At 71.3% G+C, this 55,924-nt stretch carries 49 protein-coding genes (1 of these 49 cut by a window edge); 17 read left to right on the top strand and 32 right to left on the bottom strand.

Translation table 11 applies throughout. From position 1 onward, the window contains the following. The 3 genes in view from H8N03_RS17885 to H8N03_RS17875 are tightly spaced (at most 21 nt apart) and all read left to right on the top strand, a layout consistent with a single transcriptional unit that may run on beyond the window. Positions 1-931: the 3' portion of a sensor histidine kinase gene (locus H8N03_RS17885; protein WP_187077575.1), read on the top strand. 926 nt of this gene lie to the left of the window's left edge; only the last 931 of its 1,857 coding nucleotides appear in the window; its start codon lies beyond the left edge, outside the window; it ends in the stop codon at positions 929-931. After that, complete coding sequence (locus H8N03_RS17880; protein ID WP_187077574.1) at positions 924-2,264, top strand: sigma-54-dependent transcriptional regulator; 1,341 nt, start codon at positions 924-926, stop codon at positions 2,262-2,264. Before H8N03_RS17885 ends, H8N03_RS17880 begins: the two co-directional genes overlap by 8 nt. Before the next feature lie 21 nt (positions 2,265-2,285). Further along, the gene (locus H8N03_RS17875) at positions 2,286-2,435 is read left to right on the top strand and encodes a small membrane protein YohP (RefSeq protein WP_187077781.1); all 150 of its coding nucleotides are present in this window, start codon (positions 2,286-2,288) and stop codon (positions 2,433-2,435) included. A 6-nt stretch (positions 2,436-2,441) separates the two neighbouring features. Here the strand turns inward: H8N03_RS17875 and H8N03_RS17870 are convergent, their stop codons facing one another. The 14 genes from H8N03_RS17870 to H8N03_RS17805 form a co-directional block, all read right to left on the bottom strand. Further along, the gene (locus tag H8N03_RS17870; RefSeq protein ID WP_187077573.1) at positions 2,442-3,509 is read right to left on the bottom strand and encodes an XdhC family protein; all 1,068 of its coding nucleotides are present in this window, start codon (positions 3,507-3,509) and stop codon (positions 2,442-2,444) included. A 22-nt stretch (positions 3,510-3,531) separates the two neighbouring features. Further along, on the bottom strand, positions 3,532-5,652 hold the full coding sequence (locus H8N03_RS17865; RefSeq protein WP_187077572.1) for a TonB-dependent receptor family protein: 2,121 nt from the start codon (positions 5,650-5,652) through the stop codon (positions 3,532-3,534). 230 nt (positions 5,653-5,882) lie between these two features. Then, positions 5,883-6,695: an ABC transporter permease gene (locus H8N03_RS17860; protein WP_187077571.1), complete on the bottom strand. Its 813-nt coding sequence runs from the start codon at positions 6,693-6,695 to the stop codon at positions 5,883-5,885. After that, complete coding sequence (locus H8N03_RS17855) at positions 6,692-7,879, bottom strand: type 1 periplasmic-binding domain-containing protein (RefSeq protein ID WP_187077570.1); 1,188 nt, start codon at positions 7,877-7,879, stop codon at positions 6,692-6,694. Before H8N03_RS17855 ends, H8N03_RS17860 begins: the two co-directional genes overlap by 4 nt. A 5-nt stretch (positions 7,880-7,884) precedes the next feature. Then, the gene (locus H8N03_RS17850) at positions 7,885-10,056 is read right to left on the bottom strand and encodes a TonB-dependent receptor (protein WP_187077569.1); all 2,172 of its coding nucleotides are present in this window, start codon (positions 10,054-10,056) and stop codon (positions 7,885-7,887) included. 100 nt (positions 10,057-10,156) lie between these two features. Continuing rightward, positions 10,157-11,119: a PQQ-dependent catabolism-associated beta-propeller protein gene (locus H8N03_RS17845; protein WP_187077568.1), complete on the bottom strand. Its 963-nt coding sequence runs from the start codon at positions 11,117-11,119 to the stop codon at positions 10,157-10,159. Continuing rightward, positions 11,103-11,855, bottom strand: coding sequence for an ABC transporter ATP-binding protein (locus tag H8N03_RS17840; protein WP_187077567.1), 753 nt, complete (start codon positions 11,853-11,855; stop codon positions 11,103-11,105). Before H8N03_RS17840 ends, H8N03_RS17845 begins: the two co-directional genes overlap by 17 nt. Beyond that, entirely contained in the window at positions 11,852-12,844 is a 993-nt protein-coding gene (locus H8N03_RS17835) for a Bug family tripartite tricarboxylate transporter substrate binding protein (protein WP_187077566.1), read from the bottom strand. The genes H8N03_RS17840 and H8N03_RS17835 overlap by 4 nt, the downstream gene beginning before the upstream one ends. Positions 12,845-12,851: 7 nt before the next feature. Then, entirely contained in the window at positions 12,852-13,436 is a 585-nt protein-coding gene (locus tag H8N03_RS17830; protein WP_187077565.1) for an SRPBCC family protein, read from the bottom strand. Positions 13,437-13,451: 15 nt separating this feature from the next. Continuing rightward, complete coding sequence (locus tag H8N03_RS17825; protein ID WP_187077564.1) at positions 13,452-14,630, bottom strand: vWA domain-containing protein; 1,179 nt, start codon at positions 14,628-14,630, stop codon at positions 13,452-13,454. Between the two features lie 15 nt (positions 14,631-14,645). Further along, positions 14,646-15,551, bottom strand: coding sequence for an AAA family ATPase (locus H8N03_RS17820; protein WP_187077563.1), 906 nt, complete (start codon positions 15,549-15,551; stop codon positions 14,646-14,648). Positions 15,552-15,686: 135 nt separating this feature from the next. Continuing rightward, entirely contained in the window at positions 15,687-16,481 is a 795-nt protein-coding gene (locus H8N03_RS17815) for an FAD binding domain-containing protein (protein WP_187077562.1), read from the bottom strand. 22 nt (positions 16,482-16,503) lie between these two features. Continuing rightward, positions 16,504-18,879: a xanthine dehydrogenase family protein molybdopterin-binding subunit gene (locus H8N03_RS17810; RefSeq protein ID WP_187077561.1), complete on the bottom strand. Its 2,376-nt coding sequence runs from the start codon at positions 18,877-18,879 to the stop codon at positions 16,504-16,506. A gap of 10 nt (positions 18,880-18,889) precedes the next feature. After that, a complete protein-coding gene (locus H8N03_RS17805) occupies positions 18,890-19,363 on the bottom strand; it encodes a (2Fe-2S)-binding protein (protein WP_187077560.1) in 474 nt (157 codons plus the stop codon). Positions 19,364-19,535: 172 nt separating this feature from the next. On the opposite strand from H8N03_RS17805, the gene H8N03_RS17800 reads away from it, so the two are divergent. From H8N03_RS17800 to H8N03_RS17765, 8 genes are all read left to right on the top strand, one after another. Then, a complete protein-coding gene (locus tag H8N03_RS17800) occupies positions 19,536-20,651 on the top strand; it encodes a helix-turn-helix domain-containing protein (RefSeq protein WP_187077559.1) in 1,116 nt (371 codons plus the stop codon). Between the two features lie 149 nt (positions 20,652-20,800). Continuing rightward, the gene (gene modA / locus H8N03_RS17795; protein ID WP_187077558.1) at positions 20,801-21,541 is read left to right on the top strand and encodes a molybdate ABC transporter substrate-binding protein; all 741 of its coding nucleotides are present in this window, start codon (positions 20,801-20,803) and stop codon (positions 21,539-21,541) included. A 4-nt stretch (positions 21,542-21,545) separates the two neighbouring features. Next, a complete protein-coding gene (modB, locus tag H8N03_RS17790; RefSeq protein ID WP_187077557.1) occupies positions 21,546-22,229 on the top strand; it encodes a molybdate ABC transporter permease subunit in 684 nt (227 codons plus the stop codon). Beyond that, positions 22,226-23,296, top strand: a complete 1,071-nt coding sequence (modC, locus tag H8N03_RS17785; RefSeq protein ID WP_187077556.1) for a molybdenum ABC transporter ATP-binding protein — start codon at positions 22,226-22,228, stop codon at positions 23,294-23,296. Before modB ends, modC begins: the two co-directional genes overlap by 4 nt. A gap of 115 nt (positions 23,297-23,411) precedes the next feature. Next, a complete protein-coding gene (locus H8N03_RS26650) occupies positions 23,412-25,007 on the top strand; it encodes a mechanosensitive ion channel family protein (RefSeq protein WP_187077555.1) in 1,596 nt (531 codons plus the stop codon). Between the two features lie 19 nt (positions 25,008-25,026). Beyond that, complete coding sequence (gene kefF, locus H8N03_RS17775; protein ID WP_187077554.1) at positions 25,027-25,671, top strand: glutathione-regulated potassium-efflux system oxidoreductase KefF; 645 nt, start codon at positions 25,027-25,029, stop codon at positions 25,669-25,671. Continuing rightward, the gene (gene kefC, locus H8N03_RS17770) at positions 25,671-27,512 is read left to right on the top strand and encodes a glutathione-regulated potassium-efflux system protein KefC (RefSeq protein WP_187077553.1); all 1,842 of its coding nucleotides are present in this window, start codon (positions 25,671-25,673) and stop codon (positions 27,510-27,512) included. Before kefF ends, kefC begins: the two co-directional genes overlap by 1 nt. Before the next feature lie 12 nt (positions 27,513-27,524). Next, positions 27,525-29,036, top strand: a complete 1,512-nt coding sequence (locus H8N03_RS17765; RefSeq protein WP_187077552.1) for an ABC transporter permease/substrate-binding protein — start codon at positions 27,525-27,527, stop codon at positions 29,034-29,036. A gap of 3 nt (positions 29,037-29,039) precedes the next feature. Here the strand turns inward: H8N03_RS17765 and H8N03_RS17760 are convergent, their stop codons facing one another. Further along, on the bottom strand, positions 29,040-30,563 hold the full coding sequence (locus H8N03_RS17760; RefSeq protein ID WP_187077551.1) for an MFS transporter: 1,524 nt from the start codon (positions 30,561-30,563) through the stop codon (positions 29,040-29,042). Positions 30,564-30,643: 80 nt separating this feature from the next. On the opposite strand from H8N03_RS17760, the gene H8N03_RS17755 reads away from it, so the two are divergent. Continuing rightward, positions 30,644-32,590 (top strand): ABC transporter ATP-binding protein, encoded by a 1,947-nt coding sequence (locus tag H8N03_RS17755; RefSeq protein ID WP_255428279.1) that lies wholly within the window; start codon positions 30,644-30,646, stop codon positions 32,588-32,590. Positions 32,591-32,744: 154 nt separating this feature from the next. Here H8N03_RS17755 and H8N03_RS17750 read toward each other — a convergent pair whose 3' ends face one another. Further along, the gene (locus tag H8N03_RS17750; protein ID WP_187077550.1) at positions 32,745-33,185 is read right to left on the bottom strand and encodes a DUF7673 family protein; all 441 of its coding nucleotides are present in this window, start codon (positions 33,183-33,185) and stop codon (positions 32,745-32,747) included. Positions 33,186-33,297: 112 nt separating this feature from the next. Continuing rightward, complete coding sequence (locus H8N03_RS17745) at positions 33,298-34,311, bottom strand: cation diffusion facilitator family transporter (protein ID WP_187077549.1); 1,014 nt, start codon at positions 34,309-34,311, stop codon at positions 33,298-33,300. A gap of 92 nt (positions 34,312-34,403) precedes the next feature. On the opposite strand from H8N03_RS17745, the gene H8N03_RS17740 reads away from it, so the two are divergent. Continuing rightward, positions 34,404-34,817 carry a response regulator gene (locus H8N03_RS17740; protein WP_187077548.1) on the top strand — a complete coding sequence of 138 codons (414 nt, stop codon included), beginning with the start codon at positions 34,404-34,406 and terminating at the stop codon, positions 34,815-34,817. 66 nt (positions 34,818-34,883) lie between these two features. Next, positions 34,884-36,749 (top strand): CHASE3 domain-containing protein, encoded by a 1,866-nt coding sequence (locus H8N03_RS17735; protein WP_187077547.1) that lies wholly within the window; start codon positions 34,884-34,886, stop codon positions 36,747-36,749. Positions 36,750-36,761: 12 nt separating this feature from the next. Here H8N03_RS17735 and H8N03_RS17730 read toward each other — a convergent pair whose 3' ends face one another. From H8N03_RS17730 to H8N03_RS17720, 3 genes are read right to left on the bottom strand one after another with little or no spacing between them, the layout of a single operon-like run. Continuing rightward, a complete protein-coding gene (locus H8N03_RS17730; protein WP_187077546.1) occupies positions 36,762-37,574 on the bottom strand; it encodes an ABC transporter substrate-binding protein in 813 nt (270 codons plus the stop codon). Then, on the bottom strand, positions 37,571-38,269 hold the full coding sequence (locus H8N03_RS17725) for an ATP-binding cassette domain-containing protein (protein ID WP_187077545.1): 699 nt from the start codon (positions 38,267-38,269) through the stop codon (positions 37,571-37,573). The genes H8N03_RS17730 and H8N03_RS17725 overlap by 4 nt, the downstream gene beginning before the upstream one ends. Beyond that, positions 38,266-38,997, bottom strand: coding sequence for an ABC transporter permease (locus tag H8N03_RS17720; protein ID WP_187077544.1), 732 nt, complete (start codon positions 38,995-38,997; stop codon positions 38,266-38,268). Before H8N03_RS17720 ends, H8N03_RS17725 begins: the two co-directional genes overlap by 4 nt. Positions 38,998-39,099: 102 nt before the next feature. Here H8N03_RS17720 and H8N03_RS17715 point away from each other — a divergent pair, with 102 nt between their 5' ends. Beyond that, a complete protein-coding gene (locus H8N03_RS17715; RefSeq protein WP_187077543.1) occupies positions 39,100-40,197 on the top strand; it encodes a substrate-binding domain-containing protein in 1,098 nt (365 codons plus the stop codon). 161 nt (positions 40,198-40,358) lie between these two features. On the opposite strand, the gene H8N03_RS17710 is transcribed toward H8N03_RS17715, so the two are convergent. Next, positions 40,359-41,609, bottom strand: coding sequence for an SUMF1/EgtB/PvdO family nonheme iron enzyme (locus H8N03_RS17710; RefSeq protein ID WP_255428278.1), 1,251 nt, complete (start codon positions 41,607-41,609; stop codon positions 40,359-40,361). Positions 41,610-41,769: 160 nt separating this feature from the next. On the opposite strand from H8N03_RS17710, the gene H8N03_RS17705 reads away from it, so the two are divergent. Both H8N03_RS17705 and H8N03_RS17700 read left to right on the top strand, forming a co-directional pair. Next, positions 41,770-42,366 carry a TRAP transporter small permease subunit gene (locus H8N03_RS17705; RefSeq protein WP_187077542.1) on the top strand — a complete coding sequence of 199 codons (597 nt, stop codon included), beginning with the start codon at positions 41,770-41,772 and terminating at the stop codon, positions 42,364-42,366. A gap of 22 nt (positions 42,367-42,388) precedes the next feature. Further along, positions 42,389-44,182 carry a TRAP transporter large permease gene (locus H8N03_RS17700; RefSeq protein WP_187077541.1) on the top strand — a complete coding sequence of 598 codons (1,794 nt, stop codon included), beginning with the start codon at positions 42,389-42,391 and terminating at the stop codon, positions 44,180-44,182. A 32-nt stretch (positions 44,183-44,214) separates the two neighbouring features. Here H8N03_RS17700 and H8N03_RS17695 read toward each other — a convergent pair whose 3' ends face one another. The 11 genes from H8N03_RS17695 to H8N03_RS17645 form a co-directional block, all read right to left on the bottom strand. Then, the gene (locus H8N03_RS17695; RefSeq protein ID WP_222623033.1) at positions 44,215-44,550 is read right to left on the bottom strand and encodes a Na+/H+ antiporter subunit G; all 336 of its coding nucleotides are present in this window, start codon (positions 44,548-44,550) and stop codon (positions 44,215-44,217) included. Between the two features lie 10 nt (positions 44,551-44,560). Continuing rightward, a complete protein-coding gene (locus H8N03_RS17690; RefSeq protein WP_187077540.1) occupies positions 44,561-44,830 on the bottom strand; it encodes a K+/H+ antiporter subunit F in 270 nt (89 codons plus the stop codon). Beyond that, entirely contained in the window at positions 44,827-45,345 is a 519-nt protein-coding gene (locus H8N03_RS17685) for a Na+/H+ antiporter subunit E (protein WP_187077539.1), read from the bottom strand. Before H8N03_RS17685 ends, H8N03_RS17690 begins: the two co-directional genes overlap by 4 nt. After that, positions 45,342-46,943, bottom strand: coding sequence for a monovalent cation/H+ antiporter subunit D (locus tag H8N03_RS17680; RefSeq protein ID WP_187077538.1), 1,602 nt, complete (start codon positions 46,941-46,943; stop codon positions 45,342-45,344). The genes H8N03_RS17685 and H8N03_RS17680 overlap by 4 nt, the downstream gene beginning before the upstream one ends. A gap of 58 nt (positions 46,944-47,001) precedes the next feature. Continuing rightward, on the bottom strand, positions 47,002-47,268 hold the full coding sequence (locus H8N03_RS17675; protein WP_435531674.1) for a Na+/H+ antiporter subunit C: 267 nt from the start codon (positions 47,266-47,268) through the stop codon (positions 47,002-47,004). A gap of 65 nt (positions 47,269-47,333) precedes the next feature. Continuing rightward, a complete protein-coding gene (locus H8N03_RS17670; protein WP_187077536.1) occupies positions 47,334-50,153 on the bottom strand; it encodes a monovalent cation/H+ antiporter subunit A in 2,820 nt (939 codons plus the stop codon). Between the two features lie 173 nt (positions 50,154-50,326). Next, entirely contained in the window at positions 50,327-51,736 is a 1,410-nt protein-coding gene (locus H8N03_RS17665) for an enolase C-terminal domain-like protein (RefSeq protein WP_187077760.1), read from the bottom strand. Continuing rightward, positions 51,729-52,580: a sugar phosphate isomerase/epimerase family protein gene (locus H8N03_RS17660; protein WP_187077535.1), complete on the bottom strand. Its 852-nt coding sequence runs from the start codon at positions 52,578-52,580 to the stop codon at positions 51,729-51,731. Before H8N03_RS17660 ends, H8N03_RS17665 begins: the two co-directional genes overlap by 8 nt. A 9-nt stretch (positions 52,581-52,589) precedes the next feature. Beyond that, positions 52,590-54,125: a tripartite tricarboxylate transporter permease gene (locus tag H8N03_RS17655; RefSeq protein ID WP_187077534.1), complete on the bottom strand. Its 1,536-nt coding sequence runs from the start codon at positions 54,123-54,125 to the stop codon at positions 52,590-52,592. A gap of 6 nt (positions 54,126-54,131) precedes the next feature. Further along, entirely contained in the window at positions 54,132-54,653 is a 522-nt protein-coding gene (locus tag H8N03_RS17650) for a tripartite tricarboxylate transporter TctB family protein (protein WP_187077533.1), read from the bottom strand. A 10-nt stretch (positions 54,654-54,663) separates the two neighbouring features. Beyond that, on the bottom strand, positions 54,664-55,668 hold the full coding sequence (locus tag H8N03_RS17645) for a tripartite tricarboxylate transporter substrate binding protein (protein ID WP_187077532.1): 1,005 nt from the start codon (positions 55,666-55,668) through the stop codon (positions 54,664-54,666). Positions 55,669-55,924: the final 256 nt, after the last annotated feature.

Raw genomic sequence — 55,924 nt, 5'->3', positions numbered from 1 at the left:
CGCCTTCGCGCTCGCCTTCCTGCTGCTGCTGGCGCTCTACGTGCAGCAGCGCCGGCGCAGCATGCTGGACAGCCTGGCCTCGCGTGAAGCGCTGCAGCGCGCCCACGACGAGCTGGAACAGAAGGTGCAGCAGCGCACCGAGGCGCTGCAAAGCGAGATCGCGGAGCGCAGGCGCGCCGAGGAACTGCTGCAGGCGACGCTGGAAGACCTGGTGCAAACCGGCAAGATGGCCGTGCTGGGACAGATGTCCGCCGGCATCACGCACGAACTGAACCAGCCGCTCGCGGCGCTGCGCACGCTGTCGGCGAACACCATCGTGTTCCTCGAACGCGGGCAGCAGGACGAGGCGGTCTCCAACCTGCGCACCATCTGCCACGTCACCGACCACATGGGCAAGATCACCGCGCAGCTGAAGAAGTTCGCGCGCAAGTCCGGCGCCCGCCTCGATGCCGTGCCGGTCGACGCCGTCGTCGACGACGCCCTGTCGCTGCTGCAGCAACGCATGCGCAACGAACGGGTGCAGCTCGAACGCGTCGTGCCCGACGGCCTGCGGGCCTGGTGCGAAGGCAACCGCCTGGAGCAGGTGCTCGTGAACCTCCTCGCCAACGCGCTCGACGCGCTGAAGGCCGGCGGCGAGCGCCGCGTGCGCATCGTCGCTTCCGCGTGCGGAGAAGCCGTCATGCTGGAAGTGCACGACAGCGGGCCGGGCCTGCCGCCGGAAGTGATGCCGCGCCTGTTCGAACCCTTCTTCACCACCAAGGACCAGGGCGAAGGCCTGGGCCTGGGACTCGCGATCTCCGCCGGCATCGTGCGCGATTTCGGCGGCACCCTGCGCGCCGGCCGCAGCCCCCTCGGCGGCGCCCTCTTCTCCATCCAGCTCAAGGCGGCCACGACGCTGCCCGCCACCGAACCGCTCACCCAAGATGTCTGATGCATGCACCATCCTCTTCGTGGAGGATGATCCCGCCGTGCGCCTGGGCGCTACCCAGGCGCTGCAGCTCGCCGGCCTGCAGGTGCGCGGCTTCGGCGCGGCCGAACAGGTGCTCGGGCAGGTCACGCCCGGCGCCTGCCACGTCCTGGTCACCGACGTGCGCCTGCCCGGCATGGACGGCATGCAACTGCTGGAGAAGGTGCACGCCATCGATCCCGCGCTGCCGGTCATCCTGGTCACCGGCCACGGCGACATCTCCATGGCGGTGCAGGCCATGCGCCGGGGCGCCTACGACTTCATCGAGAAGCCCTTCTCGCCCGAGCAGCTGACCGACGTGGTGCGGCGCGCGATCGAGAAGCGCATGCTCAGTCTCGAAGTGGAGACGCTGCGGCGCAAGCTGGAGGGCTACCAGTCGATCGACGCGCGCCTGATCGGCAGGTCGCCCGCCATCGCCCGCCTGCGCCGCCTGATCCTGGACGTGGCCGATACCGGCGCGGACGTCCTGATCCTGGGCGAGACCGGCACCGGCAAGGAGCTGGTGGCGCGCTGCCTGCACGACCACAGCCGGCGCCGCAATGGCCACTTCGTCGCCATCAACTGCGGCGGCATGCCCGAGTCGCTGTTCGAAAGCGAAGTCTTCGGCCACGAGATGGGTGCGTTCACCGGGGCCGCGAAGCGGCGGGTCGGCAAGATCGAGCTCGCCACCGGCGGCTCGCTGTTCCTCGACGAGATCGAGACCATGCCGATGAACCTGCAGGTCAAGCTGCTGCGCACGCTGCAGGAACGGCAGTTCGAGCGCCTGGGCTCCAACGACCTGCTGCCCATGGACTGCCGCGTCATTGCCGCCACCAAGGCGGACCTGCTGCAGCAGTCGCGCGAGCAGGCCTTCCGCAGCGACCTCTACTACCGCCTGAGCGTCGTCCCGCTGGAGGTCCCGCCGCTGCGCGAGCGGCGCGAGGACATCCCCCTGCTGTTCGCCCACTTCCTCACGCAGGCGGCGCTGCGCCACGAACGGCCGGTGCCCGACGTCGGGGCCGAGGAGCTGCAAGGCCTGATGGCGCATTCCTGGCCCGGCAACGTGCGCGAACTTCGCAACGTCGCCGAGCGCCGCGTGCTGGGGATTTCGGAACTGGCACGCCCGGACGCGGGGGCCGGCCGCTCGCTCGACGAGCAGGTCGCGCAGTTCGAGCGGCACCTGATCGAGGAAGCCCTCGCCGCGAGCGGCGGCCGCGCGACCGCGGCGAGCGAGCTGCTGCGGCTGCCGAAGAAGACGCTCTACGACCGCATGAAGCGCCTGGGCCTGTCCAACGACGACTTCAAGCGCCCGTTGTAGCGCCTCCTACGCCAGCCGCCGTTGCTCACCTACCGGGGGCGCGTCCCGCAGGCCACACACTGCCTGCAGGAAAACTGGAGGTACCCCGTGCGAATCATCGGCTGGATCATCGGCATCATCTTCCTCATCGGGCTGCTCGTCGTGCTCGGCCTGGGCAAGCTGATCTTCTGATCGCGATCAGCGCGCGCCCGCCACGCCGCACACCAGCGCGCCCGGGTCGTTGGCCTGCACCGCACGCAGGTTCTTCGCCTGCGCGACTTCCATGTCCCGCGGCAGCGTCACGCCGTTCTTCACGGCGAGCACTTCCGCCATGATGCTCACGGCGATCTCCGCGGGCGTCTTGCTGCCGATGTAGATGCCGATGGGCCCGCGCAGGCGCTGCAGGTCGGCGGCGGACACGGCGAAGTGTTCCACCATGCGCTCGTGCCGCGCCTCGTTGTTGCGGCGGCTGCCGATCGCGCCGACGTAGAAGGCATCCGTCTTCAGCGCCTCCATCAACGCGAGGTCGTCGAGCTTGGGGTCGTGCGTGAGCGCGATCACGCAGCTGCGCCGGTCGGCGCGGAAGGCCAGCACCACGTCATCGGGCATGTCGCCGACGACCTGCGCACCGGCCACGCTCCACGCGCCGCGGTATTCCTCGCGCGGGTCGCACACCGTCACCGCGAAGCCGCTGAAGAGCGCCATCGTCGCGAGGTACTCCGTGAGCTGGCCCGCGCCGATCAGCAGCATGCGGTACTCGGGCCCGAAGGTGTTCACCAGCACGCCGCCCGCGAGGCTCAGCTCCTCGGGCGCCGCGGCCTCCTCCAGCGATACGGCGCCGTCCGCCAGGCGCACGGTGCGGCGCATCAGGCGGCCGGCCTCGAGGCCGCGCACCAGGTGGTCCAGCGTGTCGGGATCGGGGTCGTACTCCAGCAGCAGTTCCAGCGTGCCGCCGCAAGGCAGGCCGAAGCGGTGGGCCTCGTCGGCCGTCACACCGTACTTCACGAAGGACGGCGGCCCGGACGGGATCTGGTGCCCTGGCTCCTTGCCGGAGTAGGCCTGCGTGTGGCGGTAGATCAGGTCGTCCTCGATGCAGCCGCCGGAGACGGAGCCGACGACGGCGCCGTCCTCGGCCAGGGCCATGATGGAGCCGATCGGACGCGGCGACGACCCCCACGTGCGCACCACCGTGGCCAGCAGCGCGCGCTTGCCCGCCTGCCGCCAGTCGCGCAGGGTGCGCAGCACCATCACGTCCAGGTTTTCCATCGTTGCTCCTTGGGCAGCCCCTTCAGAAGGCGTACAGCGCGTTCACCCCGACCAGCCAGGTGCGCCCCGGCGCGGGTTCGAAGTAGCGCTGGTTGCCTTCGTTCACGATCACCGAGCCTACATAGTTCTTGTCGGCCAGGTTGTCCAGCCGCAGGAATTCCCTGAAGGTCCAGCGGTTCACCACCTGGGTCGCCGAGATCCGGAAGTTGAACACCGTGGACGCGGATGCGAAATCCGTGTTGAGGTCGTTGACCGGCAGGTCGCCGATGTGCCGCAGTTCCAGCGCCGTCTCCAGGCCCCAGGGCTTGTGCCTCCAGGCGACCTCGGCATAGCCCGTGACGCGCGGCACGCCGGGGATGCGGTTGCCGGCAGGCACCGTCGTGTTCGGCGCGGTGCACACGCCGATGCAGGTCAGGAAGGAATTGCGGTAGGTCGCGTCCAGGTAGGTCAGCGCGGCGTACGTGGACCACGCCCCGGCCCAGCGCCCTTCCAGGGCGACTTCCGCGCCGCGGCGACGCGTGTCGCCCACGTTCTGGAACACGCTGCGGCCGCCCGTGTTGGAAAGGACGGCGATCTCGTCCTTGGTGCGCGCCTCGAACAGCGCGGCGTTGATGCGCCAGTCGGTGACCGGCTCGGCCTTGACGCCGATCTCCCACTGCTTGCTGGTGGCCGGCTTCAGCCCGAAGTTGAGGCCGGGCGCGTTGTTCGGGCGATAGGCCAGCTCATTGAAGGTGGGCGTCTCGAAGCCGCGCCCGAGCGAGGCATAGACGTTCAGCGCATCGCTCGCATGCCACACCGCACCGAGCACGGGGGTCGTGGCGCTGTGCTTCGCCGAACCGCTGTCGTCGCCGTTGCCCGGCGCGATGAAGTTGTCGCGCGACTCGAACTTGACCTCCGAGTGCCGCACGCCCGCCGTGAAGCTGAAGCGTTCGCCCTGCCACACGCCTTGCGCATACTGGTCGAAACTGCGGACGCGATTGTCCTCGTCGCGCCGCAGCGCGCCCTTCACGCCCAGCGTGGTCCCGATGAAGTTGTTGAAGCCCTTGCGGTGCTCCTGCAGGTCGTCGGCATACAGGCCCGCCGTGAAGGTGAGTCCGCCGCCCCAGGCGCGCGTCCTGGCGATCCACTGGCCGTCCAGGCCGCGGTAGTCGCGCTGCAGGTCGATCACGCCGCCGGCGCTGCGCGGCGCCGCCTGGGCGCCGAGGGGAATGGCCTGGAACTGCTCCGTCCCGCGCTGCCCGCCCCAGCCCGTGAGCTTGACGCTGTGCACCTCGTTGATGCGGTGCTCCACGATGGCGCCGGCCTGCTGCTGGTCGACGGACTTGCGGGTGTTGAAGGCGATGGCGGCGGGATCGACGCTGCGCGGTCCCTGCGTTTCGTACTGCTGGCGCGTGAGTCCCAGCGGGTCCTGCACGTCGGGCATGTCCACCGCGTTGACCACGAACGTGACGCGCGTGTCCGGCGTCGCCTGCAGGCGCGCCTTGCCGTTGACCAGGTTGCGCTTCGCGGCACTGTGCTCGCGGAAGCCGTCGGTCTGGAAGTGCACCGCGTCGAGGTTCCAGTTCCACGCGCCGACCTCGCCGGCGAAACGCAGGTTCTCGCGGTCCGTCCCGTACCTGCCGAAGGCCGTGCCGGCTTCCGCCTGCACGCCGGGCAGGCCGTCGGCGGTGAACAGGCTGATGACGCCGCCGGACGAATTGCCGTACAGCGAGGAGAAGGGCCCGCGGAGGACCTCCAGCCGTCCGGCCGACGACAGGTCGAAATGCGAGATCTGGCCCTGGCCGTCGGGCGCCGTGGCCGGAATGCCGTCCGCGTACAGGCGCAGGCCACGCACGCCGAACGTGGAACGCGCGCCGTAACCGCGGATGGAGATCTGCAGGTCCTGCGCATAGTTCTGCCGGTTGAGCGCCACCACGCCCGGCACGCGCGCGAGCGGCTCGGACAGGTTCACCTGCAGTTGCGCGTTGCGGATCTGCTCGCCCGTGACCACGTCGACCGAGGCCGGCGTGTCGAAAGCCTGCTGGGCGACGCCGGGGGTGGGCGTCACCACGATGGGCCGCAGCGTCCCGCCGGAGGGGGCCTCCGTCTGCGCGGCGGCTCCCAGGGCGGCCAGGGCGGCGGCCGCGATCACCGTATGCTTCATGTCTTCCCCTCGTACTGAGCTGTCTAGCGTAACAGCGTTCTGTCCAGGAGAACTACGAGGAAACCCCGGCGGCCTGCTTCGCCGCCACCGCGTCGGCCCATGGCGCCTGCAAGCCAGCATTCTTCGACGCACCCCCCGCGCGAAGCTTGGGTCAAACCCTCGGAACGCGGCGCGTTCGACGGAATTTCTCAATTTGGAACAGCGGTCGCACGGTGCGACAGCCCGGCCGTTCAGCCGGCGCCGGGCGGCCCGCGCCGCGGCGTGCCGCGCTGCGGGTCGTAGCCCCAGAGCGCGAGCAGGAAAAAGGCGAGCGCGCAGCCGGCGACGACGGCGAGGCTGTCGCCGAGCCACTGGCCGTAGAGCGCGAAGCGCATCGCCTCCACGGCATGCGTGAAGGGATTGAACTGCGCGATGCCGTGCACGACCCAGGCGCCCGACTCCTTCAGCTTCCACAGCGGATACAGCGCGGTGCTGAGGAAGAACATGGGGAAGATCACGAAGTTCATCGTGCCCGCGAAGTTCTCCAGCTGCTTCACGTACACCGACAGCACCAGCCCCAGCGCGCCGAGCATGAGCGCCGCGAGCAGGAAGACCGGCAGCGCGAACAGCACGTGCGCGGGCGCGAGCTCGATCCCGAACAGCCACGCGGCGACCAGGAAAGCCAGCATCTGCGCCAGCGACAGCGAGGCGCCGCCCAGCAGCTTGCAGGCGAGGATCCACCATCGCGGAAGCGGCGCGGTGAGCAGCAGGCGCATCACGCCCATCTCGCGGTCGTAGACCATGGCGAGCGAGCTCTGCATGCCGTTGAACAAGGCCACCATCCCGAGCAGGCCGGGCACCAGGTACACGCGGTACTCGATGTAGGTCTCGTACGGCGGCACGATCGCGACGCCGAACACGTTCTGGAAGCCGGCGGCGAAGACCAGGAACCACAGGAGCGGCCGCACCAGCGCCGACAGCAGCCGCCCCGGCTGGCGCGCGAAGCTGTTCAGCTCGCGGCCGGCCACGGCGCGCAGGGCGCGGAGGGCGTGCGCGGGCTTCATCGCGCCTTGCACCCGCTTTCCGGTTCGTCGAAGCCGAGCGTGTCCAGCGTGCTGCGCGGGTGCAGGAAGCCCTCCAGCGGCGCGATGTCCGCGATGCCGTCGCCGTGCGCGAGCAGCAGCGGCTGCCGCAGCTGGCCATCCCAGGCGCGGTAGGTGAGGCGCTGGCCCTTGTAGCCGTCGATGGCCACCGCGCCCTGGCGCAGCGCCTGCAGCTGCTGCGCGACGCCGGCGTTGTTGTAGGCGGCGACGACCTCCGCGGCTGTGCGTGCGGCCGTCCAGGTCGCCCAGTCGTAGCTGCCCATGGCACGGTTCGCGCGGCGCAGGAAACGCCGTGTGAGTTGCGGCGCGCCGTAGCGCTCGTACTGCGGGTGCCAGGCCTGGGCGGTGAGCCCGTTGCTGCCCACCACCGGGCGGGGCAGCAGCGTGCGGTAAGGCAGCTCGCGCGCGAACTCGCCCTGCGCATCCAGCACCACGACGGCGTCGTACTCGCGCTCGGACGTGAGCAGCCGCACGTTGGCCAGCTCGCGCTCGCGCGGATCGTTGGACAGGCGGAAACCGCGCTGCGCCACCGGCCGCACGCCGAAGCGCTTCGCGCTGCGGTTCCAGGCCGCGAGCAGCAGCTGGTCGCCTGGCGTGGGGCCGACCAGCAGCAGCGGCCGCGCCCACTTGCGCGCCACCAGGAACTGCGCGATCGCGTCCATCTGCATGGCGTGGCTGGGCAGCGTGTGCAGGAGGTGCGGAGCGCATTGCGCCGCGCGCAGCGCGTCCTGCGGCGCCGCGGTGTTGAACAGCACCACGTCCTGCCCGCGCGTGGCGGCGGCGACGGCCGCGACGCCCGCCGCGGGCAGTTCCAGCACGATGTGGCGCACGCCCCGGCGCACGAGGCCCTGCACGGCGGCGGGCAGCCCCGCGGCATCCGGCGCCTCCTCCACCAGCAGCGGCGCGGCCGTCCAGCCCGCCATCTGCAGCGTGATCGCGCTGTCGTTCAGCGCGATCTGGGCGGCGGCGGCGGACCGGCCCCCGGGGGCATCGGGGAAGCCCTTCAGCACCTGCTGCGGGTCGTAGCGTTCATCGTCGGCCTGCGCGAGCAGCGCGAGCTGGAAGCTGCGTTGCGCGCGAGGCTGCGCCAGCACCGCCGGGACGAGGGAACAGGCGGCCAGCCCGGCCAGGGTGCGTCTTCGCATCGTGTTCAACGGTCCCACTCGTAGCGCAGCGCCAGCCCGAAGGTCCTCGGAGCGCCGGGGGCGAGGAAGCGTGCCGGCGCCGGTTCCCCTGGCGGCAGCACCGGCCGGCCGGCCGGGAAGAAGTCCAGGTTGCCGACGCCGGCGGTGGCGTAGTCGCGGTCGAAGACGTTGTTCACGGTGAGCGTGAGCTGCCAGCGGTCGTCGATGCGCCAGCGCACACGCGCATCCAGCACGGCATGGCCGGCGATGCGGCCGAGCGCCGGCTGGCTGCCGCCTTCGTTGCCCGCCACCGGGCGCGAGCCCACGGCCAGCATGTCCGCGCCTAACGTCAGGCGTGGCAGCGCGCGCCAGTCGGCCGCGAGCTTCAGTACCTGCCGGGGCAGGTTCGCCACCGGCGTGCCCGGGGAAAAGCGGTTCGGGTTCTCGTCGGTGCTCAGGGGCCCGGGCAGCACGCCTTCGGACTGGTAGGTGGCCCGCAGGTACGTGTAGCCCGCGCTCCACTGCAGCACGGGACGCCGCCCCTGCACGGACAGTTCCACGCCCTGACGCCGCGTGCGCGGCACGTTCACGAAGAAGCCCGCCTGCGACACGCCGGAACGGACGAACACGATGTCGTCGCGGTTGTCGGTGCGGAACAGCGCCGCCGACGCGGACACGCCACCGGCACGCCAGCGCACGCCGGCCTCGTAGGTGCGGCTGACCACCTGCTTCAGGTAAGGGTCGGCCTGCAGCCCCGTGGGCAGAACGCAGGGCCGCGCCTCGTCCGCGCAACCGAGCTCCAGGGCCGTCGGCACGCGCGTGCCCTGCGAGGCGGCCAGGAACACCGTGGCAGCGTCCGTCCAGGCATGCGTGAGCCCCGCCGACGGGTTCAGCTTCGAATAGGTGAAGGCCTCCTCCTCCAGCGGCGCGGGCTGCCCCAGCCGGTTCCGCACCCGGGTGCGGTCCCAGCGCGCGGCCAGCGAGAGCTGGGTGCGCGGCGAGAGGTCGATCGCGTCGGCGGCGAACAGCGAGAGACGCTGCGTGCGGCCGCGCAAGGAGGTCTCGTGCTCCGGGACCGCGCTCGACGGCACGAAGATGCGGTTCGCGTCGAAGCTCCCCGGCGCGGTGAACTGGTCGTGCTCGATGCGGGCACCGGCCACTTCCGCGCCGGCCGCGAACTGGTGGGCGCCGGCACGGCGGGTCCACTGCAGTCCCAGGCCGGCCTCCTTCTGGCGCGAGCGGCTGTCGTTCGCGACGGCCGCCGGGCCGACGAAGCCCGGCGCCGACGGGTCGCTGCACTCCGGGACCGACGCATCGTCCTCGCAAGACTCCAGCCACTCTTCCCAGTCCTCGCCCACGTCGCCGTTGCTGGCGTCGCGTCCGCCCTGGCGGTACCACGCCTGCAGGGCCAGGCGGCTGTCCACGGACAGCGCATGCGAGCCCTGGAAGCTGAGCAAGGTGTCCTGCGCGCGGGTGATGTCGGGCGCCGTGTAGATCGCGCGCCGGTCGATCGCGTGGAGGCTCTCGTTCAGCAGGCCGTTGCCGCGCAGGCGGCTCTCGCCGTGCAGCAGCGACAGCGTCCAGTCCGTGTCCGCCTGCTGCCGCCCGAGCTTCAGGAACAGGTTGCCGAACCGGCCTTGCGACTCGTCGCGCCAGCCGTCTTCCCGGAACAGCGTGCCCGCGACGTAGCCATGCCAGCCTTGCCCCCACTGGCGCCCGTGCCCGAAGTCCATCCGGCCGCGCCCGTGGCTGCCCAGCGAGAACTCCGCCTCGGTGCCGGCGTGCGTGAGGCCCGACTTCGTCGTCAGCACCAGCGCGCCGGCCAGCGTGTTGAGCCCGTAGAGCGGATTGGAGCCGGGCACCAGGGACAGGCCGGCGATCGCCGCCTCGGGCAACAGCTCCCAGTTCACCACGTCCCCGAAAGGCTGGTTCATGCGCACGCCATCGAGGTATAGCGACAGCCCTTGCGGCGCGCCGAGCAGCGGCGACAAGCGCTGGCCGCGATAGGTGATCTCCCGCTGGAAGGGGCTGCCCTGGACGTCCGTGGCCGTCACGCCCTGCAGGCGCCGGTTCATGAACTCCGGCAGCGAGCCCGCGCCGGCGCGTTCGATCTCGGCGTCGGTGGCCTGCTGGGCGTTGCCCGGATAGCGTGCCTGCGGCACGTCGAACCCGGGCAGCGGCGTGCGGTGGATGACCATGACCTCCGGCAAGGTCCGGACCGGGTCAGGGTCGCTTTCGGATTGGGCGAAGGTCGGGGCCGCGCCGACGCACGCAGCCAGCCCGAGCCATTTCGCCACCTCAGTCATCCACCACCACCGTGTGCGGCACGCGGCCCACCTTGAGGGTCTTCACCGCCTTGTTCGTGGCGGTGTCCACCATGCTCAGGTCGTCCGACAGCCCGTTGGCCACGTAGAGGCGGCGGCCGTCGCGCGAGAGCGCGAGCCCCCAGGCCCGGCGGCCGACCAGCACGTAGCCCTTCACCTGGCGCGAGGCCACGTCCACCACGGCCACGTGGTTGGCGCGTCCGAGGCCCACGTAGGCCGTCTTGCCGTCGGGCGCCAGCGCCATGCCGACCGGCGTCACGTCCTCGGTCCGCATGCCTTGCGGCAGGAAGGCGATGCGCCCCTGCACCGTGTGGTCGGACGTGCGGATGATGCTCACGCTGCCTTCCAGCTCGTTGCTCACCCACAGCTCGCCGCCGGCCAGCAGGAAGCGGCGCGGCCGCTTGCCGACCTGCACGTTCTTCACCACCTCGCGGGTGGCGGTGTCGACCACGTGCACGAGGCTCGCCACCTCCGAGGTGACGTAGACCCGCTTGCCGTCGGCACTGGTCTTCACGCCTTCCGGCTCGCCGCCCACCTTGACCTCGAAGGCCTTCTTCCGCGCCGCGAGGTCGAAGGCGGTGAGCGCCGAGTCCTCCTCGTTGGAAACGTACAGCATGCGGCCGTCGGGACTGATGTCGAACATCTCCGGGTCCTCGCCCACGTCGAGCTGGGCCACGACCTTGCGCGTCGCGATGTCCCAGGCGACCACGCGGTGGTCGTCGCTGCAGGCGACGAAGATCTGCAGGCGGTCCGGCGAGAGCTGCATGTGCCGCGGCCGCTTGCACACGCGGGGCGAAGCCACCACTTCCATCTTCGCCGGGTCGACCACGGTGATGGCGTTGTCCCTCTCCGAGGAAACGAAGACGAGCCCGGTGTCTTTGGCGTGCACCGCGCCGGCCAGCACCAGCAGCATGCAGGTTTCAAGCAGTCGTCGCATTCTTCTGCCCTCCAGTGAGCTTGAGGAAGGCGCCCTGCAGGCTGGCCGCCCCCCGGTCCGCACACAGCGCCTGCGCGGTCCCGTCCCACAGCACCTTGCCCTTGTGCAGCACCACGACGCGCTGCGCCTTCTCGGCCTCGTCGACCAGGTGCGTGGCCCACAGCACGCCCAGCCCGCGCTCGCTGCGGGCCTGCAGCACTTCTTCGAGCAACTGCGCGCGCGACGCCGGGTCCAGCCCCACCGTCGCCTCGTCCATCAGCAGCAGTCTGGGCGCGTGCAGCAGCGCGCGCACCAGTTCGACCTTGCGCCGGTTGCCGCCCGAGAGTTCGCGCGCCGGCTTGCCCGCCACCTCGGCCAGGCCGAAGCGTTGCAGCAGTTCATCGATGCGCGGGCGCGAGACCGACGACGGCAGCCCGTGCAGGTCGGCGTGGAAGCGCAGGCTCGCCCGCACGGAGAGGTTCAGGTCCAGCGCCGGCTGCTGGAAGACCACGCCCAGCTGCGCCAGCGCGCGCACCGGCTCGCGGCGCATGTCGGCGCCCAGCACTTCCACGGCGCCGCTGTCGGCGACGTACAGCCCGGTGAGCAGCTGGAACAAGGTCGTCTTGCCGGCCCCGTTCGGCCCCAGCAGTGCCACCATCTCTCCCGGAGCGACGGACAGCGAAACGGCGTCCAGCGCCTGCGTGCGCCCGTAGCGCTTGGACACCTCGGTGCAGCGCAGGACGGCGTCCGTGTTCATTCCGTGCGCACGCCCAGCCCCAGCCGCGCAAGCAACTGCCGCTCGCGCGCGCTCACCTCCTGCACGTAGCGGCCGTACGTCGCCGTGTCCAGGTACTCGGGTTCCATGTCGTACTTGGCCAGTTCCTGCAGGTGCATAGGATCGAACAGCGCCTGGCGGAACGCATCGTGCAGCTTGCGGACCACGAGCGGGTCGCCGCCCGCCGGCATGCCGATGCCGTAGGGCGAGGTGTAGACCGCCTCGGGGTAGCCCAGCTCGCGCATCGTGGGCACGTGCGGCCAGCGCTTGCTGCGCTGCGCGTTGAAGTTCGCCAGCAGCCGCAGCTTGCCGGTCTCCACGTAAGGCGCGAAGCCCGTGGAATTGACGCCGACCATCAGCGTCTTCGTCGCCACCGCGAGCATCTGGTCCGCCGTGCCCTTGTACGGCACGTGGATGTAGCGCACGCCTTCGCGCGAGAGCACGTCTTCCATCGCCAGGTGCGCGGTGCTGCCGATGCCGGTGGAGCCCACCGTCAGGCGGCCCGGGTTCTCGCGCCCCCAGGCGACCAGGTCGGCGAACGACCGGAAGGCGCTGTCCGCCGGCACCACGATCCCGAAGGTGACGCCCGAGATCTGGATCACCGGCGTGATGTCGCGCAGCGGGTCCCAGGGCACCTTGCGTTGCAGCGCGGCGCGGTAGAGCGTGAGCGGCAGTTGCCCGAGCACGTAGCCGTCGGGCGCCGCATTGTGCAAGGCCGGGCCCACGAGCGTGCCCGCGGCGCCGGGACGGTTCTCCACCACGACCGGCTGGCCCAGCGTGCGGCCGGCGAGTTCCGCGAGGATGCGCATCGTGATGTCCGTCTGCCCGCCGGCCGGCCAGGGCACGATCAGCGAGATCGGCCGCGCCGGGTAGCTCGAAGCCTGCGCGAACGCGAACGCAGGCAAGGCGAGCGCGCCGGCCGTCGCCCCGAGGAGGGCCCGGCGGGTGAGGCGGCGGCTCGGTGCTTGCATGCGGTCCTCAGCGCGCGAGCAGCAGCAGCGCGAGCAGCACCACCACCGCGAACACGATCCACACCCAGATGGGCATCTTCCTGGGCGACGGCAGGGCCGCTTCCGCGCCGGCCAGCGCCTTCTCCGCCGCGACTTCCACCGGGTGGCGGCGCTGCATCTCCTCGTCGAAGCGGCGGAAGAAGTCCTCCGCCATCGACTTGGCGACGCCATCGACCAGGCGCTGGCCCACCTGCGCGATCTTGCCGCCCACCTGCGCCTGCGCCGTGTAGGCCAGCTCGCAGCCGGCACCTTCGACGGCCGGGGCGAGATTCACCTTCGCCGAGCCCTTGCCGAAGCCGGCCGCGCCGCCCTGCCCTTCGAAGGCGAGCGTGTAGCTGTTGGGAGGCAGCACGTCCGCGAGCAGGATCTTGCCGTTGAAGCGCGCGGCCACCGGGCCGATCTTCACGGCCATGCCGATGGCGTACTGGTTCTCGCCCGTCGCTTCCACCTTGTCGCAGCCCGGGATGCAGATCTTCAGCACCTCCGGATCGTTCAGCGCCTCCCAGGCCTGTTGTTGCGTGACCGCCAGGTGGCGGCTGCCTTGCATGTCCATGTGTGTGCGTCCGTTCTAGTTGTCGAGCAGCTCGGCCAGGCTGCGCGCCAGGTCCTGCAGCTTTTCCAGGTTGTGCACCGCCAGCATCGCGTGCGCATGCCGGTGCAGGACCGCCGCACCCCGCGCAAGGGGAGCATAGCCCTCGAAGCGCAGCAGCGGGTTGAGCCAGAGCAGCCGGCGACAGCGATGCGTCAGCCAGTCGAGTTCGCGTGACAGGTCCTCGGGCTCGCCGGTGTCGAGACCGTCGCTGATCACGAGCACGAGCGTGCGGCGACCCACGAGCCGGCGCGCATGCTTTTCGCGCAGCGTCGCGAGGGACGCACCCAGGCGCGTGCCGCCGGCGAAGTCGTCGATGGCGGCGCTGGCCGCGGCGAGCATCGCGTCGGTGTCGGCCAGGCGGAAGGCGGGCGTGAGGTCGGTGAGGTGCGTGCCGAAGGCGAAGACGTCGCGCCGGCGGTGCGCGCGCGTCGCCGCGTGCAGGAAGGCGAGCAGCAGGCGCGCGTAGCGCTCCATGGAGCCGGACACGTCGACGAGCACCAGCAGCGGCAGGGCTTCGCGGCGGCGCTGCATGCGGCGCAGCACCAGCAGCTCGCCGCCGGTGTGGCCCGCATGGCGGATCGTGCGCGCCCAGTGCAGCTGCGCGCCGCGGCCGCCGGGGCGCATGCGGCGCTGCTCGAACTTCGGCACCGGCAGCGCGATGTCGCGCGCGAGGCCTTCGACCAGGTGGTACTCGCTCGCGGTGAGGCCGTTGAAGTCCGCGTGCTTGAGGCGCGCCATGTCGCTCGCCGTCATGGCGGCGTCGAAGTCGACTTCCTTGTCCGGCTTGCGCTCTCCGGCGCCGAAACGCTTCTGCGGCGCGAGCGCTTCGCTCACCCGCGGTCGCTTCGCCGGATCCTTGACGCCTTGCGCCGACGGCAGCATCTGCGCGAGCAGCTTGTGCGCCACGGCGGGGTCGCGGAAGTACGCGGCGAAGAGTTCGCGGAACACGCCGCGCTCCTGCTCGCGGCTGACCAGCACGGCCTCCATGGCGGCGGCGAGGTCGTCCTTGCGGCCCACGCCCACGAGGCCGGCCGCCTCCTGGGCGAGTGCGATGCGCGCGCTGTCCACGCGCAGGCCGGCGCGGCGCAGCGCGCGGCCGAAGCCTGCGATGTTGTCGGCGAGCTTGCCGCTGCGCGCATCACCGAGGGTGGCCATGGTGGGTGCGGCGCTTCAGGCCGCCTGGGGTTCGGGCTTGAGCAGCTCGCCGGCCAGCTCGCGCGTGAGCGCGGCCACGTCTTCGCGCTGCTTGAAGAGGATGCCCGCGGTGTCGGTGACCACCTCGGGATCGAGGGCCAGCGTGTCCAGCGCGACCAGCGCCTTGGCCCACTCGACGCTCTCGGCGATGCCGGGCGCGCGCTGGAAGGCATTGGCGAAAGGCTGGCTGCGCAGCCGGCCGACGAACTCGGCGACCTGCCGCGACAAGGCCTCGCTCGCCTCCGGCACGCGGGCGCGCACGATCGCCAGCTCCCGCTCCCGCTCGGGGTAGTCGAGCCAGTGGTACAGGCAGCGGCGCTTGACGGCGTCGTTGAGCTCGCGCGTGCGGTTGCTCGTGAGGATGGTGACCGGCGTCGCGCGGGCGCGGATCGTGCCGATCTCGGGGATGCTCACCTGGTACTCGCCGAGGTATTCCAGCAGGAAGGCCTCGAACGGTTCGTCGGCGCGGTCCACTTCGTCGATCAGCAGCACGGCGCCGGGCTCGGGCGCCTGCAGCGCCTGCAGGAGGGGACGGCGAATGAGGTAGCGGTCCTGGTAGACCTCGCGCTCGACCTGGTCGGCGCTCTCCTTGCCTTCCACCGCGCGCATGTGCAGCAGCTGCGCGGCGTAGTTCCATTCGTAGAGGGCCTCGCGCAGCTCCAGGCCGTCGTAGCACTGCAGGCGGATCAGCGCGCGCTGCAGGGCGACGGCGAGCGCCTTCGCGAGCTCCGTCTTCCCGACGCCGGGTTCGCCTTCGAGGAGCAGCGGGCGCTGCAGCTTGAGGGCGAGGAAGACCGCGGTCGCGAGGCGACGCTCGGCGAAGTAGCCGGCGGCGACGAGGGCCTGCTGGAGGGCGTCGATGGAGGCGAAGGGCGCGGACATGGGGTCATTATTGGCGGTTGCTCCCTCTCCCGCTTGCGGGAGAGGGCTGGGGTGAGGGCGTGCGCCGTGCCTGCCCCTCACCCCAACCCTCTCCCCAGCGGGGAGAGGGAGAAAGACCGGGGGAGAAAGAGCGACCTACCCCAGCGCCTTCACCACCGCCCGCTGCGTCAGCACCGAGATCAGGTTCGCCCGGTACGCCGCGCTGGCGTGCAGGTCGCTCGAGAGCTCGCCGGCGTCCACCTTCACGCCGGCCGCCGCTTCCGGCGTGAAGCTCTTCGCCAGCGCCTGCTCCAGTCCGGTGTGCCGGAACACGCCGCTGCCGCCGCCCGTGACCGCGACGCGCACGCCGCTGTCCGTCTGCGCCACGCACACGCCGATCAGCGCGAAGCGGGACGCCGGCTGCTTGAACTTGATGTAGGCCGCGCGCTTCGCCAACGGGAAGCTCACGGACGTGATCAGTTCACCGTCGTTCAGCGCCGTCGCGAACAGGCCCTGGAAGAAGTCGTCCGCGGCGATCTTGCGCCGGGTGGTGACGATCGTCGCGTTCAGCGCCAGCACGCCCGCCGGATAGCAGGCGGCCGGATCGTTGTTCGCGAGCGAGCCCCCGATCGTGCCCATCGCACGGACCTGCCGGTCGCCGATGCCGGCCGCCAGCTCCGCCAGCGCGGGAATGGCGGACTTCACGTCGGCGTTGGCCGCGACGTCGGCGTGCTTCGTCATCGCGCCGATCACCAGCGCGTTGCCTTCGCGGCGGATGCCCGCGAGTTCGGCGATGCCGCCCAGGTCGACCAGGGTCTCGGGCTGCGCCAGGCGCAGCTTCATCGAGGCGAGCAGGGTCTGGCCGCCGGCCAGCACCTTGGCGCCGCCCGCGGAGGCGGCGCGCTGCGCATCGGCCAGCGAGGCGGGACGTTCGAAGGTGAATGCATACATGGTGTCTTCCTCTCCTTCGGGTTCAGGGCTTGGCCGCCTGGATGGCTTCCCACACGCGCGCCGGCGAGGCGGGCATGTCGAGGTCCTTGACGCCGAGCGGGCGCAGCGCGTCCAGCACGGCGTTGATCACGGCCGGCGGCGAGCCAATGGCGCCCGCCTCGCCGCAGCCCTTGGTGCCCAGCGGGTTGTGCGTGCACGGCGTGCACACCGTGTCCAGCTTGAACGACGGCATGTCGTCCGCGCGCGGCAGCGCGTAGTCCATGAACGAGCCGGTGAGCAGCTGGCCGCTCTCCTTGTCGTACACGCAGTTCTCCATCAGCGCCTGGCCGATGCCTTGCACCAGGCCGCCGTGCACCTGGCCCTCGACGATCATCGGGTTGATGATGGTGCCGAAGTCGTCCACCGCCGTGAAGCGGTCGATCTTCACCGTGCCCGTCTGCGGGTCGACCTCCACTTCGCAGACGTAGGTGCCGGCCGGGAAGGTGAAGTTGGTCGGATCGTAGAAGGCGGTCTCGTTGAGGCCGGGCTCCAGCTTGTCCAGCGGGTAGTTGTGCGGCACGTAGGCCGTCAGCGCCACCTGGCCGAAGGTCACCTTCTTGTCCGTGCCCTTGACGACGAACTCGCCGTTGGCGAACTCGATGTCGCCCTCGCCGGTCTCCATCAGGTGCGCGGCGATCTTCTTCGCCTTGGTCTCGATCTTGTCCAGCGCCTTCATGATGGCGGCGCCGCCGACAGAGATCGAGCGCGAGCCGTAGGTGCCCATGCCGAAGGGCACGCGGCCCGTGTCGCCGTGCACCACGTCGACGTTTTCCACCGGGATGCCCAGGCGCGCCGCGACCACCTGCGCGAACGTGGTCTCGTGGCCCTGCCCGTGGCTGTGCGAACCGGTGAACACCGTGACGCTGCCCGTCGGGTGCACGCGGACCTCGCCGCATTCGAACAGGCCGGCGCGCGCACCGAGCGCACCCGCGATGTTGGACGGCGCGATGCCGCAGGCCTCGATGTAGCTGCTGTAGCCGAGGCCGCGGCGCAGGCCCTTGGCCTCGCTCGCCTTGCGCCGCTGCTCGAAGCCCTTCACGTCCGCCAGCGCGTTCGCCTTGTGCAAGGCACCCACGTAGTCCCCGACGTCGTACTGCAGCGCCACCGGCGTCTGGTACGGGAAGGCCGTGATCATGTTGCGCTCGCGGATCTCGTCCTGCGGCAGGTTCATGTCCCAGGCACAGCGCGTGACCAGGCGCTCCAGCATGTACGTGGCTTCCGGCCGGCCCGCGCCGCGGTACGCATCGACGGGCGCCGTGTTGGTGAACCAGGCATCCACCTCCACGTAGATCTGCGGCGTCGTGTACTGGCCGGCCAGCAGCGTGGCGTAGAGGATGGTGGGCACGGCCGTCGCGAAGGTCGAGAGGTAGGCGCCCAGGTTCGCATCCGTGTGCACGCGCAGCGCGAGGAACTTGCCCTGGCTGTCCATCGCCATCTCGGCGTGCGTGACGTGGTCGCGCCCGTGCGCGTCGCTCAGGAAGGCCTCGCTGCGGTCCGCCGTCCACTTCACCGCGCAATTGAGCTGCTTCGCCGCCCACGTCAGCGCCACGTCCTCGGCGTACAGGAAGATCTTGGAGCCGAAGCCGCCGCCCACGTCCGGCGCGATCACCCGCACCTTGTGCTCGGGCAGGCCCAGCACGAAGGCCGTCATCAGCAGGCGCTCGACGTGCGGGTTCTGGTTGGCGACGTAGAGCGTGTAGTCGTCGGTGGCGCGGTTGTACGCGCCGATCGCCGAGCGCGGCTCGATCGCGTTGGGGATCAGGCGGTTGTTGGTGAGGTCCAGCTTCGTGACGTGCGCCGCCTTGGCGAACACCGCGTCGACCTGCGCCTTGTCGCCGATCGCCCACTTGTAGCAGCGGTTGTCCGGCGCGGCGTCGTGCAGCGCCGTTGCCCTGGCGGCATCGCGCACGTCCACCACGGCGGGCAGCACGTCGTAGTCGACGACGACGGCTTCGGCCGCATCGCGCGCCTGCGCCACGGTGTCGGCCACGACCATCGCCACGTGGTCGCCCACGTAGCGCACCTTGCCTTGCGCCAGCACGGGATGCGGCGGCTCCTTCATCGGCTGGCCGTCGGTGCTGGTGATCAGCCAGCCGCACGGCAGGCCGTTGACCTTGCCGGCCATGTCGGCGCCCGTGAACACGCGCGCGACGCCCGGCATGGAAGCGGCGCGCGACGTGTCGATGGACCTGATCGTCGCGTGCGCGTGCGGCGAGCGCACGAACACGGCGTAGCGCTGGTTCGGCAGGTTGATGTCGTCGGTGTACTGGCCGCTGCCGGTCAGGAAGCGGTAGTCCTCGCGGCGGCGGTACGACTCGCCGATGTGCGGCAGCTTCGCGAAGTTCTCGTTGGCACCCATGGCGGTCTCCTCAGGGCTTGCCGGCCATGGCAGCCTGGCCCTGCTGCACGGCCTTCACGATGTTCTGGTACCCGGTGCAGCGGCACATGTTGCCTTCGAGCTGCTCCCGGATCTGCGTCTCGCTGGCGTTCGGGTGGCGCTGGCACAGGTCCAGCGAGCTCATGACCATCCCCGGGGTGCAGAAGCCGCATTGCAGGCCGTGGCAGTCCTTGAACGCCGCCTGCATGGGGTGCAGCGTGCCGTCCGCCTGCGCGATGCCTTCGATGGTGGTGATCTCGGCGCCGGGATGCTGGGCGGCGAGGGTGTTGCAGGACTTGATGGCCCGGCCGTTGACGAGCACGGTGCAGGCGCCGCACTGGGCGGTGTCGCAGCCCACGTGGGTGCCCGTCAGGCGGAGGTGCTCGCGCAGCGCGGTGACCAGCAACGTATTGGGCGCGACGTCGACGCTTGCCGCCTTCCCGTTGACCTTGAGTGATACCAGCATTCGTGTCTCTCCTGTGTGGGGACCGGGGCGCCCATTGTTGAATTCGCACCCCACCCTCCTGCTAGGCGAAACCCTAGGTGGTTCGGGCAGTGGCGCGAAATTCTCAAAATGGAACAATGCGTCACGCAGCGGGCGGCGGGGCTGCCCGGCAGGAGACAAGAGGAGCGTGGCGATGGGCCTTCCGGTGACGGGTGCGGCGCAGGACCGCCTGGCGCAGATCGAGCGGGCGCGGCGCGCCGTGATGGAAGAAGGCCGGTCCATGACGGACGTGCTCGTCCATGGCTGGTTCGAAGGCGCGTGGATCGAGCGCTCGTGGCGCCGCTGCCTGGGCGAAGGGCGGCGTCCGCACGACCCCGTGGCGTTCGACGTCGTTCCCGAGCAGCACATGCGGCGCGTCGCGGAGGCGAACCGCACGCTGGTGGCCGCGGCGCGTCCGGTGCTGGAGCAGCTCGGCCGTGCGATCGCCAGCACCCGCTACTTCGCCATCCTGACCAACGAGGAAGGCGTGGTCGTCGACGCCCACGGGCCGATCGACCGGCGCGACCCGCGCGCTTCCGTCATCACGCGCGTCGGCGTCGACCTGTCCGAGCGCAGCGTGGGCACCACCGCCATCGGCGCGGCGCTGGCCGAACTGCAGCCCGTGTGGCTGCACCGCGGCGAACACTTCTTCAGCGACACCGGCTGCTACAGCTGCGCCGGCGCGCCGCTCTTCGGCCCGGACGGCGCCTGCGTCGGCATGCTGGACCTCACCGGCATCGACGCGGCGGAGCGCCCGGAGCTGAAGCACCTGGTGGCGCAGTCGGCGCGCAGCATCGAGAACGCCCTCGCGCTCTCGCGGCCGCACCGCCTCGTGCTGCGCCTGAACTGGCCCGGCCGCCTGCTGGGGGACGACGACGACGGCCTGATCTGCCTCGACGAGGAAGGCTGGGTCGCCGGCAGCAACGGCGCCGCACGGCAGATGGTGGCGGCACTGGCCGCCACGCCGCCGGCGCCCGTGCATTGCAGCGAACTGTTCGCGCAGCCCTGGGAGCCGCTGTTCGACCGCGCCCGCCATCCCGAACAGCCGCCCGTGGAAGTGCCCCTGTGGTCCGGCCTGCGCCTGGCCTGCCTGCCGCAATCGGCCGGCGACGCCCGCTCCGGCGCGAACACGCGCCTGCCCTTGCGCGACGTGGAGATCGCCCTGATCCGCAAGGCCGTCAGCGACGCGCGCGGCAACGTGATGGAAGCCGCACGCACGCTGGGGATCAGCCGCGCGACGGTGTACAGGAAGCTGGCGCAGAAGAAGTAGGCTGGGTTGCGCGCAGCCAGGTAGGCTGGGTTGCGCGAAGCGCACCCCAGCGATCCGCGCCGCCGCGAAACGCCGGGGTGCGCTGCGCGCAACCCAGCCTACGTGACAGCACGCGCGCCACGCCAGCGAAGATTCCTATACTCGCGCCCATGCTCCGCCGCCTCGCCCTGCTCCTGGCCCTGGCCGCGCCCCTGGCGGCGGCTGCGGGCGAGGTGCAGGTCGCCGCGGCGGCGAACCTGGCGGGGCCGATCCAGAAGATCGCCGCCGCCTTCAAGCGCGACACGGGCCACGAGGCCATCGTCTCCCTCGGATCCACCGGCAAGCTCTTCGCGCAGGTCCGCAACGGCGCGCCTTTCGAAGTGCTGCTCGCCGCCGACGCGGAAACGCCGCGCAAGCTGGAAGCCGAAGGGCTCGCGCGCCCCGGCACGCGCTACACCTACGCCTTCGGCCAGCTCGTGCTCTGGAGCGCGACAGGCGACGTGGTGGACGCCCGCGGCGAGGTCCTGCGCCGCCCGCAGGGCAAGCTCGCCATCGCCGACCCCCGCGTCGCGCCCTACGGGGCGGCGGCCCTGGAAGTGCTCAAGGCCCTCAACCTCGAGGAAGGCTGGCAGCCGCTGCTGGTGACCGGCGAGAACATCGGCCAGGCCTACCAGTTCGCCGCCAGCGGCAATGCGCGGCTTGCCTTCGTCGCCCTGTCGCAGGTCGCCGAAGCCGGGCTCGTCGCCCGCGGCTCCGGCTGGGTGGTGCCGGCGTCCCTGTACCAGCCCCTGCAGCAGGACGCCGTGCTGCTGCAGGCTGGCGTGCACAACCCGGTGGCCTCGCTGTTCCTGGCCTACCTGCGCACCAACGCGGCGCGCGCCGTGCTGCGGGCCGCAGGCTACAAGTTCTGAAGGCATGACCCTGGGCGCCGACGACCTGCAGGCGATCTGGCTCACGTTCAAGCTCGCGCTCGCCACCACCCTCGCCCTCCTCGTGCTCGCGACGCCGCTCGCCTGGTGGCTGGCGCGCACGTCGTCCCGCTGGCGCGCTCCCGTCGCCGCCGTGGTCGCCCTGCCCCTCGTGCTCCCGCCGACCGTGCTGGGCTTCTACCTGCTCGTGGCGCTCGGGCCGCACGGCTGGGGCGGGCAGCTCACGCAGGCCCTGGGACTCGGGCTGCTGCCCTTCACCTTCGCCGGCCTGCTGCTCGGCTCCATCGTGTACTCGCTGCCCTTCGCGGTGCAGCCGCTGCAAGGTGCATTCGAAGCCGTGGGGCGCCGCCCGCTGGAGGTCGCCGCCACCTTGCGCGCCTCGCCGCGGGATTCCTTCTTCCACGTCGTGCTGCCGCTCGCCCGCCCCGGCATCGTGCAGGCGGCCGTCCTGAGCTTCGCGCACACGGTGGGCGAGTTCGGGGTGGTGCTGATGATCGGCGGCAACATCCCGCAGCAGACGCGCGTGGTGTCGACGCAGATCTACGGGCACGTCGAGGCGCTGCAGTACGCGCAGGCGCACTGGCTGTCCGCGGCGATGGTGCTGTTCTCCTTCGCCGTGCTGTTCGCGCTTGCGCGCCTCAACCGGCGCAGCCCGCGCGTGCTGGGATGAGCGGCCTCGCCATCGCGCTGCGGATCCCGCGACGGGACTTCGTCCTGGACGTCGACCTGCGCCTGCCCGCCGACGGCATCACGGCGATCTTCGGTCCCTCGGGCTCGGGCAAGACGACCTTGCTGCGCGGCGTCGCCGGCCTCGAGCGGCCGGAGCGCGCGCGGGTCGTCATCGGCGATGCGGCGTGGGAGGACAGCGAGCGCGGCCTCGTCCTGCCCACGCACCGCCGGCCGCTCGGCTACGTGTTCCAGGAAGCGAGCCTGTTCGACCACCTCGACGTCGCCGGCAACCTGCGCTTCGCGCGGAAGCGTTCGGGCAGCGCTGCGCCCCTGGAACCGCTGCTGGACCTGCTCGGCATCGCCTCCCTGCTGCACCGCCGCCCGCACGAACTCTCCGGCGGCGAGCGCCAGCGCGTCGCCATCGCGCGGGCCCTCGCCACGCAGCCGCGCATCCTGCTGCTGGACGAACCGCTCGCCGCCGTCGACCTCGCCCGACGCCGCGAGATCCTGCCGTGGCTGGAGAAGCTGCGGGACGAACTCGAGATCCCGATGCTGTACGTGACGCACTCCGGCGACGAGGTGGCGCGCCTGGCGGACCACCTCGTGCTGCTGGAAGGCGGCCGCGTGCGCGCGTCGGGTCCGCTGGCCGAAACGCTGGCACGCGTGGACCTCGCCGCGGTCCCGGGCGAGGAAGCCGGCGCGCTCCTGGGCGGCACGCTCGTCGAACGCGACGCACGCTGGCAGCTCGCGCAGGTGCGCTTCGCCGGCGGCACCCTGTGGATCGCCGATCCCGGCCTGCCGATGGGACAGGCCGTGCGCGTGCGCGTGCTGGCGCGCGACGTCAGCCTGGCGCTGCAGCCCCCGGCCGCGAGCAGCATCCAGAACGTGCTCGCGTGCACCGTGCGCGCGATCGCGCCGGGCGCGCATCCTTCGCAGGCGCTGGTGCAGCTCGCCTGCGGCGAGTCGCTGCTGCTCGCGCGCGTCACGGCGCGCGCCGTCGACGCACTCGGGCTCGCGGAAGGGGTCCCGGTCCTGGCGCAGGTGAAGTCGGCGGCGCTGGTGGCCTGACCTCGCCCCGGCGTGCAGGGGCCGCTGCCCCTGCCCCCGATGGCGCCTGCCGGCGGCCGATGCCACGATGGCCGGCCCACCGGCACAAGGAAAGCAAGACAAGGTGCGAACGAGCGTGAGGGCCTTCCTCGGGTGCCTGCTGCTGGCGCTGGCCTTCGCGGCGCAGGCGCAGCTGGCGGGGCGCATGGCCGCTCCCGCGGCGGCCGCGTCGGCCCCCGCGGCGTACGACCCCCTGGACCGCGGCACGCCCCGCCGCACGATCGCCGCGTTCGCGCGCGCCGCGCAGCGCGGCGACCTCGCGCTGGCCGCGCGCTACACGCAGGCGAACCCCCGCGCCGTCACGCGCTCGCAGGAACTCGCCGGCGAGCTGGCGCAGCTGCTGGATCGCTACTTCCACCGGCCGCTCGCTTCCATCAGCGACACGCCCGATGGTGCGGTGGACGACGGCCTGCCCCTCGACCGCGAGCGCATCGGCCCGCTGCGCATCGGCGACCAGGAGTTGCTGGTCGAACTCGTGCGCGTCACCGATCCCGACGCAGGGCCCGTGTGGCTCGTCTCCTCCGAAACCATGGCGCGCGTGGCGAGGCTGGGCGCCGCGGAGGTGAGCCGCTGGCCCGAGCGCGTGCTGCCCTCCGGCCTGTTCACGCCCGCCATCTTCGACTTCACCTTCGCCGACCTCGCCCTGTGGGCCGGCACCCTCGTCCTGCCCCTGCTGGTCCTGCCGCCCCTCTTGCGGCTGCTGAGTGCCGTGCTGCGGCGGCTGCTGCCTTCGCAGGCCGCCGCGATCGACGCCTGGTACCGCGCCACGCGCTGGCCGGCCGTGGTGGTGCTGGCACTGGCGATGCACGCGGCCGCCCTCTCCTGGTACGGCCCCACGCTGTCCTTCCGCATCGCCTATGCGCGCGTGCTGGCGGTGGTCCTCGTGGTCGCCGTCGCGTGGGGCCTCCACCGCGCGACGTCCGTGCTGTTCGGCCGCGCCGGCACGCACCTGCAGGACCGCGGCCGCACCGGCGTGCGCTCCGTGCTGATGCTGGGCGAGCGGCTCCTGAACGTGCTGGTGGTGCTCGTGGCCGTGCTGGTCGTGCTCGCGCTCCTGGGCTTCGACATGAAGGCGGTGCTGGCCGGCCTGGGAATCATCGGCGTCGCGCTCGCCCTCGGCGCGCAGAAGACGATCGAGAACATCCTGGGCGGCATGATGCTGCTGGCCGACGAAGCCCTGGCCGTGGGCGACACCTGCCGCGTCAACGACCGCACCTGCACGGTCGAGGACATCACGCTGCGCTCGGTCCGCTTCCGTACCCTGGAGCACACGCTGCTGTCGATCCCGGCCGGCGTGCTGGCGCAGGCGGAGCTGGAGAATTTCGCGAGCCGCAACAAGATCCTGGCGCAGCACCGCCTGCGCCTGGCCTACGACACCTCCGTGGAGCAGCTGCGCCGCGTGCGCGGGGACATCGCGGCCCTGATCGACGCGCACCCGAAGCTGGAGCACCCGCTCTCGCGCGTGCGCCTCGTGGAGTTCGGCCCGCAAGGCATGGAGCTGGAGATCTTCGCGTACGTGCTCACGCGCGAGTTCCCCCAGTTCCTGGAGGTGCGCGAGGACCTGCTGCTGCAGGCCATCGCCTGCGTCGAGGCGGCCGGCGCGCGCTTCGCGGAGCCCGCGGCCTGGGCGGCCCCCGCACCCGCCGCGGCGGCCGGGCGCCCGCCGCGTTGAATTGCGTTATGTTCGCGCCATGCCAGACAACGAAGCGCGGCCCGGCGCGCCCCGCATCTACCTGATCGCCGCCCACCCCAACTGGGCCGAGTCCCGCGTCAACCGCCTCCTCGTCGAAGCCGCACGTGCCCTGCCGCACGTGCGCGTGCAGGACCTGTACGGCACCTATCCCGATTTCGACATCGACGTCGCCGCCGAACAGGAAAGCGCGCAGGCGGCCGACATGGTGGTGCTGCTGCACCCGATCCAGTGGTACGCCATGCCCGCCCTCATGAAGCTCTGGTGCGACGAGGTCCTGGGGTACGGCTGGGCCTACGGCCCCGGCGGGACGGCGCTGAACGGCAAGGACCTGTGGCTGGTCGCGAGCACGGGCGGCCCCGAGGCTTCCTACCATCCGCAGGGCTACAACCGCTATTTCTTCGATGCCTTCCTGCCGCCCTACGAGCAGACGGCCACGCTGTGCGGCATGCGCTTCCTGCCGCCGCTGCTGCTGCACGGGGCACGCAGGGCCGACCCGGACGAGGTGCGCCGGCACGTCGACGTGTTCGCGCAGCGCCTGGGCAGCTACCCGGACTGGCCGGAACTCGAGGAGCTGGGTGCCTGCCCGGTGATCGACGTCCCCACCAGCGACCGCCCGCTGCCCAACCCGAACGAGGCGCGCTGATGGAGCACCACATTCCCGGCTGGCTGTCCGGCAGCCTCGTGTACCTCGCCGCGGCCGTGATCGTGGTGCCGCTCTCGCGCGCCCTCGGCCTGGGGGCGATCCTCGGCTACCTCGCCGCCGGCATCGTCATCGGGCCCTGGGGCCTGCGCCTGGTGGCGAACGTGCAGGACGTGCTGCACTTCGCGGAGTTCGGCGTGGTGCTCATGCTGTTCCTGGTGGGCCTCGAGCTCGAGCCGCGGCGGCTGTGGAGCCTGCGCCGGCCCATCTTCGGCTGGGGCAGCGTGCAGCTGTTCGGGTCCGCCGCGGTCATGACGGCCATCGCCGTGGCCTTCGGCGTGGACTGGCGCATCGCGCTGGCCGCCTCGCTGGCGCTGGCGGATTCGTCCACGGCGACGGGCCTGCGCGCCATGGCGGACCGCAACCTGCTGCCGACGACGGCCGGCCGCAGCATGCTGAGCGTGCTCCTGCTGCAGGACGTGGCCGCGATCCCCATCCTGGCCCTGCTGCCGCTGCTGATGGTCACGGGGGGCGGCGCGGAGGCGGGCGGCTGGCAGGCAGCCGCCAAGGTGGTGGGCGTCGTCGCGGCGATCATCCTCGGCGGCCGCCTGCTGCTGCGCCCGACGCTGCGCTGGATCGCCCGCAGCGACTCGCCGGAGATCTTCACCGCCGCGGCGTTGCTGCTCGTGGTGGCGACGGCGGCGCTGATGCAGTCCGTGGGCCTCTCCATGGCGCTGGGCGCCTTCCTGGCCGGCGTCCTGCTCGCCGAGAGCGAATACCGTCGCGAGCTCGAGACCGACATCGAGCCTTTCAAGGGGCTGCTGCTGGGCCTCTTCTTCATCGCGATCGGCATGACGATCGACTTCGCTGTCGTGGCGAAGCAGCCGCTGCTCGTCGCCGCCATCGTGTTCGGCTTCCTCGCGGCCAAGGGCGTCGTGCTGGTGCTGATGGCGCGCGGCATGGAGATCCCGGCGCCCGAGCGGCCGCTGTTCATCGTGCTGCTGGCGCAGGGCGGCGAAGTGGGCTTCGTGGTGCTGCAGACCGCCACCGGCGCGCGCCTCATCGACGCCGGCACGTCGTCGCTGCTGGTGGCGGCAATCACGCTGTCCATGCTGCTCACGCCGCTGATGCTGCTGGCCGCCGACAGGTGGTCTGCGCGGCTGGCCGCCGGCCGCAAGCGCACGATGGAGGAACTGAGCGACCCGCAGCACGCGCCGGTGATCATCGCGGGCTTCGGCCGCTACGGGCAGATGGTGGGCCGCCTGCTCAATGCGCAGGGCATAGGCTCCACCGTGCTGGACCACGACGCCGACATGATCGAGGCCGCGCGCGCCTTCGGCTACAAGGTGCACTACGGCGACGCGACCCGGCTGGACCTGCTGCGCACGGCCGGCGCGGCGGGCGCGCGCGTGTTCGTCGTGGCGGTGGACGACCGCGAGCAGTCGCTGCGCATCGTCGACCTCGTGCGCGAGCACTTCCCGCAGCTGGAACTCGTGGCGCGGGCGCGCGACGTCACGCACTGGAACGAGCTGCGCGACCGCGGCGTGGACAAGGTGGACCGCGAGGTGTTCGAGTCCAGCCTGCGCACGGGACGGCGCGTGCTGGAACTCCTGGGCCAGCAGCCCGCAGAGGCGCGGCGCCAGGCCATGCGCTTCCGGCGGCACAACCTGGCCCTGTTCGAGACCATGTACCCCTACCACCGCGACCGCGCCAAGATGATCGCGGTGGTCAAGGAAGGCCGCCAGCAGCTGGAGGCGCAGATGGCGCGCGAGCGCGAGGAAGCCGAGGCGCGGCGCAAGCGCGGCGACGAGCGCCTGCCCGGCTGGGACGCGCGCGACGACTAGGAGCCGCAAGGCATGGGATTCGCACGGCGCCTCACCCTGCTGTTCCTGCTGCTGGCTGCCGGCACGCTGGCCGCGCAGCCCGTGGTGGTCGGCTCCAAGCGCTTCACCGAAAGCTACATCCTCGGCGAGATCGTGCGCCAGGTGCTGGCCGACGCGGGCACGCCGGCCGTGCACCGCCAGGGCCTCGGCAACACCGCGGTGATGGAGCAGGCGCTCGCGACAGGCAGCATCGCCCTCTACCCCGAGTACACGGGCACGATCGTGCGCGAGCTGCTGAAGCGCGACGAGCCGGCGCCGACGCTGGCGCAGATCAACGCCTGGCTGGCGCCGCGCGGGCTGAAGGCGGCCGTGCCGCTCGGCTTCAACAACGGCTATGCGCTCGCCATGCGCGAGGACGACGCGGCCCGCCTGGGCATCGCGACGATCTCCGACCTCGCCCGCAGCCAGGCCCCCCTGCGCTTCGGCCTCTCGCACGAATTCCTCGTGCGCGCCGACGGCTGGCCCGCGCTGCAGAAGGCCTATGCGATCCCGTTCACGCCCGGCAGCGGCCTGGACCACGGCCTCGCCTACCAGGCGCTGGCCGCGAAGCAGGTGGACGTCGTCGACGCGTACACGACCGACGCGCAGATCGCACGCCTGAAGCTGCGCGTGCTGCGCGACGACCGCGACTTCTTCCCGCGCTACGACGCGGTGCTGCTGATGCGCGCGGGCGTCGACGATCGCCCGCTGGCGGCGTTGGCCGGCCGCATCGACGAAGACGCGATGCGCGCCATGAACGGCGCCGTGGAGATCGACGGCAAGCCCTTCGCCGAAGTCGCGCGCGCATTCCTCGCGCACGGCCAGGCGGCGGCGCCAGAGCAGCCCGCGGCCGGAACGCCCGCGCCCCGCGCGGGCTTCCTGCAGCGCCTCTTCGCGCCCGACCTCCCCAGGCTCCTGCGCGAACACCTGGTCCTCGTGTTCGCTTCCCTGGCGATGGCGGTCGCGCTCGCCATCCCGCTGGGCGTGCTGGCCTGGCAGCGGCCGCGGCTCGCCGGCGGGCTCATGGGCGTGGTGGGCGTTGCGCAGACGGTGCCCTCGCTGGCGCTGCTCGCCTTCCTGATCGCGCTGGTCGGCCGCATCGGCTTCCTGCCCGCGCTGCTCGCGCTCACCGTCTATGCGCTGCTGCCGGTGGTGCGGAACACGCACGCCGGGCTCGCCTCGGTCCCCGCCGGCTTGCGCCAGTCCGCCCTGGCCCTGGGCCTGCGCGAAGGGCAGGTGCTGCGCAGCATCGAGCTGCCCCTGGCCCTGCCGACGATCCTCGCGGGCATCAAGACCGCCGCGGTGTGGAACGTCGGCATGGCCACGGTGGCGACCTTCATCGGCGCGGGCGGCCTGGGCGAGCGCATCGTCGCAGGCCTCGCCGTCAACGACACGGCGATGATGCTCGCCGGTGCGGTGCCGGCCGCCCTGCTCGCGCTGGCCGTGCAATGGCTGTTCGACGGCCTGGAGCGCTGGCTGCTGCGCGCCCGGACGCCGCCGGCGTGAGCGTCAGCCGCGGTGCCGCGCTTCGTCGCGCACCCAGGCGGCCGCGATCGCCGCGCTCGCCAGGGCCAGCACCGCGCTGGCCAGCATGATCCAGCGGTAGCCGGCGACGAAGGCGTGCCGGACCGCCTCGCGCGCGGCGGTGGCCGCGTCCGGCACCTGGATCGCCGCCAGGCGATCGCGCTGGCGCCAGAGGACATCGGCGAGGTCGCCGGGCAGTCCCGCCATCGCCTCCCGCAGCCGCGCCTGGAACACCGCCGCCATCAGCGCGCCGAAGACGGCGATGGCCAGCACGCCCGCCACGCGCGACAGCGCGTTGTTGATGCCCGATGCCGTGCCCGCGTGTTCCTGCGGCACCGCGTTCATCACCGTGGTCGTGAGCGGCGCGACCACGACGGCCATGCCCAGGCCCAGCACCGCGATGCCGGGGAGGAAGCCGGTCCAGTAGCTCGCCGCCGTGCCCGGCACGGCCAGCAGCGCGAAGCCCGCGGCCGCGATCAGCGAGCCCACGACGAGGGCGCGCCGCGCGCTTCCCCGGTCGGCCAGCCCGCCGGCCCAGCGCGAAAGCAGGGACAGGATCGCGATGAAGGGCAGCAGGCTCGCGCCGGCCGCCGTGGCCGACAGGCCTTGCACCTGGATCAGGTTCAGCGGCAGGAAGAACAGGCCGCCGCCCAGCCCCGCGTACAGCAGCAGCGTGAGCAGGTTGGCGCCCGCGAAATTGCGGTCGCGCAGCCACGCGAGCGGCAGCATGGGGGACGCGCGCCGCCGCTCGACGAAGAAGAAACCCGCCAGCGCGGCGACGCCCAGGGCCAGCGCGGCGAGCACGGGTGCCGCCCCCCAGCCTTGCACCGGCGCCTCGATGAAGAAGAAGACCACGCCGCCCAGGCCGAGGGTGGCGAGGGCGGCGCCGGGCAGGTCGAGCCGGGTGCCCGCGTCGTCGGCACGGCTCTCCGGCACCTGCAGCCAGGTCACGACGACCACGACGGCGGCCAGCGGCACGTTCACCGCGAAGGCCCAGGCCCAGGAGAAGTGGTCGATCAGCCAGCCGCCCAGCACCGGACCCAGCGCGGACGTGATGCCGCTGAAGGCCGCCCAGGTGCCGAACGCGCGCCCGCGCTCGTCCTCCGGGAAGAACGCGCTGATCAGGGCCAGGCTCCCCGGCACCAGCAGGGCCGCGCCTGTCCCTTGCACGGCGCGCGACGCCACCAGTTGCGTGACGTCCCGGGACAGCGCGCAGGCCAGCGAGGCCGCGGCGAACACCACCACGCCGGCGAGGAACACGCGCCGGCGCCCGAAGCGGTCGCCCAGCGCGCCGCCCGCCAGCAGGAGCGCGGCCAGGAGCAGCGCATAGGACTCCACCACCCACTGGGCCTGGGCCACGGTGGCGCCGAGGTCGCGCTGCAGCGCCGGCAGGGCGACGTTCACCACCGTGCCGTCCACGAAGGCGAGACTGGAACCGAGGATGGACGCGACCAGCACCCAGCGCTTCTGCGCCGGGGAGCACGTCACCTTCGTGATGGATTCACGCATCGCACCGCGGATCCTACGGAAGGCTGACGCGGACGAGGGGCGAATGCCCTGCCGGGTCAACTTCCGGCTCTGCTCATCCGTTGGCAACCCTCGTGTTGCGCGCTTTTCTTTCCCCCTTCCTGCCCTCCAGCCGCCGTTCCGGCCGGGACGCCACCGCCCTGCGCGACGTCCGCGCGCTGGTCGGCCGCGCCTTGCCCTGGCTGCAAGGTTTCGAACGCCCCATCGCCAAGGTGCTGGGCCTGGCCCTGCTCCTCGCCGCCGCCACGGCCGCCGCGCCGCTGGCCGTCATGTACCTCGTCGACCTGCTCACCAAGGTGGCCGCGCAGGCGCCCCGCGGACTGCGCGGCGACGTCGGGCGCGCGGTCCTGTTCGCCCTGGCCCTCGTCGCCGCTTCCGAGCTGGCGCAGGTCTGGCTGTCCCGGCTGCTCGCCGCGCGCAGCTGGCGCGTGCGGCTGGACATGGACTTCGCCCTGCGCGAGCGGGTGACCGCGCGGCTGCACCAGCTGCCCCTCACCTACCACCAGCAGCACACGGTGGGCGGCACCGTCAGCCGGGTGAACACCTCGATCGACGGCTTCGTCTCCGCCGTCGGCGACCTGGCCTTCAACGCCCTGCCCGCCGCGGCCTACCTGGCGCTGGCGCTCGCCGCGCTGACCCAGCTGGATTGGCGGCTGGCGCTGGCGGTCTGCGCCTTCGCGCCGCTGCCGGCGCTGATCGGCATGCGCGCCGCGCGCGAGCAGACCCGCCGCGACCGCGCGCTCCTGGACCACTGGACGGCCACCTTCGGCCGCTGGACCGAGGTGCTGGCCGGCATCCGCACCGTCAAGGGCTTCGCCATGGAGCGCGCCGAGGAGCGCCGCTTCCTCGCCGCCGTCGCCCAGGGGAACCAGCGCGTCACGCAAGGCGCCCGCACCGATGCGCGCACCGCCTCGCTGCAAGGCCTGTCCGCCGCCGCCGCCCGCCTGTCCGTGGCGACGCTGGGCGCGTGGCTGGTGCTGCGCGGGCACGGCACGGTCGGCACGCTGGTCGCGGCGCTGCAGTACGTGGGCGGCCTGTTCGGGCCGATCCAGGGGCTGACCAACGTTTACGCCACGGTGCGTCGCGCCGGCGTGTCGCTGGAAACCGTGTCGTCCATCCTGGACGCGCCGGACCCGCTGGCCGACCAGCCGGGAGCGCAGGACCTGGCCGTCACCGCCGGTGGGGTGACTTTCGAGAGCGTGAGCTTCGCCTACGGCGACGGCCGCCCCGTGCTGCGCGACGTGAACCTGGCCGTGCGCCCGGGCGAGACGGTGGCGCTCGTGGGCCCGAGCGGCTGCGGCAAGACCACGCTGGTCTCGCTGCTGGAGCGGCTGCACGCGCCCACCGCGGGCCGCATCCTGGTGGACGGCGTCGACATCCGCAGCTGCACGCGCCAGTCGCTGCGCCGCCAGGTGGGCACGGTGATGCAGGACGTGCACCTGTTCAACGACACCATCCTCGCGAACATCACGTACGGCGCGCCGGGGGCGACCCGCGAGCAGGCGGAAGAGGCCGCGCGCGCCGCGAACGCGCACGAGTTCATCGAGCGCCTGGCGCAGGGCTACGACACCGTGGTCGGCGAGCGTGGCGCGGGACTCTCCGGCGGCCAGAAGCAGCGCATCGCCATCGCCCGCGCCCTGCTGAAGAACCCGCCCATCCTGGTGCTGGACGAAGCCACCAGCGCGCTGGACAACGAAAGCGAGGCGCTGGTGCAGGCCGCGCTGGACCGCCTGACGCAGGGCCGCACCACGCTGGTCGTGGCGCACCGGCTGTCGACCGTCATGGACGCGGACCGCATCGTGGTGCTGCGCGGCGGCCGCGTCGAGGCGATCGGCACGCACGAGGAACTGCTGGCGCAAGGCGGCTACTACGCGCGCCTGTTCGCCCGCCACACGCGCAGCGGCGTGCGCGAATCAGGCTTCGGCGCCCTGGCGGATTCGCCGGAGCTGGCAACGGAACCGCAGCCGACGCGGCGCATCTCGCGGCAGCGCGCGCGGCGCGTAGGCTGAGGAAGGCGGGAGCGGACTTCCGGAACGCAAAGGACGCAAAAACTACGCAAAGGACGCAAAAGAATCAAAGGAAAACTTCAAAGGTTTTCTTTTGCGCCCTTTGCGAAACCTTTGCGCCCTTTGCGTTCGGATGTCCGCTTTCGGAAGTCCGCTTTCAGACGCTCGCGCCCGTCCACTCCTTGAGCGCCCGCGCGACGCGACGCGGGCCGCCTTCCACGTGCTCCGCCAGGTTGAGGCGGCCGTAGCGGAAGGCGTCGAGGACTTCCATCATGTCGTCGCCCACGGACTGCTCCAGCCCGCGCAGGGTGACGAGGGGCAGGGCCTTGTTGTTCCAGACGGCGGCGATGAAGGCCAGGATGTCGCGGCGGTGGCGCACGTCGCGCTCTTCCGCCCGGCGCAGCAGCCGGTCGAAGGCGGCCAGCCCGAGCTCCGTGGCCTGGTGGGAGCTGATCTCCTCGCCCAGCATGCGCGCGCGTTCCAGCAGCGTGCCTTCGTGGTCCACCCGCATGTGGTCGGCGGTGCCGCAGACCAGCTGCACGCGGTTGATCCGGTCCAGGTTGGCCTGGTGACGCCGCTCGCGATCCGTCTTGCCCATGGCGATCCCCTTGCGTGCGGGCGCCGCGCCGCGGCGGCGCCTCAGGGGCGTTGTACTGCAGCGCGGGCCCGGCGTTAAGGGGAACTTCCCCTTCCACGCCGCGCCGTCGCGCTCAAACTACGTGATCCGGCGCCAGTGCACACGCGGCGCCCGTGTTCGCCACCTCGATCTGCACGGTGGCATGCTGGATGCCGAAGCGCCGCTCCAGCTCGCCGCACACCTGCTGCAGGAAGGCGTCGCCCGGATGGCCGGCCGGCATCACGAGATGGGCGGTGAGCGCGTTCTCCGAGGTGCTCATGGCCCAGATGTGCAGGTCGTGGACTTCCGCCACGCCCGGCATGCCGGCCAGCAGCTCCCGCACCTCCGCGGTCCGGATCCCTGACGGGACCGCCTGCAGGGCGAGGTTCAGCGACTGCCGCAGCAAGTCCCAGGAGCTCCAGAGGATCACCGCCGACACGGCGAGCGTGAGCGCCGGGTCCAGCCAGGTCCAGCCCGTGAACAGCACCGCCACGCCCGCCAGCGCCACGGCCAGCGAGACGGCGGCGTCCGCCGCCATGTGCAGGTAGACGCCACGCAGGTTCAGGTCCTCCTTGCCCCCGCGCAGGAACAGCCAGGCGGTCACGCCGTTGATCACCACGCCGACCAGGGCGACGCCGATCACGATGCCGCCCTCCACCGGGCCCGGGTCGCGCAGGCGGCGCAGCGCCTCCCACCCGAGGCCGCCGGTGATGACCAGGAGCGCACCGGCATTCAGCAGGGCGGCCAGGATGGAGCTGCCGCGCAGGCCGTAGGTGAAGCGCTCGCTGGGCGGGCGCCGCGCCAGGCCGGCGGCGAGCCAGGCGAGCAGCAGGGCGAGCACGTCCCCGAGGTTGTGGACCGCGTCGGCCATGAGCGCCAGCGAGTTCGCCATGGCGCCGAACACCCATTCGGCGATGACGAAGCCCACGTTCAGGACGGCACCGATCGCGAAGGCCTTGCCGAAGGAGGCCGGCGCGTGGACGTGGCCGTGGTGGCCGTGTCCATGTCCATGGGCATGCGCATGTTCGTGCCGGTGGTCGTGGTGGTCGTGGTCGTGCCCCGATGGACGAGCGTGGTCGTGGGGCGGCTTGCCGGGTCCTGCATTCATGCCCTCCATTGGAACCCCTTTTCGGCGCGGCTCGCCGCGGCTTGCGTTGCATCAAGCCCGCGGCCCGCGGGTGCGGCGACCATCGGCGGACCATGGATCCGTCCGCTGCAGCCCAGCCACTCCCCTCCCCGCTCGTGCTGGTGGCGGACGACGAGCCGGATTGCGCCGACAACCTCGCCGAGCTCCTGCGGTTCGTGGGTTACCGCGTGCTGGTGGCCTACGACGGCGACACCGCGGTGCTGGCCTCGCTGCAACACTGCCCGGACGCGGTGGTGCTGGACCTGCACATGCCGAGGATGGGCGGCCTGGCTGCCTGTTCGCGCATCCGCCAGCAATGCAGTCGCGGGCCGGTGACGCTCATCGCCCTCACGGCCTCGGGCGAGGCGGGCCACCGCGAGGCTGCGGAGCTTGCCGGCTTCGACCACTACCTGGTCAAGCCGCTGATGGTGGGGGCGCTGCTGAACGTCCTGCCGCCCGTGCCGTACGAACCGTTACGGCATTCGTAGCGAAAGAAGCCCCGTGGACCGCGGGGGTAAGCGGGCCGCCACCTGTTTCTGGCATACACCTCCAGCGTGGAGAAACCGAAGTCAGCCGGGAGCGACAGGCAGGGTACCCTCACCCTCACCGGGTTCCTCGGCGCGTTCGTGGTCGCCGCCGCCCTCGTGGGAGCCACTTACTGGATGTCCGTGCGCGAGCGGCAGGCGCAGGCCTGGATCGTGCGCACGCACGAAGTGCTCGCCGCCATCGGGCAGGCCCGGGCGAACGCGATCGACGTCCAGAACGGCCTGCGCGGCTTCGTCCTCACCGGCAGGCAGGAGGAGCTGGCGCTCTACGAATCCGCGCGCAGGCAGGTCCAGGGGGACCTCCAGCGCCTGCGCGAGCTGGTCCACGGAAACCCCGTGCAGGACGCGACCCTGCGCGAGATGGAGGCAGCGCTCGCCGCGCGGCAGCGCATCGAAGAGACCCTGGTGGAGGCGCGCCGCACCCGCGGCCCGGCAGCGGCCAGCGAACTGATCGAAGGCGGCCTCGGCCGCGGCGAGATGCTGCAAGTGCGCGACCTGCTGCAGCGCATGGAGTCCGAGGAAAGCCGCCTGCTCTCGCAGCGGTGGACCGCGCACCAGCAGGGGCTGGCCGCCTTCTGGGTCGGCATGGCGTTGCTGCTGATGACACTCTTCGCGGCGCTGCTGTTCGTCTACCAGCAGTTCCGCAGCAAGCGCGAGGCGGAGCAGCGGCTGCTCGAAGGCGAGCAGCAGTTCCACGCCATGGCCGACAGCGTCACGGAATACGCCATCGTCCTGCTCGATGCCGATGGCATGGTGCGGACGTGGAACCCCGGCGCGCGCCGGATCGAGGGTTACGAGGACTGCGAGATCCTGGGCGCGCACTTCTCCCGCTTCTACCTGCCGCAGGACGCGGCCGCGGGCGGGCCGCAGCGCGCCCTGCGCGCCGCTGCCTCCGAAGGCCGCTACAGCGAGGAAGGATGGCGCGTGCGCAAGGACGGCACGCGCTTCTGGGCCACCGTCGACCTCTCGCCGGTGCGCGATGCGGAAGGTCGCGTGACGGGCTACTGCAAGATCACGCGCGACCTCACGGACCGCAAGCGCGCCGAGGAAGCCCTGCGCGCCGAGGTGCAGGAACGCGGCCGCGCGGAGTCGGAGCTGCAGCACGTCAACACGCACCTGGAAATGCTGGTGGCCGAACGCACGCTGGCCCTGCAGCAGGCCAACGAGGCGCTCACGGGCGCCAAGGAGCGGCTGCAGGCCCTCTCGGCACGCCTGATCTCCGCGCAGGAGGAGGAACGCCGCCACATCGCGCGGGAGCTCCACGACGAGACCGGCCAGGCGCTGACGCTGGTCCGCATGCAGCTGTCCGAACTCGCGGGCGCCGCGCCGTCCGGGCAGGTGCGCGAATGCATGCAGGCCGTGGACCGGGCGATCACCCACATCCGCGGGCTGTCGCTGCGGCTGCGTCCGCCCATGCTCGACGACCTCGGGCTGGTCGACGCGCTGGAATGGGTCGCGGAGCAGCAGGCCCGCTCGGCCGGGTGGCGCCTGCACCTGGCCTTGCCGGAACCCGGCGACCGCCTGCCGGAAGAAGTGGAGACGGCGTGCTTCCGCATCTGCCAGGAGGCGCTCACCAATGCCGCGCGCTATGCGCACGCCGGCGAAGTCACCGTGTCGCTGCGGCTGTCGCCGGCCACCGTGGAACTCCAGGTGGCCGACGACGGCACCGGCTTCGACCTGGCGCGCTACCGCACCCCGGAGGAGTGCAGGGAACATTTCGGGCTCGTCTCGATGAGCGAGCGCGCCGTGCTGGCGGGCGGCCGGCTGGACATCGTGACGACCCCCGGCCAGGGCACGCTCGTGCGCGCGCAGTTCCCGCTGGCGGGGCAAGGGCGGGACAACCCCGCGAGCGCGCCGGGCGAGCTGTTCGCCTGAGGAAGGATCCGGTCAGTTCGCGGTGCCCGCGTTCGGGAAGAACAGCTGCTCGCCACGGATCCTGAAATTCGCGATGGACTGCTGGCCGGCCGGCGAGGTCACCCAGTCGACGAACTTCTGCGCCTCGGCGGCCTTCACGTGCGGAAACTTCTGCGGGCTCACGATCATGACGCCGTACTGGTTGAACAGGCGCTTGTCGCCTTCCACCAGCACCGCCAGGTCGCCGCGGTTCCTGAAGCTGAGCCAGGTGCCGCGGTCGGTGAGCACGTAGGCGTTGCTGGAAGCCCCGATGTTCAGCGCCGGGCCCATGCCGCAGCCGCACTCCCTGTAGCCGCTGCCGCGGCTGGCGAGGCCCGCCTGCGCCCAGTAGCGCTTCTCGGCGGCGTCGGTGCCGCTCTTGTCGCCGCGCGAGACGAAAGGCGCGTTCGCGGCGGCGATCTTCTTCAGCGCCTCGGCGATGTCGTTGCCTTTCGTGCCGGCGGGATCCGACCTGGGGCCGACCAGCACGAAGTCGTTGTACATGACCGGGTAGCGCCGCGGCGCGAAGCCGTCGGCGACGTACTTCTCCTCCGCGGTGCGGTCGTGCACGAAGAGCACGTCGGCGTCGCCACGGCGGGCCATGTCGATGGCTTGCCCGGTGCCGACGGCCACTACCTTCACCGTGATGCCGGTGGCCCTGGCGAACTCGGGCAGCAGGGAGTGGAAGAGGCCCGATTGCTCCGTCGACGTGGTGGACGCCATGACCATCGTGGTGCCTTGCGCCCAGGCCCCGGTGGCGGCCAGCGCGAAGGCGGCGACGCAGGCGATGCGGCGGCTGAACCTCATCCCAGTTCTCCCTTGACGAACAGTTCGGCCTCGCGCGAGGTCTCCCCCAGCGGGCCGTCGAAGAAGGCACGCACTGGCAGGTCCGCCAGGATGCGGCCTTGCTCCATGTAGACGACGCGCGTGGCCAGGCGCTTGACCTGGCCGAGGTTGTGGCTGGCGAAGACGAGGGTCATGCCGCTCTCGGCGAACTCCTCCATCAGCGCCTCGACTTCGCGCTTCGCGTGCGGGTCCAGGCTGGCGGTGGGCTCGTCGAGCAGCAGGACGTGCGGCCCCAGCGCCCACGCGCGCGCGAGGGCCAGCCGCTGCAGCTGGCCGCCGGAGAGCGTGCGGGCGTTGCGCAACGCAATCGCCGCGAGGCCGACGCGGCCCAGCGCCAGCAGCGCGCGCTCCTTCGCGTCCCGCCAGCGCACGCCGCGCAGCCAGAGCGCCAGGGCCACGTTGCTCAAGGCGGTCATGCGCAGCGCGAAGGGCCGCTGGAACACCATCGCCTGCCGCATGGCGCCGTCGCGCACTACCGAGCCGGCGCCGGGCTTCAGCAGGCCGTCCAGGACGCGCAGCAGCGTGCTCTTGCCGCTGCCGTTGGCGCCGATCAGCCCCACGCGCTCGCCCGCGGCGATGCGCAGATCGATGCCGCGCAATGCATGCACCGCGCCGAAGTGCAGGTCGACGCCCTGGAGTTGCACCCAGCCGCTCATGTTGCCACCCGGGTGAGCACCACGCCTTCCGCATGCGCGCCGCGCCAGCGCGTGAAGGCGGCGATCAGCGCATTGAGCGCCAGCACCACGGCGAGCAGCACGATGCCGAGCGCGAGCGCCAGCGGCAAGTCGCCCTTGCTGGTCTCCAGCGCGATGGCGGTCGTCATCACGCGCGTGAAGCCATCGATGTTGCCGCCGACGATCATCACGGCGCCGACTTCGGAGATCGCGCGGCCGAAGCAGGCGAGCAGCACCGTGAGCAACGCATAGCGCTCGTCGAAGGCGAGCAGCAGGCTGCGCAGCGCATTGCCGGCGCCCAGGGACTGGAGCTGTTCGCCGTTGGCGCGCTCCGCGTCTTCCACGGCCTGGCGTGTCAGCGCGGTGCACACCGGCACCACGAGCAGCACCTGGGCGAGCACCATGGCCTGGAACGTGAACAGCCAGCCGAGGAAGCCGAGCGGGCCGGAGCGCGAAAGCAGCAGGTAGACGACCAGGCCGACGACCACGGAAGGCACGGCGAGCAAGGTGTTCAGAACCGTGATCACCGCGCCGCGGGCGGGAAAGCGTGCGACGCCGAGCCATGCACCGAGGGCGATGCCCAGCACGCAGCCGATGATGCAGGCGGTGGCGCTCACGGTGAGCGAGCGCGCGACGATGGCGACGAGGGTGGGGTCCGCGCCCGCCACGAGTTCCAGCGCGCGCGCCAGGCTGTCCTGGAACGTGTTCATGGGCCGCGATGCTAAGAGGTCGCGCGCGAGGCCGCGCTCGGGTCTTGCGAGCTATGAACGCGCGTGCATAGCGCCCGCGCGGCCGCGCGGCATACTCGGCCCATGCGCAAGGTGGAACTCTCGTACGACTTCGGCGAACGCCGGCAGGACGGCTGGGTCCGCAACGCGCTCATCGACCTGCTGCATGCGGTGCAGGAACAAGGGTCGATCTCCGCCGCCGCGAAGGTGCTCGGTTTTTCCTACCGCCACGTCTGGGGCGAGCTGCGCCGCTGGGAAACGCAGCTGGGCCACCCGCTGCTGCTGTGGGAGAAAGGCCAGCGCGCGCGCCTGGCGCCCTTCGGCGAGAAGCTGCTGTGGGCCGAACGGCAGGCGCAGGCGCGGCTCGCGCCGCAGATCGAGGCCCTGCATTCGGAACTGGAGCGCGCCTTCGCGGTCGCCTTCGACGACACCGCGCAGGTGCTCACGCTGTTCGCCAGCCACGACGACGGCTTGTCGCTGCTGCGCGGCTTCGCCGTCGATCGCGCGCAGCTGCACCTGGACATCCGCTTCCTCGGCAGCGTCGATGCCATCGCGGCGCTGAACGCGGGCCGGTGCACGCTGGCCGGCTTCCACAGCTCGGAGCAGCCCGGGCTGGGCAGCGTCACGCAACGCACGTACCAGCCGTTGCTGCAGCCCGGTCGCCACAAGCTGATCGGATTCGCGGAACGCAGCGAGGGATTGATGGTGGCGCCCGGCAACCCGCTGCGGCTGCACGGCATGCGCGACGTGGCGCGCTGGCGCGCGCGCTACGTGAACCGGCCCGCCGGCAGCGGCACGCGGCTTCTGTGCGAGGAGCTGCTCGCCCGCGATGCGATCGCGGCGAGCGACATCGCCGGGTATGCACGCGAGGAGCCTTCGCACGCGGCCGTGGCGCAAGCCGTCGCATCCGGAAGCGCCGACGCGGGCCTCGGCATCGAGGCGGCCGCGCGCGCGCGCGGGCTGGACTTCGTGCCGCTGCTGCAGGAGCGGTACTACCTGGTGTGCCTCAAGGAGGCGCTGGACGAGGCGCCGGTCGCGACGCTGCGGAAGGTGCTGCAAGGGGACGCGTGGCGGCAGCAGCTGGCGGGCTTGGCGGGGTATGTGCCGTGGAGGAGTGGCGAGGTGTTGAGTCTGAAGGCGCAGTTGCCTTGGTGGGACCTGCCGCCGAAGAGGAGAAGGTGACGCGCTGCGCGCGCGGTGGGGTTCGCTGCGCTCACCTTCCGACGCTGGCGCGTCGCCACCCTACATATCGCCGCCCAATTGCATGGATATCGCCGCACCCTGTAGGGTGGCGCGGCGACAGCCGCGGAAGGTGAGCGAAGCGAACCCCACCGTGACGGCGCTCAGATCGCGCACGTCCTGAATCCGACAAACCCTTCATCCCGCTCCGCCAACGCCCACGCCCGCGCCTTCGCATGCCGCATCCGCGCGCGTGTCGCGAACGACGCCCCGCGCAGCACCCGCGCGGCGCCGAACATCGTCTCCACGTCCAGCTCCGCCTGCGGCGCCCACGCGTCCTGGCGGAAACCCGCGAAGGGCCGCAGCGTGCCGGCGGTCCACTCGCGCACGTCGCCCCAGCGGAACCCGCGGCGCGCGGCCTGCTGCGCGGCGATCTCCCACTCGGCCTCGGTGGGCAGGCGGCGACCCGCCCAGCGCGCCCAGGCCTCGGCTTCCCACCAGCTCGCATGCATCGCGACCTGGCTCGCGCCCATGCGCGTCGGCTTGCCGAAGATGTTCTGCATGACGGCACCGCTGGCCACGCCGATCTGCTCCACGTGCCGCGGACCGCGCCGGCCCTCGGCGGCGGCCTGGCGCTCCAGCCAGTTCCAGCCGCGCGGATGCCACAGCTCCTCGCGGTCGTAGCCGCCGTCCGCGATGAATTCGACGTACTGCGCCCACGTGACGGGCTGCGCGTCGATCTCGAACTCCGGCACGTCCACCGCCTCGTGCCCGCGCTCGATGTCGAGCGCGAAACTGCGGTCGTCGGACCAGCCGAGCGTCCACCGCGTCGCGGGCAGCAGCAAGGGAGAGCGCGACGCCGCGCCGGCCGGCAGCGCGAGGCCGACGGGCACGCCGAGCGTCTGCGCGATGGTCACCAGCTCCTCGCCGCGCAGGTCTTCGTGGAACAGCGCCATGCGGAAGAAGTAGAGCGCGTCGTCCTCGTCGGGCGTGTGCTCCAGCAGCTCCAGCGTGGTCTCCACGGTATCGAGCAGGTAGGCCTTGATCGCGTCCAGCCCCGGAAGCCGCAGGCTCCAGCGCTCGGCGTGGCCCACGAGCCGCGGGTCGAACCATTCGTCGGCCTGCGGTTCGATCGACGCGAGCCGCACGCCGTCCGCGGGAGAGCGCGGCCCGAGCGCGCGTTGCGGATTGCGGGCGATCCAGTATTCGGCGAGCCAGGCCACGTGGCCTGCCAGCCACAGGGGCGGAACGACGTCGTCGGCAGCGGGGACGCGCAGGGACTCGCCGAGGGCGCGTTCGAAGCGCGCCAGCAGCTGCAGCGTGTGGTTGCGCGCGTCCATGAGCGCCAGCGACAGCTGCTCGCGCGAGGCGTGGCGCATGTCGGGATGGTCGATGGCGGCGAAGGCAGCGGACATGGAATGCGGGGGCGGGAAGTCCACCCGGTACAAACACCGATGTTGCCCCAGGACCCGCGTCACGATGCTGTCAGGTTGGCCAGGGCGGGCTTCCTAGAATCTTCCTTCTTACTACTCTACCTGACAATCGGGGGCCATCTCGGCCTCCGACGGAGACACCATGCGCGGTTTACTCAAGCTCTCGCGAGCGATCGACGGGCTGAACGCCCTGGTCGGCAAATGGGTGATCTGGCTGATCCTCGGTTCCACCGTCATCAGCGCCCTCAATGCCATCGTGCGCAAGGCCTTCAACACCTCGTCGAATGCCTACCTCGAGGTGCAGTGGTACCTGTTCGCCGCGGCCTTCCTCCTCGCTTCCGGCTACACGCTGCTGCAGGGCGAGCACGTGAAGATCGACGTGGTGTCCAGCCGCCTGTCGAAGCGCAAGCAGATCTGGATCGACATCATCGGCTTCCTGTTCTTCCTCACGCCGATGTGCCTGGTGATCCTGTGGTTCGGCATCCCCTTCTTCCTGCAAGGCTTCCGCTCCGGCGAGATGTCGTCCAACGCCGGCGGCCTGGTCCGCTGGCCGGTGTACCTGATGATGCCGATCGGCTTCGTGCTGCTGCTCCTGCAGGGCCTCTCCGAACTCGTGAAACGCATCGCGTTCCTGCGCGGGCTGATCCCGGACCCGACGGTCAAGGTGGTGGCGAAGACGCCCGAAGAGGAGCTCGCCGAGGAGATCCGCCGCCAGGCCGAACGCGCCGCCAAGGCCTGAGCCCCCGACGGAGACAACAACAATGAGCTTCATCGCACAGAACCTGGCCCCGATCATGTTCGCGGGCCTGATCGTGTTCCTGCTGTTCGGCTTTCCGGTGGCGTTCAGCCTCGGCGCGTGCGGCCTGTTCTTCGGCTTCATCGGCATCGAGATGGGCGTGCTGCCCGAGTCGCTGCTGCAGGCGCTGCCGCTGCGGATCTTCGGGATCATGCAGAACGACACGCTGCTCGCCATCCCGTTCTTCACGCTCATGGGCCTGATCCTGGAGCGCAGCGGCATGGCGGAGGACCTGCTGGACACCATCGGCCAGCTGTTCGGCCCGGTGCGCGGCGGCCTGGCGCTCGCCGTGATCTTCGTGGGCGCCCTGCTCGCCGCGACCACCGGCGTGGTGGCCGCGTCGGTGATCTCCATGGGCCTGATCTCGCTGCCGATCATGCTGCGCTACGGCTACGACCGGCGGCTCGCATCGGGCGTGATCGCCGCGTCCGGCACGCTGGCGCAGATCATTCCGCCCTCGCTGGTGCTGATCGTGCTGGCCGACCAGCTCGGTCGCAGCGTGGGCGACATGTACAAGGGAGCCTTCATCCCCGGCTTCATGCTGACCGGCATGTATGCCGCGTACGTGATCGGTTGCGCGATCTTCAAGCCCCAATGGGCGCCGGCGCTGCCGCTGGAAGCCCGCACTATCCGCGAGGACAACGGCAAGGCCGGCATCCCGTCGCTGCTGGTGCTCACCGCCATCTCCGCCGGCCTGGCCATCTACCTCGGCGAGAACTGGGCCCGCGTGGTGAGCTGGTGGAAGGGCGAGGTGGTCACGACCGTGCCGACCGACGAGACCATCGTCGTCTCGCTGTGCGCCGGCGTGCTGTTCGCGTTCGTCGTCGCCCTGGTCAACAAGGTCACCGGCCTGAAGCTGCTGTCGCGGATGGCCGAGCGCGTGACCTTCGTGCTGATCCCGCCGCTGCTGCTGATCTTCCTGGTGCTGGGCACGATCTTCCTCGGCATCGCCACGCCGACCGAAGGCGGGGCCATGGGCGCCATGGGTGCCCTCATCATGGCGATGGCGCGCGGTCGCCTGTCGTTCTCGCTCCTGAAGCAGGCGCTGAACACGACGACGAAGCTCTCCTGCTTCGTGGTGTTCATCCTGATCGGCTCCACCGTCTTCAGCCTCACCTTCCAGGGCGTCGACGGCCCGCGCTGGGTGGAACACCTGCTCACCAGCCTCCCCGGCGGCCAGCTCGGCTTCCTGATCGTGGTGAACGTCCTGATCTTCTTCCTGGCGTTCTTCCTGGACTTCTTCGAGCTGTCCTTCATCGTCGTGCCGCTGCTCGCCCCCGTGGCCGACAAGCTGGGCATCGACCTGATCTGGTTCGGCGTGCTGCTGGGCGTGAACATGCAGACCTCGTTCATGCACCCGCCCTTCGGCTTCGCGCTGTTCTACCTGCGCAGCGTCGCGCCGGACAAGGAGTACGTCGACAAGCTCACGCGCAAGCCGATCGCGCCGGTCACCACCATGCAGATCTACTGGGGCGCGGTGCCCTTCGTGATCATCCAGATCATCATGGTCGGCCTGATCATCGCCTTCCCGGGCATCGTCTCCCACGACGTGGAGCAGAAGGTGGACCTGGACAAGGTGAAGATCGAGATGCCCACCGACGTGCCCGGCCTGCCGTCGAACGACCCGTTCGCCACGCCCGGGAACGACCCCTTCGCCAACCCGGCGCAGCCGGGTGCGGACCCGGCCTCGGCGCCGACCTCGTCGGAAGACGAGGAGCAGAAGAAGCTCGACGAGCTCTTCGGAACGCAGAAGAAGTGAAGCAAAGGGGCCCCGCGGGGCCCCTTCTGCTTTCAGTCGCGCTCGATCTCCCGCGGCACTTCGGCCGTCGACCGCACGCGCAGGTGCAAGGCCGCCTGCGCGAGCAGGCTGGCGGACACCGGCGCGGTGATGAACAGGAACAGCGTGATCAGCAGTTCGCGGCCGGCCCAGGCGCCGTGCGACCAGTGCCACAGCACGCTCGCGAGCAGCACGCCCCCGACGCCCAGGGTCGAGGCCTTGGTGGGCGCATGCAGGCGCATGAAGAAATCGCGGAAGCGCACGAGCCCGATCGCGCCCACCAGCACGAAGGCGCCGCCCACGACCAGGAGCGCCGCCACCACGGCCTCCACCACGGGGTGCAGGTTCATCTTCCTCTCCTCATTCCACGACGTCCCCGCGGGCGACGAACCGGGCCAGCGCCACGGTGGCGATGAAGCCCAGCATCGCGATCACCAGCGCCGCCTCGAACAGCAGGTCGCTGCGAAAGCGCAGCCCGAGCAGCAGCACGAGCGCCACCGTGTTCACGTACAGCGTGTCCAGCGCCAGCACGCGGTCGGTCGCCTCGGGGCCGGCCAGCAGGCGCCAGCCGGCGAGCGCGAGGGCGATCGCCACGCAGGCGATGGCGAAGTCCAGTGCCCAGGCGATCATCCGAAGATCTCCTGCAACGGCCGTTCGTAGCGCTCCAGGATCTCGGCCACCACCGCGGCCGGGTCGCCGGCGTCGAGCGCATGCACGTGGATGCGGCGCCGCTCCTCGTCGATCACGCAGGACACGGTACCCGGCGTCATGGTGATGATGGTGGCGAGCAGGCCGAGCGCCCGCGGGTCCTGCAGGCTGGAGTCCACCCGCAGCCATGCCGGGCGCGGCTCGCGCGTCGGATCGAGCGCAAGCCGCGCGACGGTGAGGTTCGCGCGCACGATGTCCCACAGCACGCAGGCGGCGAGGCGCAGCATCGCGGCGCCGGCGCGTACCGGGACGACGGGCGTGTCGATGAAGTCGTGCGCGATCCACGGCAGCACCAGGGCGAGCACGGCGGCCCAGATCCAGTGCACCGGCGCGAGCGAGCCCTGCAGCAGCAGCCAGCTCGCGAACACCACGGCACTGAGCCAGGGGTGCGCCAGCCAGCGGCGGTCGCCGGCGGGGGTATGGGGTGTCGTCTTCACTTGCCTGCTCCCAGGGCGTCCTGCGCCCGGTAGGGCCGCACCGTGCCGGCGCCCAGCGCCGGCCCGAGCACGGCGCGCGCGGCGCCTTCGCGGTCCTGCAATTGCCGGGCGGCGGCATCCGTGTAGCGCTTCATCGGCCCGGCCCAGGCCGCCAGCGCCACCATCATCGCGATCAGGGCCAGCGTCGCGGCCAGCAGCCGCGGGCTCGCGCCCGACGCGCCGCCGCTGCGCCCCGGCTCGACGGCCCAGAACAGCAGGCTGCCGGCGCGCGCCAGCCCCACCAGCGAGAAGAAGCCCACGAGCAGCACGATGCCCCAGACCCACGGCGTCGCGTCGCCGCCGACCGACTGCAGGATCATCAGCTTGCCGAGGAAGCCGGGCAGCGGCGGCAGCCCGATCACGGAAGCGGCCAGCAGCAGCAGCATGGTCCCGAGCAGCGCGGGCTGCGCCACCGGCCCCGCGGGCTCCAGCCGCTCGCCCACCTCGCCGCGCTGCGCGCCCACGAGTTCGGAGAGGAGGAACAGCGCGGCGATCACCAGCGTGCTGTTGATCGTGTAGTACATGGCGGCGGACCATGCGCCGGGCGTGAACAGGCCGAGCGCGGCGAGGATGATGCCGACGGATGCGATGTTCAGCCAGCCGACCAGCCGCGGCAGCGTGCCGGCCGCCAGCGCACCCAGCGCGGCCACCACGCTGCTCGCGAGGGCGAGGGGCAGCAGCCAGCCGGCGACCAGCTGCGCGGACGCACCCGCCGAGTCGCCGAAGATCACCCCATGGACCCGCAGGATGGCGTACACGCCGACCTTGGTCATGAGCGCGAACAGCGCCGCCACCGGTGCGCACGCAGCCGCGTACGTTCCCGGCAGCCAGAGATGCAGCGGCAGCAGCGCCGCCTTGAAGCCGAACACCACGAGCAGCAGCATGCCGCCGGCCTGCAGCAGGGCCGTGTCGGCCGCGGGCACCTGCCCGACGCGCAGCGCCAGGTGCGCCAGGTTCAGCGTGCCGGTGGCGGCATACACCAGCGACACGCCCACCAGGAACAGCGCCGACGCCGCGAGGTTGAGCACCACGTAGGGCACGCCGAAGCGGAAGCGCTCGCGGCCCTGCGCGTGCACCAGCAGCACGTAGGAGGCGATGAGCAGGACCTCGAAGAACACGAACAGGTTGAACAGGTCCCCCGTGACGAAGGCGCCGTTCAGGCCCATGAGCTGGAAGTGCAGCAGCGCGTGGAAGTGGCGGCCGTGCGCGTCCCACCCGCCGCTCGCATACACCGCGACCGGCAGCGCGATCGCGGCGGTGAGCAGCACCATCAGGGCGGAGAGACGATCCACCGAGAGCACGATGCCGAAGGGCGCGGCCCAGTCGCCCAGGCGGTACACGCGCCAGGTCCCGTCGCCGGCATCGAGCGCGAGCTGGATCGCGGCGAGCAGCCCGATGCCCGCGGAGACGATCGACACCGTGCGTGCGCGCGTGAGCGCCGGCTGCCCGTGGCCGCCCGCGCCGTCCCCGAGCGCCAGCAGGACGGCCGCGGTGAACAGCGGCAGCAGCACGGGCAGCACCGCCAGGTGCTGCTGCACGAGGGTCGCGAGCGCACTCACTGGACTACCCTCCGTGCTGCGCACTGCGGGGCTATGAGCCTTGGGGCGGCCCGGCGGCTCATGGCTTCTCCTCGCCGTCCACGTGGTCCGTGCCCGATTCGTGGCGCGAGCGCAGCGCCATCTCGATCACCAGCCCGGTGGTGGCGAAGCCGATGACGATGGCGGTGAGCACCAGCGCCTGCGGCAGCGGGTCCGCCACGCTGCCCCCGGAGACGATCGGCGGCTGCGCGACCCACAGCCGGCCCATGGCGAAGATGAAGACGTTGACGGCGTAGCCGACCAGCGTCAGCCCGAGCACCACCGGGAAGGTGCGGCCGCGCAGCATCAGGTACAGGCCGCACGCGGTGGTCCAGCCGATGCCGGTCGCCACCAGGAATTCGAGCGAGAGGCTCACCGCGGCGCCTCCTTGCTCACGCTGCCCAGCATGGAGAACAGCAGCATCGTCGCTCCCACGACCGTCACGTACACCCCCAGGTCGAACAGCGCCGCGGTCGCGAGGCCCATCTCGCCGAGCACCGGCAGCACGGGATGCGCGTACGCGCTGGTGAGGAAAGGCTGGCCCGCCACGATGGCGCCCACGCCGGTGAGTCCCGCGATCGCGAGGCCCGTCGCGATCCAGAGGCTGAAGCGGCGCGGCGCATCGCCGCCCAGCCGCGCCTCGGCTTCCGCCTGGCCGAGCGCCATCCACTGCAGCAGCAGTGCCGCGGCGGTGATGAGGCCGGCGATGAAGCCGCCGCCGGGCAGGTTGTGCCCGCGCCAGAAGATGTACGCGGAGACCGCCAGTGCGAGCGGCAGGATGAACGCCGCCGCGAGGCGCAGCAGCAGCGAAGGCCGCGCGAACGACCACGGCAGCCCGCCCGCATCCGCGAGCGGCCGGCGGACGCGGAAGCCGTCCAGCATGGCCAGCACGCCCACCGCGGCGATGCCCAGCACGGTGATCTCCCCGAAGGTGTCGTAGCCGCGGAAGTCCACCAGGATCACGTTCACCACGTTGGCCCCCCCGCCCTGCGGCACGGCGTTCGCGAGGAAGTACCAGGAGAGCGATTCGTGGTCGCGCGTGAGCGCGAGCCAGGCGAGCCAGGCGACACCTCCGCCGCCCGCCGCGGCCAGCACGGCGTCGCGGCCGCGCCGCAGGCTGCCCGATTCGCGCGGGGTGGTGGGCGGCAGCAGCGCGAGGCCCATCAGCAGCAAGGCGGTGGACACGACCTCCACGGAGAGCTGCGTCAGCGCGAGGTCGGGCGCGGACAGCGCCTCGAAAGCGAGCGCCGTGACGAGCCCGATCACGCCGGCGAGCACGACGGCGCGCAGCCGGTGCCTGTGTCCCAGCACCAGCCCGCCACCCGCGGCGAGCACCAGCAGCCAGAGCACGATCGCGAGCGGCGTCGCGGGCAGCAGCGTGCGCGTGCCGGTCGCGGCGCTTGCGCCTTCACGCAGGAAGGGCCACGCCGCGGCCACCACGCCGGCGCCCACCAGGAGGGCCGCATAGCGTTGCAGCGACCCGTTCTCGGTCAGCGACGTCAGCTTGCGCGATGCGCCCAGCAGGCCTTCCGTGGCGTGCGTGAACAGCAGGCGTCCCGTGACGCGGCGCGGGTGGTGCAGGTGCAGGCGGAAGTTGCGCTGCAGGGCGGCGTACATCGCCACGCCGGCGGCCGTCGCCGTCATGCTCATGGCGAGCGGCACGTTGAAGCCGTGCCACAAGGCGAGCTCGTGCGCCGGGGGGTGGGCATGCAGGACCGCCGTGGCGGCCACTTCGACGAGCGGACCCAGGGTGGCGGCGGGCATCACGCCCACCAGCACGCACACCACCACCAGCAGCGCCACGGGCAGCTTCATGAACAGCGGCGGCTCGTGCGGGTGCGGGTTCGGCAGGTCCTTCGGCTCGCCGTTGAAGAACACGTCGTGGATGAAGCGCACGGAGTACGCCACGGAACACGCCCCCGCGAACGTCGCGACCACGGGCACGATCCAGCCCCAGGCGCCGCCGCCCGCGCGCAGCGCCTCGTCGAAGAACATCTCCTTCGACAGGAAGCCGTTGAGCAGCGGCACGCCGGCCATGGCCGCTGCCGCGACCATCGCGAGCGTCGCGGTCCACGGCATGAAGCGCATCAGGCCCGCGAGCTTGCGCATGTCGCGCGTGCCGGTCTCGTGGTCGATGATGCCCGCGGTCATGAAGAGCGAGGCCTTGAAGGTCGCGTGGTTCAGGATGTGGAACACGGCCGCGACCTTGGCGAGCGGCGAGTTGAGCCCCACGAGGAAGACGATCAGGCCCAGGTGGCTGATCGTCGAATAGGCCAGCAGCCCTTTCAGGTCGTGCTTGAACACGGCGACGTACGCCGCGAACGCGAGCGTCAGCAGGCCCGCGCCCGAGACCCAGAACTGGAACAGCTCGGTGCCGCCCAGCACCGGGTACAGCCGCGCGAGCAGGAACACGCCGGCCTTCACCATGGTCGCGGAGTGCAGGTACGCCGACACCGGCGTCGGCGCCGCCATGGCCTCGGGCAGCCAGAAGTGGAAAGGCAGCTGCGCGCTCTTGGTGAAGCACCCGAGCAGCACGAGCGCGAGGATGACCGGGTAGTGCGGGTGCGCGCGGATCACGTCGCCGCGCTGCAGCAGCTCGTGCAGCTCGTAGCTGCCGCCCGCCTGCCCCAGCAGGATGATGCCGGCAAGCATGGCGAGCCCGCCGCCCCCGGTGACCGCCAGCGCCATGCGCGCGCCGGCACGGGCGTCGGCGCGATGCCCCCAGTACCCGACCAGCAGGAAGGAAGAGACGCTGGTGAGTTCCCAGAAGACGACCAGCATCAGCAGGTTGTCCGCGAGCACCACGCCCAGCATGCCGGCCATGAACAGCATCAGCTGCGCGAAGAGCTTGCCCGGCGGGTCCTTCTCGCCGAGGTAATAGGCGGCATAGAGGATCACGAGCACGCCGATGCCGGTGATCAGGAGCGCGAACATGAGCGCCAGCCCGTCGAGGCGGAAGCCGATGTTCAGGCCGATGTCGGGCACCCAGTCCAGGTGCAGCAGCAGCGTGCGCCCCTCGAACACGGCGGGCGCCAGGGCGGCGAGGAGCATCAGCGAGGCCAGGGTGACGAGCCCCGCCGCCCATGCGGAGGCGCGCTTGCCGCGCGGTGCAGGAAGGCGTCCGGCCGTCCATGCGAGCACCACGCCGGGCAGCAGCGGCAGCAGGACGACGAGGGCGAGCAGTTCGGGCATGGAGCGGCGGACAGGAACGAGCCGCGCGGCGGCCCGACCTGCGCGTCAACCTGCCCGCGAAGGCGGACACCCTGCGAGGGAGTCTAACAGCCGTGACGCTGGGGTGCGCTGCGCGCAACCCAGCCTACATGGGAGACGCCGTAGGCTGGGTTGCGCGAAGCGCACCCCAGCACTCAGATCGCGCGCATGGCCCCGAAATCCGGCAGGGCCCCGCTCGCGAAGCCCGGCGTGTCCAGCGACGCGAGCGCGATCTCGCCGTCGCGGATGCGCAGGCGCACCGCGCCGTGGCTCTCCTCGTAGACGTCCGGGTGCGCGCGCAGGAAGGCCTGCTGCTCCGCCTGCGGCAACGCGGCCATCCCGTTCACGTAGTGGTGACCGTTGCGCTCCACGTGCGTGACGCCCAGCAGGTTCACCAGCGCCAGGTCCTGCTGCACGGAAAGGCCCGCCTGCGTGGTGAGGTCCTCGGCCGAGAGGAAGTAGCGTTCTCCGCCCTCTTCCCGGTTCCAGGCCGCGCAGCGCGCGGCATTCAGCACGGACTTGTAGAAGCCCTTGCAGGTCTTGGACGAGATGCCCGCGTAGCCACGCGCACGGGCCTGCACGAAGGTCTCCAGCTCGCCGTCGGACTCGTCGACGATCACCGGCTTGCCGAAGTCGGCGGCGCGCAGGTCGACGTCCAGCGCCAGCTTGCGCGCGATCGGCTGCTCGATGAAGAGGATGGATTCCCACAGCCGCCGCAAGGCGGGGCGGCCCTGGATGCCGCGCACGAGCGCCTGCACGCCCTCGGCGCTCTCGTACTGCTCGTTGCCGTCCAGCGAAGCGAAGTACGGCTGCGGCGCGCGGTCGAGGACGGAGGCGATCGCCTGCAGGCGGTCGAGGTCCGCGTCGACCTTGCCGCCGACCTTCAGCTTGAAGTAGCGGTGGCCGTAGGCGCGCACCACCTCTTCCAGTGTCTCGGGCAGGCCGTCGCCGACGCGCTCCTGCTGGTCGGCCGCGGTGATCGCATCGACCAGTCCCACCGTGTGGCGCGCGTGGATGCGTTCCGCGGGACGCAGCGCGCGCAGGAAGTCGTCCCAGGCGAACCCGGCGAACTGCGGATGCGCGTCGCCGATACCCGCCAGGTTGTCCTGCATCGCGGCGTAGAAGGAGATGCCTTGCGCGCGGCAGACGGCGTCGAGGATCGCGCGGTCCACCAGCGCGGGCCCGTAGCTCGCGAGCAGCGGGTTGAAGCCCTGCGCGCCGGCGGCGCGCTGGTGCGCGTCGTGGTGGCGCGCGAAGTGGCCGAAAGCGGTCGCCGGCGCAGCGTCGGAGAGGTACGCGTCGCGCGCCAGGCGCAGCACGGCGCGCAGCTGCCCGAAGTTGTCTTCGTTGGACAGCGCGAGGTTCTTGTCGAACCACTTGGGCGCCATCAGTTCCGCGGCGGCGCCCCAGGTGCTGCGCCCGTCCGGCAGCACGACCTGCACCCGGGCGAACGCCTGCGGTGCCTCGCGAAGCGTGACCACGCCGAAGCGGAAGGGCATGCGCAGCGTGACCGGCCGCTCGTACAGTTCGATGGCCCGCAGCGTGACGCGGGGCGCTTCAGTCATTGGCATGCAGGCCTTTCAGGACGCCGCGCAGGTAGCCGATGGACCAGGCGGCGCAGCCGGGACCGTCCGGCACGTAGTCGAAGGGCTCGACACCGATGATGCCGGGGAAATGCCCTTCCGCTTCGGACCAGGCCAGCGCATCGAGGATGGGCGCGAAATCGAGTTCGCCCTGGCCCGGTCCGCGCCGGTTGGGGTCGTTCACCTGCACGTGGCCGATGACGCCTTGCGGCATCCACTTCAGCAGCAGCTCATCGACGGGCAGCGCTTCCGCCTGGCCGGCGGCACTGCAATCGACCATGGTGCGCAGCGCGGGCTGGCCGATCTCCTCCACCATCCGCACGCATTCCCCGACGGTGTTGAACAGGTCGGTCTCGCGCGGCGACAGCGGCTCGAGGCAGTAGGTGACGTTGCAGCGTGCCGCCGCCGCGGCGGCGCCGGAGAGGCAGTCGCGGGCGCGTTCCCATGCCTGTTCGCGCGTGCTGCCGGCCGGAACGCTGCGCTGCTTCGGCGAGCCGTGCACGAGATAGCTGCCGCCGAGCGCCGCGCACATCTCGACCAGGCGCGCCACCACGGTCTTCGTGCGCTGGCGCAGCGCGGCGTCCTCGCTCACGATGGAGAGCCCCGCGGGCGCGACCAGCAGCCAGTGCAGGCCGAAGATCCGCAGCCCGTGGTCCTCCGCGGTGCGCCGGATCTCGGCGAGCTCCGCGTCGGTGAGTTCCATCGGGTCCGCCGCCAGGGTGAACGGGGCGACCTCCAGGCCGTCGTAGCCGAGGGCGGCCGCCAGCTCGCACTGCCGCGCGAACGGCAGCGGCTGCAGCACCTCGTTGCAGAGAGCGAATTTCATGGCGCGAGCTTACGCCCGCCGCGCGAACAGCATGCGCAGGCCGCCGAACACCCAGGCCTTGAACCGCTGCACCGCCGCCTTGAACGGCTTGATGTACAGCAGGATGGTGAAGATCGTGACCGCGGCGAACGCCATGGCGATGGGCCGCGTGAAGAAAGGCAGGATGCTCCCGTCCGACAGCACGAGGCCGCGGCGCAGGCTCTTGTCCAGGAGGTGTCCCAGCACGAGGCCCAGCACCAGCGGCGCCATCTCGTAGCCGCGCCGGCGCAGGAAGAAGGCGCCGATGCCGATGGCCAGCATCATCCAGATGTCGAACAGCCGCGAGGCCGTGGCGAACGCGCCCACCGTGCAGAGCAGGAACACGATGGGCATCAGGATGCTGCGGCGCACCTTCAGCACGTGCAGCAGCGGGCGCACGCCGAAGAGGCCGAACAGCAGGATCGCGATGGAAGCCAGCGTCGTCATCGCCACGACGTGGTAGACGAAGTGCGGGTTCTGGATCATGAGCATCGGCCCCGGCTGCACGCCGTGGATGATCATGGCGGCCATCAGCACCGCCGACGGCGCGGAGCCCGGGATGCCCAGTGCGAGGCACGGGATGATGTGGCCGGGGATCGACGACATGTCGCCGGTCTCGGCGGCCATGAGGCCGTCGATGGAACCCTTGCCGAACTGCTCCGGCTCCTTGCTCGACGCCTTGGCGGCCGCATAGGACATCCACGCGCCCGCGTCCTCGCCGACGCCGGGCAGCAGGCCTGTCATCACGCCGATGATGCCGGAGCGCAGCACCGTCCACCGGTACTGGATGATTTCCTTCCAGCGTGGCAGCACGGAATCCTTCAGGTCCGCGATCTTCCGTTCGACGGGATCGGCGAGCGTGGTGAGCACCTCCGCGAGGCCGAAGGCGCCGACCAGCGCCGGGATCAGCGCGATGCCGCCCGCGAGCTCGTCCCAGCCGAAGGTGAACCGGTCGTAGGCGTAGAGCGTCTCCTGCCCCACCTGCGCGAGGAACAGGCCCAGCAGGCCCATCAGCCAGCCCTTGAGCGGGTCGCCGCCGACGATGCTGCCGGAGAGCGTCACGCCGAACAGCGCGAGCCAGAAGAACTCGAAGGCGCCGAACTGCAGTGCGACCTCCGCGAGCAGCGGCGTGAACAGCGCCAGCGCGATCACGCCGATCAGCGTGCTCACGAAGGCGCCGGAGGTCGCGATGCCGATCGCGCGGCCCGCCTGCCCTTGCAGCGCCAGTGCATAGCCGTCCGCGCACGATGCCGCGTTGGCCGCCGTGCCCGGGATGTTCAGCAGGATGGCCGTGCGCGAGCCGCCGTACAGCGCGCCGACGTACGAGCAGATCAGCACCAGGATCGCGTCGTTGGCCTGGAGCTTGATGGTCAGCGTCGTGAGCAGCGCGATCGCGAGCGTCGCCGACAGCCCCGGCAGGATTCCCATCACGATGCCGACGAACGCCCCGCCCAGCCCGTACAGCAGGGTCATCGGGTTCATGAAGCTCCAGTAGGCGGAGCCGAGGTCTTGCAGTCCTTGCAGCATGGGGGATCAGGGAAGGCGGACCAGGAACAGCTTCTCGAAGGCGAGCCAGGTGATCACGGACGACAGCACGCCGATGACGAGCGACTGGACCCAGGCCTTCGCGTCGAGGCGGCGTTCGTCGGGGTCGCGGCTCAGGCGACGGAAGACGAGGATGGACGCGGTGACGTAGACCGTGGACGCGATCCAGAACGGGATGCCGTGGCCCACCAGCACGATGCCGTAGCCGCAGCACAGCGCGATGGCGATCCAGACGCGCTTGCGCGTCTCGCGGTCCTCCGCGCTCGCGGGGGGCAGCGCCTGCGCCAGCGCGCCGCGTCGCAGGCTGCGCACGCCGAGCACCGCCCCGAGCAGGATCATCGCGATCCCGAGCAGGCCGGGCAGCAGGCCCGGCACGGTGACCGGGTTGATGTTCTGCCGCTCCAGCCGGTCCATGGTGATGGAGCCCACCAGCACCGCGATGCCGAAGGCGATCCAGCCGATCGCGTCCTTGAGGTCGGACCGCGGATGCGCCAGTTCGGCGTCGTTCATGCGGTGGTCCTCAGGGCTTGGGGATGCCGACGGTGTCCGGCGCCACCTTGGTCTTGCCGCTCGCATGCAGGTTCCACGCGTTCGCCTGCACCGCGGGCCACACGGCCTTCTGCGCTTCCTCGCCGGCCAGCGGGTTGAACAGCGCGCCGCGGCTGGTGGCGTACTTCTTCAGCGCCTCGCTCTTGACCATCTGCTGCGTCCAGATGCGCTCCACGGTCTTCACCACGTCGTCCGGCACGCCCTTCGGGATGAAGATGCCGAAGTAGTTGGCCGGGGCCTTGAAGCCGGGCAGCGTGGCGGACAGCGCGGGGATGGTGCCGTAGCCTTCCAGCTCCAGCGGCTTGTCGCTCACGGTCGCCAGCGGGCGCAGGCGCTTGCCGCGGATCATGTCGGCCTGCTCAACGGCGAGCTGCGTGGTCAGGTCGGCTTCACCGGCGACGGTGGCCACGACCGCGGGGTTGCCGCCGTCGTAGGAGACTTCCTTGTACTTCACGCCGGTGGCCTTGACGATCTCGTCCATCGCGGCGTGCGCGGCGGACGTCACGCCGGCGGTGGCGACGCTGATCTGCCCCGGCTTGGCCTTCATGTCGTCCAGCAGTTCCTTGGCGTTCTTCCAGGGACGCTGCGGGTTCACGCCGATCACCTGGATGTTGGCCACGTTGAGGAACAGGTGCCAGTCCTTGATGCTGGTGTTGACGGAGCCCAGCGCCTGGTAGGCGCCGAGGTCCTGCGCGGCGCCGGCGGTCCAGGTGTAGCCGTCCTTGGGCGCGTCGAGGGCGCTCTTGGTGCCGATCGCGCCCGAGGCGCCCGGCTGGTTCACGATCACGATGGTCTGGCCCAGCGCCTTCTCCAGTTCGGCGGCGGCGACGCGGGTGACCTGGTCGGTGGAGCCGCCGGCGGCCCACGGCACGATCAGGTTGATCGGGCGGGTGGGCTTCCAGTTCTGCGCGGCGGCAGGGAAGGCGGTGGCCAGGGCCGCGGTTGCGGCGATCGTGAGGAAGAAGCGCTTGTGCATGGTTGTCTCCGGTTTAATTCTCCAAATGGTTAATTAGAGGGAGGGAGGCGGGGGCTGTCAACACGGGTTCGCCCTGAAAAGCTGGGGTGAGCTTCGCTCAACCCAGCCTACGGACGCCGGTTCCGCGCAACGCCGTAGATACTGTTATCCAGGTCAAGCGGCGTGAAGCGCCGGGTTGAAGGGTTGGCCCGACTTCAGGACGCCGTATGCGATGGCGACGAGCTTGCGCATCACGGCGCCGATCACAAGCATCGGC

This window comes from Ramlibacter cellulosilyticus (assembly GCF_014297465.1).
In the GTDB taxonomy this organism is placed as follows: Bacteria; Pseudomonadota; Gammaproteobacteria; order Burkholderiales; family Burkholderiaceae_C; genus Ramlibacter; species Ramlibacter cellulosilyticus.
Note: the sequence above shows the minus strand (reverse complement) of the source record. Positions and strands in the feature narration are given on the sequence as shown.

Bases quoted from the DNA above. Each gene is read 5' to 3' on its own strand.
- H8N03_RS17880 (WP_187077574.1), top strand. From the start codon at position 924: ATGTCTGATGCATGCACCATCCTCTTCGTGGAGGATGATCCCGCCGTG.
- H8N03_RS17870 (WP_187077573.1), bottom strand. From the start codon at position 3,509: ATGGAAAACCTGGACGTGATGGTGCTGCGCACCCTGCGCGACTGGCGG.
- H8N03_RS17865 (WP_187077572.1), bottom strand. From the start codon at position 5,652: ATGAAGCATACGGTGATCGCGGCCGCCGCCCTGGCCGCCCTGGGAGCC.
- H8N03_RS17860 (WP_187077571.1), bottom strand. From the start codon at position 6,695: ATGAAGCCCGCGCACGCCCTCCGCGCCCTGCGCGCCGTGGCCGGCCGC.
- H8N03_RS17855 (WP_187077570.1), bottom strand. From the start codon at position 7,879: ATGCGAAGACGCACCCTGGCCGGGCTGGCCGCCTGTTCCCTCGTCCCG.
- H8N03_RS17850 (WP_187077569.1), bottom strand. From the start codon at position 10,056: ATGGTCATCCACCGCACGCCGCTGCCCGGGTTCGACGTGCCGCAGGCA.
- H8N03_RS17845 (WP_187077568.1), bottom strand. From the start codon at position 11,119: ATGCGACGACTGCTTGAAACCTGCATGCTGCTGGTGCTGGCCGGCGCG.
- H8N03_RS17840 (WP_187077567.1), bottom strand. From the start codon at position 11,855: ATGAACACGGACGCCGTCCTGCGCTGCACCGAGGTGTCCAAGCGCTAC.
- H8N03_RS17835 (WP_187077566.1), bottom strand. From the start codon at position 12,844: ATGCAAGCACCGAGCCGCCGCCTCACCCGCCGGGCCCTCCTCGGGGCG.
- H8N03_RS17830 (WP_187077565.1), bottom strand. From the start codon at position 13,436: ATGGACATGCAAGGCAGCCGCCACCTGGCGGTCACGCAACAACAGGCC.
- H8N03_RS17825 (WP_187077564.1), bottom strand. From the start codon at position 14,630: ATGGCCACCCTCGGTGATGCGCGCAGCGGCAAGCTCGCCGACAACATC.
- H8N03_RS17820 (WP_187077563.1), bottom strand. From the start codon at position 15,551: ATGTCCGCGCCCTTCGCCTCCATCGACGCCCTCCAGCAGGCCCTCGTC.
- H8N03_RS17815 (WP_187077562.1), bottom strand. From the start codon at position 16,481: ATGTATGCATTCACCTTCGAACGTCCCGCCTCGCTGGCCGATGCGCAG.
- H8N03_RS17810 (WP_187077561.1), bottom strand. From the start codon at position 18,879: ATGGGTGCCAACGAGAACTTCGCGAAGCTGCCGCACATCGGCGAGTCG.
- H8N03_RS17805 (WP_187077560.1), bottom strand. From the start codon at position 19,363: ATGCTGGTATCACTCAAGGTCAACGGGAAGGCGGCAAGCGTCGACGTC.
- H8N03_RS17800 (WP_187077559.1), top strand. From the start codon at position 19,536: ATGGGCCTTCCGGTGACGGGTGCGGCGCAGGACCGCCTGGCGCAGATC.
- modA (WP_187077558.1), top strand. From the start codon at position 20,801: ATGCTCCGCCGCCTCGCCCTGCTCCTGGCCCTGGCCGCGCCCCTGGCG.
- modB (WP_187077557.1), top strand. From the start codon at position 21,546: ATGACCCTGGGCGCCGACGACCTGCAGGCGATCTGGCTCACGTTCAAG.
- modC (WP_187077556.1), top strand. From the start codon at position 22,226: ATGAGCGGCCTCGCCATCGCGCTGCGGATCCCGCGACGGGACTTCGTC.
- kefF (WP_187077554.1), top strand. From the start codon at position 25,027: ATGCCAGACAACGAAGCGCGGCCCGGCGCGCCCCGCATCTACCTGATC.
- kefC (WP_187077553.1), top strand. From the start codon at position 25,671: ATGGAGCACCACATTCCCGGCTGGCTGTCCGGCAGCCTCGTGTACCTC.
- H8N03_RS17765 (WP_187077552.1), top strand. From the start codon at position 27,525: ATGGGATTCGCACGGCGCCTCACCCTGCTGTTCCTGCTGCTGGCTGCC.
- H8N03_RS17760 (WP_187077551.1), bottom strand. From the start codon at position 30,563: ATGCGTGAATCCATCACGAAGGTGACGTGCTCCCCGGCGCAGAAGCGC.
- H8N03_RS17750 (WP_187077550.1), bottom strand. From the start codon at position 33,185: ATGGGCAAGACGGATCGCGAGCGGCGTCACCAGGCCAACCTGGACCGG.
- H8N03_RS17745 (WP_187077549.1), bottom strand. From the start codon at position 34,311: ATGAATGCAGGACCCGGCAAGCCGCCCCACGACCACGCTCGTCCATCG.
- H8N03_RS17740 (WP_187077548.1), top strand. From the start codon at position 34,404: ATGGATCCGTCCGCTGCAGCCCAGCCACTCCCCTCCCCGCTCGTGCTG.
- H8N03_RS17730 (WP_187077546.1), bottom strand. From the start codon at position 37,574: ATGAGGTTCAGCCGCCGCATCGCCTGCGTCGCCGCCTTCGCGCTGGCC.
- H8N03_RS17725 (WP_187077545.1), bottom strand. From the start codon at position 38,269: ATGAGCGGCTGGGTGCAACTCCAGGGCGTCGACCTGCACTTCGGCGCG.
- H8N03_RS17720 (WP_187077544.1), bottom strand. From the start codon at position 38,997: ATGAACACGTTCCAGGACAGCCTGGCGCGCGCGCTGGAACTCGTGGCG.
- H8N03_RS17715 (WP_187077543.1), top strand. From the start codon at position 39,100: ATGCGCAAGGTGGAACTCTCGTACGACTTCGGCGAACGCCGGCAGGAC.
- H8N03_RS17710 (WP_255428278.1), bottom strand. From the start codon at position 41,609: ATGTCCGCTGCCTTCGCCGCCATCGACCATCCCGACATGCGCCACGCC.
- H8N03_RS17705 (WP_187077542.1), top strand. From the start codon at position 41,770: ATGCGCGGTTTACTCAAGCTCTCGCGAGCGATCGACGGGCTGAACGCC.
- H8N03_RS17700 (WP_187077541.1), top strand. From the start codon at position 42,389: ATGAGCTTCATCGCACAGAACCTGGCCCCGATCATGTTCGCGGGCCTG.
- H8N03_RS17695 (WP_222623033.1), bottom strand. From the start codon at position 44,550: ATGAACCTGCACCCCGTGGTGGAGGCCGTGGTGGCGGCGCTCCTGGTC.
- H8N03_RS17690 (WP_187077540.1), bottom strand. From the start codon at position 44,830: ATGATCGCCTGGGCACTGGACTTCGCCATCGCCTGCGTGGCGATCGCC.
- H8N03_RS17675 (WP_435531674.1), bottom strand. From the start codon at position 47,268: ATGCTGCGCGGCCGCACCTTCCCGGTGGTGCTCGGGCTGACGCTGGTC.
- H8N03_RS17670 (WP_187077536.1), bottom strand. From the start codon at position 50,153: ATGCCCGAACTGCTCGCCCTCGTCGTCCTGCTGCCGCTGCTGCCCGGC.
- H8N03_RS17665 (WP_187077760.1), bottom strand. From the start codon at position 51,736: ATGACTGAAGCGCCCCGCGTCACGCTGCGGGCCATCGAACTGTACGAG.
- H8N03_RS17660 (WP_187077535.1), bottom strand. From the start codon at position 52,580: ATGAAATTCGCTCTCTGCAACGAGGTGCTGCAGCCGCTGCCGTTCGCG.
- H8N03_RS17655 (WP_187077534.1), bottom strand. From the start codon at position 54,125: ATGCTGCAAGGACTGCAAGACCTCGGCTCCGCCTACTGGAGCTTCATG.
- H8N03_RS17650 (WP_187077533.1), bottom strand. From the start codon at position 54,653: ATGAACGACGCCGAACTGGCGCATCCGCGGTCCGACCTCAAGGACGCG.
- H8N03_RS17645 (WP_187077532.1), bottom strand. From the start codon at position 55,668: ATGCACAAGCGCTTCTTCCTCACGATCGCCGCAACCGCGGCCCTGGCC.